The sequence below is a fragment of the Pseudomonas sp. GCEP-101 genome (assembly GCF_025133575.1).
GTDB classification, from domain to species: Bacteria; Pseudomonadota; Gammaproteobacteria; order Pseudomonadales; family Pseudomonadaceae; genus Pseudomonas; species Pseudomonas nitroreducens_B.
In genome coordinates this window covers 171,662-228,172 of record NZ_CP104011.1, presented here as the reverse complement: position 1 = coordinate 228,172, position 56,511 = coordinate 171,662, and the positions used below count along the sequence as shown (strand labels likewise).

Below are 56,511 nucleotides of genomic sequence, written 5' to 3'. Positions count from 1 at the left end.
CATCATCCTGCAGATGGAGTATCAGGGCCTGCTGGATGGGACCGACCACCTGCAGATCGAGGAAATGCGTGCCATCCTTAGCCGCTACCTCGACCTGGTGATGGGCCTGTAGCCCCAGCTGCTGCATTCCAACCCCGCCATCCGGCGGGGTTTTCGTGTCGGAACTCCGGAGGGCGTGGCGCATCGCATGCACAGGCATCCGGACCTAAGGAGGGCGTGATGAAAGTCTGGCGTGCACTGCTGCTGTTGAGCATCTGCCTGCTCAGTGGCTGCCTGGTGACGTTCAAGGACCCGATTCCGGCCAACGAGCCCGCGCCGGCTCACCTGCTGGGCCAGTGGTCGCGTGTGGACGAGTACGGCGAGGAGCAGTTCCTCGAGGTCACCCGCTCCGGCTCCAACCTCTACCGCGCCGTCAGCTACGTCGACAGCAAGGACAACACCGACAGCGTCGAGGACTTCGGCTTCACCGTCGCCCACCACGGCCAGCGCTGGTACCTGTCCGCCGGCCTGCCGAAAAGCATGGGCGGCAACTTCGCCCTGGCCGGCTTCGAGATCACCGACAAGGACGAACTGGTGATTTATAACCTGGATGTCGAGCACATCCTGCAGGACATGAAGGATGGCGCGCTCCAGGGCGAGAAAGTCGACACCGAGCAGGGCGCCGGCGCCCTGGTGAGCAGTCCGCTGCCGGAGGTGATCCGCTACCTCAACGATCCTGCCAACTCCGACGTGTTCGTCGAGGCGCTGCGCTTTTCGCGCGTGACCCCGGGAGAAAAGCCATGACCCCACGGCGCAAGAAGTCCACGCCCAACGAATACCAGCAGATCATCCGCGGCCTGTCCGACCGCATCGTCGAGGCGCAGACGCCGATCCGCGTGCTCGACGCCATCAAGTGGGACGACGGCATCCGCGACGACTTCCTCAAGGGCCGTGGCAAGCACGCGCCCAAGGTCGACCGTGCCTACTACGACGGCCGCCCGCTGTCCTTCGACAGCAGCGCGAAGAAGCAGGAATTCCAGAACATCGAGCGCGACATCACCCGCCACCTGGGGCAGTTCAACCCGGTCGGGCAGATCATGCGGCGCATGTGCAAGGAATATCGCATGGTCATCCGCATGCTCGAAGCACGCGGCACCCAGGACTTCGGCCTGATCTCCCAGGAGCTCTACGGTTCGGCCTCCGACGCCTTCCATGCCGGCGACCCGACCTTGGCCGACCTGGGCCTGATGCTCTCGGATTACCTGAACAACATCGCCGACCGCGGCGACCTCAAGGACGAACCCAAGACGCTCACCGCCAGCGATGCGGTGAAGATGCTGCAGGAGCGGCTGAACCAGGTGTTCGACGGCAAGGAAGACACCATCCGCGTCTTCGAGTCCGACGGCATCGTCGCTGACGCCGCCGCTGGCGCCGACTACATCAAGGTGCGCGCCGACGCCATGTTCAACGAGCGCGACGTGCGCGCGCTGGAGGTTCACGAGGGCCTGGTGCACGTCGGCACCACGCTCAACGGCCTCAACCAGCCGATCTGCACCTTCCTGGCCAAGGGCCCGCCGTCCTCCACCGTGACCCAGGAAGGCCTGGCGATCCTGATGGAAGTGATCGCCTTCGCCTCCTACCCCACGCGCCTGCGCAAACTGACCAACCGCACCCGCGCCATCCACATGGCCGAAGAGGGCGCGGATTTTCTCGAGGTGTTCCACTTCTACCGCGAGCAGGGCTACAGCGTGGAAAGCAGCTACCAGAACTCCAGCCGCGTGTTCCGTGGCTCGACGCCGGCCGGCCTGCCGTTCACCAAGGACCTGTCGTACCTGAAGGGCTTCATCCTGATCTACAACTACATCCAGCTCGCCGTGCGCAAGGGCAAGCTGGAGCAGATCCCGCTGCTGTTCTGCGGCAAGGCCACCCTGGAGGACATGCGTACCCTGCGCCAACTGGTGGACGAAGGCCTGGTGGTGCCGCCCAAGTACCTGCCGCCGCAGTTCCGCGACCTCAACGCGCTGTCGGCGTGGATGTGCTTCTCCAACTTCCTCAATCACTTGAGCCTCGACCGCATCGAGGCGGATTACGCCAATATCCTCTGATCATGCCCTGTCCGGCTCTTCGTAGGAGCGAGCTTGCTCGCGAACCCGCCCAACCCCGGCGCTGCCGGCACGTGGTTCGCGAGCAAGCTCGCTCCTACAAGGTGGTTACCTTCAAGGACGACCTCATGCTGAATCGTTGTTTCAAGGCCGCTGCCCTCACGCTGCTCTTCACGCTCGGCGGCTGCAGCTCCCTGCTGTTCTACCCCAGCGACGACGTCGCCATTACCCCGGCCCGGGCCAAGCTGGACTACCGCGACGTCACCCTGACCACCGCCGACGGTGTGAAGCTCGCCGGCTGGTGGCTGCCGGCCAAGGCGGGGGTGCCGGTCAAGGGCACCGTGCTGCACCTGCACGGCAACGGCGGCAACATGGCCTGGCACCTGGGCGGCGCCTACTGGCTGCCGGAGCAGGGCTACCAGGTGCTGATGCTGGATTACCGCGGCTACGGGCATTCCGCAGGCTCGCCGAGCCTGCCGGCGATCTACCAGGACATCGACGCCGCCTTCGCCTGGCTGGACAAGGCGCCCGAGGTGCAGGGCAAGCCGGTGATCCTGCTTGGCCAGAGCCTGGGCGGCGCCCTGGCCGTGCACTACCTGGGCGAGCACCCGCAGCGGCAGCAGCAACTGCACGCGGTGGTACTCGACGGCGTGCCGGCCAGCTACCGCGATGTCGGCCAGTACACCCTGTCCACCAGTTGGCTGACCTGGCCGCTACAGGTGCCGCTGTCCTGGCTGGTGCCCGATGGCGATAGCGCCATTCGCTCGATGCCGCGACTTTCTGGCGCACCCGTGCTGTTCTTCCACAGCATCGACGATACCATTGTGCCCCTGGACAACGGCCTCTCCCTCTACAAGGCCGCGCCGCCGCCCAAGGTTTTCCAGCTGACCCGTGGCAACCACGTGGAAACCTTCGGCGAAGCGGTGTGGCGCGAGGTGATGCTGCGCTTCCTCGACGACCCGCAGCACTTCACCGGCCTGCGCCGCTTGGCCGAAGTCCCGAACTCTGCTGCACCGGCGACCTCCCAGGAACAGCCGGCGGAATCCTCCAACCAAGGCAAGCCATGAACAACCCGATCTCCTACATCCTTACCGTCATCGCCACCATCTTCGTCTCGGTCGGCACGCTCTGGTACTACGGCTACCTGCACTTCGCCAAGCCCGAGGACGCGCTGGAGCTGAGCCAGTTCACCATGCTCAAGAGCATCCCCGGCCAGGACACCAAGCTCGCCCTGGACCCGGCCGACCAGCAGGCGCAGTGCATCGACGGCGTACTGGTGATGTTCGACATGACCCAGAAGGGCCTGACCGGCGTGCTGGTCGACAGCCGCAAGCGCGCCGTGCGCTGCCTGGGCGAGGAAACCCCGCAAGAGGTCAAGTGACGGCGAGCCCGCCGTCGCGGCCAAGGGAGCCAGCGTCATGAGCCACCCCGATATCCGCGTCTGGCAGGGCGACATCACCCGTCTCGACGTCGATGCCATCGTCAACGCCGCCAACAGCTCGCTGCTGGGCGGCGGTGGCGTCGACGGCGCCATCCACCGGGCCGCCGGCCCGGACCTGGTCTACGCCTGCCGTCCGCTGGGCGGCTGCAAGACCGGTGAGGCGAAGATCACTCCCGGCTTCCGCCTGCCGGCGCGCTTCGTCATCCACACCGTCGGGCCGGTCTGGCGTGGTGGTGAACACGGCGAGCCGCAGCTGCTCGCCCAGTGCTACCGCAGCAGCCTGCAGCTGGCCGAGGACCACCACCTCGCCAGCATCGCCTTTCCCGCCATCAGTACCGGCATCTACGGCTACCCCGCCGAACTGGCCGCGCAGGTCGCCGTGGACGCGCTGCGCCGTCCGCGCGGGGAGGGGAGTTCGTTGCGGGAAGTGGTGCTGGTGCCGTTCTCGGCGGAGATGGCGGCGCTCTATCGGCGCCTGCTGGGCTGACCCAGCCCCGACCTGTAGAAGCGAGCTTGCTCGCGAACGCGGCGTCGTGCAGAGACTTCACCCTGGCCTTCTCTCCAGAGGCGACGGGGGCGTTTCGGCGCATAAGGATGAGGCAACGTCAGGCGGGACGACTTGCCCACGCTCAGGGGAGAGGATCGAGGCGGCCCGCATAGGTTCGCGAGCAAGCTCGCTCCTACAAGGGGCGTGATGTCCCCCGATTCTCGATTGGCCGCACCGGGTGCGGGGATCGCGGGCATGGCCCGCTCCTACAGGAGGCGCCACCGTAGGAGCGGACTCCGTCCGCGATGGGCCCAGCCTCACGCCAGACGCATCGCGGATGAATCCGCTCCTACAGTGAGTCAGCCGTCCTGCCGGATCAGTAAGCGCTGCTCACCGATGAGCGCGGCTGTACCGGGTTGGCGTCGTTGGAGATGGTCACCTCGACGCGGCGGTTCATGGCGCGGCCGGCCGGCGTGGCGTTGCTCGATACCGGGTACTCCTTGCCGTAGCCGCGGGTGGTCACGCGGTCCGGGCTCACGCCCTGGCTGAGCAGGGCCATGCGCACGGCGTCGGCGCGGCGTTCGGACAGGCTCTGGTTGTACGACGCCGAGCCGCTGCTGTCGGTGTAACCCTCGACGATGACCTTGCGCTCCGGGTTCTGCTGCAGGAACCCGGCGAGGTTCTGCACATTGCCCATGGCGCCAGGCTTGAGTTCGGCGCGGTCCAGGTCGAACAGCACATCACCGAAGGACACCATGGTCCCGCGGGAGGTCTGCTTGGCGTTCAGCTCGCCCTTGAGCTTGTTCAGCTGCGCGGTACGGGCGTCGAGACGGGCCTGGGCGCGCTGGGCCGAGGTGTTCTTGAGCTGGTCCTCGGCGTCGCGCAGGGCCACGGTCTGGTTGGCCAGTTCGATGCGCTGCTGGGTCAGGTAGGCGAGCTGGTCCACATCCTTCTGGTCGGCGCCGTCGCGGTAGGCCTTGTCGGCCTTGGCCAGCCAGTCGCCGGCGTCCTTGGTTTCCAGCGCGGCCTGCTGGGTGGCCTGGGGCTGGGCCTGCAAGGCCTGGAAGTCGCTGCGGGCTTTTTCCAGGTTGGCATTGGGGGGCGTCGAGCAGGCGGCCAGGGCCAGGGCGAGGGTGGAAACAGCGGGCAGTACGATGAACTTTCTCATGTCGAAATTCCTTATTTGACCGGGCGTTGGGGCGGGATCACTGGGCCTGCTGCAGGCCTTCCTGACGCAACTCCATCACGCCCTGCTGGGCGTCCTTCACCGCGTTCTGGGCCTTCACGGCCTGGGATTTGCGTTCGGCCACACGGGCGTCCCACTCGGCCTGCTGGGCCAGCTTGCGGGCCTGGTCGTATTCCTTGTCGTTCAGGGCGATGCGCGCCTGGGCGAGCTTGTCCTGGGCGTTCTTGGTTTCCACCGGTGCGTATTCGGGGCCGCCATTGCTGACGGCGGCGTTCACCGCCGATTCGGTGACGGCCATCTGCTCGCTGGGTGGGTTACCGGCGCAGCCGGCCAGCAGCGCGGCGCTGCCCAGGGCCAGCAGCCCCAGTCGCCAGTGGCGCAGCGAGGCGCGGGTGGGATGAGCGGGGACGGTTCGAGCGCTCTGAGATTTCAGTTCCATTGGGTGAATCCTCTGACAATTGATTAGGGTTCCCTCGGCGTTTCGAGTGCCGGCGGATGCGGGCCGCTCTCCGGCGCGGTTCTGCGCCATCGATAGCGGGCATCTGTTTAGGGGACTAAGGGTTTTGCCAGGGGGTTCAAAAAAAATGCCCGCCGTGATGGCGGGCATTTTCAGGCAGCGGCGTCGATCATCCGCGATGGCGCAGCAATCGCAAGCCGTTGAACACCACCAGCAGGCTGGCGCCCATGTCGGCGAAAACCGCCATCCACAGGGTGCCTTCGCCGGCCAGGGTGAGGGCGAGGAACACGGCCTTGATGCCCAGCGCCAGGGTGATGTTCTGGATCAGTACGCGGTGGGTCTGGCGCGACAGGCGAATGAACGAGGGCAGCTTGCGCAGGTCGTCGTCCATCAACGCCACGCCGGCGGTTTCGATGGCCGTGTCGGTGCCCGCCGCGCCCATGGCGAAGCCGATGTCGGCGCGGGCCAGGGCAGGGGCGTCGTTGATCCCGTCACCGACCATGCCGACACGTTTGCCGCCGGCCTGGCGCTGCTTCACCTCGCGCAGCTTGTCCTCGGGGAGCAGATTGCCCAGGGCCACATCGATGCCGACCTCGGCGCCGATGGTCGTGGCGGTGTGCGGGTTGTCGCCGGTCAGCATCAGGGTCTTCACGCCCAGCGCGTGCAACTGCGAGACGGCTTCGCGGCTGGTCTGCTTGACCCCGTCGGCCACGGCGAACAGCGCCAGCGGACCGTCGTCATCGAGCAGCACGATGACCGTCCTGCCCTGCTGCTCGAGGGCGTCGAGGCGCGCCTCCAGCTCCTTTGAGCACAACCCCAGTTCCTCGACCAGGCGATGATTGCCCAGGTGGTAGGTGCGGCCGTCGATCTCGCCTTTCACGCCGCGGCCGGGCAGGGCGGTCAGCTCGCCGACGCGGTACAGCGCGATGTTGTCCGCCTCGGCGGCCACGGCCACGGCGTGGGAGACGGGGTGATCCGAGCGTGCGGCCAGGCTGGCGGCCAGGGCGCGCACGTCGCCGGCGGCGGTGTCCCGCAGGGGGGCGAAGTCGGTCTGGCGCGGGCGGCCTTCGGTGAGGGTGCCGGTCTTGTCCAGGGCGATCCATTGCAGGGAGCGGCCCATCTCCAGGAACACCCCGCCCTTGATCAGGATGCCCAGGCGCGCGGCGGCCGACAGGCCGCTGACGATGGTCACCGGCGTGGAGATCACCAGGGCGCAGGGGCAGGCGATCACCAGCAGCACCAGGGCGCGGTAGACCCAGTCCAGCCAGGCGCCGCCGAAGAACAGCGGCGGCAGCAGCGCGGTGGCGACGGCGATGAGGAACACCGCCGGGGTATAGATGCGCGAGAACTGGTCGACGAAGCGCTGGGTGGGCGCGCGCGACCCCTGGGCCTCTTCCACGGCGTGGATGATGCGCGCCAGGGTGCTGTCGTCGGCCACGCGGGTGACGCGGTATTCCAGCGCACTCTCGCCGTTGATGGTGCCGGCGAACAGGCTGTCGCCGACCTGCTTGTCCACCGGCAGGCTTTCGCCGGTGATGGGCGCCTGGTTGACGCTGGAGCGCCCGTCGAGCACCTCGCCATCCAGCGCGATGCGCTCGCCGGGGCGCACCCGCACCCGCGCGCCGAGAGCGACGGCCTTGGCGGAGACCTCCTGCCACTGCCCGTCCACCTGCACCGTGGCCTGTTCCGGCGCGAGTTGCAGCAGGCCGCGAATGGCGTTGCGCGCGCGGTCCAGTGACTTCGCCTCGATCAGCTCGGCGATGGCGAACAGCACCGCGACCATGGCGGCTTCCGGCCACTGGCCGATCAGCAGCGCGCCGGTCACGGCGATGCTCATCAGGGCGTTGATGTTGAGGTTGCGGTTCTTCAGGGCGATCCAGCCCTTGCGGTAGGTCGGCAGGCCGGCGCCGAGGATCGCGGCGATGGCCAGGGCCGCCACCAGCCAGTGCGGGCCGATGGCGAACCACTCGAAGGCTTCCGCAGCGGCTGCGGCGACGCCGGCCAGCGCCAGCGGCCACCAGGGCTTGTGCGGGGCCGGCTGGGCGGAAACGGGGGCGTTTTCGTCCACCGGCTCGGCCTGCATGCCCAGGGAGGCCACCAGCTTCTGCAGCGGCTCGACGCTGTCGAAACGGTGCTGCACGCGCAGCAGGCGCTGCATCAGGTTGAAGTCCAGGTCCTCCACGGCGGACACGCGGCCGAGCGCATCGCGCAGCAGGCGCTCCTCGGTGGGGCAATCCATGGCGTCGATGCGCAGGCTGGTCCAGCGCAGCTCGCCGCTGGCAGCACCGGCGGCGGCTGTCGCCGCCTCTTGCGCCCGAGCGCCATGATCCTCGTGATCGTGATCGTGATCGTGATCGTGATCGTGGCGGTGATCATGGGGATGCGCGGCAGGTTCGGCGCTGGGCGCGCGCAGCAGCGCGCCCTTGTCGCCGCCGCAGCAGCCGGTGGCGGCATCATGTTCACGGTCCTGTACAGGGCCGTGGATGGTCGGCCCCTGGCGGTTGGCAGTCATGTCGTCCGTTCCTGTTTGACGAGTTGCTGCCGATTGCACACCCTGTAGCAACTACAGAGTCAAGCGTCCATTGCGAGGAGTCGCACATGAAGATTGGTGAACTGGCAAAACAGACCGGCTGCCCGGTGGAAACCATCCGCTATTACGAGCGTGAAGGCCTGCTGCCGGCGCCGTCGCGCAGCGAGGGCAACTACCGGCAGTACGACGCCAGCCATGTCGAGCGACTGTCGTTCATCCGCCATTGCCGCTCGCTGGACATGACCCAGGAGGAAATCCGCATCCTCCTCGGCCTGCGCGACCGCCCCGAATCCGACTGCGGCACCGCCAACCGGCTGATCGACGAACACCTGCACCATGTCGAGGTGCGCATCGCCGAGTTGCAGTCCCTCAGCCAGCAACTGCGCGACCTGCGTGCGCGCTGCCAGGGGCAGGGCAGCAGCGAGGATTGCGGCATCCTGCGCGAGCTGGAACAGCCGGCGGAGCCATCGGTGATTCCGGAAGCCTGCGCGGGGGCGGGGCACCTGCACGTGCCGGGGGTGCATGGTCGGCATTGAGCGCGTTCGCGCGTTCAACCCTGCGCAGGGCGAAATCCATGGTGGCTCTTCGTAGGGGCGAGCTTGCTCGCGAACCCGCCCAGCGCCGGAGCTGCCGGCAAGCTGTTCGCGAGCAAGCTCGCTCCTACACTAAAACGAAGCGCCCCGGCATTTCGTTCAGGAATGCTCCGCCTCCGTCAGCTCCTGCAGGTACTTGCGCGACAGCGCCAGGAAGCGCGGCGTCGGGCCGGTGTCCTCGTAGATCGGGTCGCCCTGTTCGTCCTGCGCCACCACCTTGCTGCCCTGCACATATGGGAAGCTCGCCTCCAGCTCCTCCAGTGCCGCGCTGACCAGTTCGCCCAGCAGCTCCTCGACGCTGCGCTTGGGGTACAGGTCGTGCAGCGCGGCCAGGCGCGCGGCGGTCTCGACGTCCAGCGGAATGCTGTACTGATGGTGGGTCATGCGCCCCCTGGCGTTCTTTTCCCAATGGCGTACCAGCTCGCGGATTTTCATGTTCACCTCTAGGGTCGTTACGTGGCGGTCGGCCCTCGTGAGGCCGCCGCAGGTTTTCCCGTCGATGGGGATAACTTTCAGCCTAGACGTTGTCCGAGCAGGACTGCGGGCGTTCGTCGAGCGCTTGCCTGCCGGCGCGGTCGGCGGCACTGTGAAAGCAAGCGACGCCTTTTTCTCAGCCAAGGGCTCTCTCTCCAGGAGACTGCGATGCCGGATATCGATGCGCGCCTGCGCGAGGACGTTCACCTGCTCGGCGAACTGCTCGGGCAGACCATCCGCGCCCAGTACGGGCAAGGCTTCCTCGACAAGATCGAACTGATCCGCACCGGCGCCAAGGCGGCCCGGCGCGGCTCCGCCGAGGGCGCCAAACAGCTCACCGCGACGCTCGACGGCCTGGGCGAGGACGAACTGCTGCCGGTGGCCCGCGCCTTCAACCAGTTCCTCAACCTCGCCAACATCGCCGAGCAGTACCACCGCATCCGCCGGCGCACGCCCAAGGAGCCGGAACCCTTCGAAAACCGCGTGCTTGCCGAGTTGCTCGGCCGCCTGCGCAAATCCGGCCTCGGCGCCGAGGGCCTGGCGCGGCAAGTGGCGGAGCTGGAGATCGAGCTGGTGCTCACCGCGCACCCCACCGAGGTGGCGCGCCGCACGCTGATCCAGAAGTACGACGCCATCGCCGCGCAACTGGCCGCCGGCGACCATGCCGACCTGCTGCCCGAAGAGCGCCAGGCGGTGAAGGAGAAGCTCCAGCGTCTGATCGCCGAGGCCTGGCACACCGACGAGATCCGCCGCACCCGGCCCACCCCGGTGGACGAGGCGAAATGGGGCTTCGCGGTGATCGAGCACTCGCTCTGGCACGCACTGCCAGCCTTCCTTCGCCACGTCGACCGCACCCTGCAGGATACCCTCGGCGAACGCCTGCCGCTGACCGCCGCGCCGGTCCGCTTTGCGTCGTGGATGGGCGGCGACCGCGACGGCAACCCCAACGTCACCGCGGCCATCACCCGCGAGGTGCTGCTGCTGGCGCGCTGGATGGCGGCCGACCTGTACCTGCGCGACGTCGACAGCCTGGCCGCGGAACTCTCCATGCAGCAGGCCAGCGATGAGCTGCGCGCGGAAGTCGGCGACCTCGCCGAACCCTATCGCGCGCTGCTCAAGCAATTGCGCGAACGCCTGCGCGCCACCCGGGCCTGGGCCGAGCGCGCCATCCACAGCGGCGAGGAGCAGGGCGCCGAGGTGCTGCAGGACAACCGCGAGCTGCTGGAGCCGCTGCAGCTCTGCTATCGCTCGCTGCAGGCCTGCGGCATGGGCGTGATCGCCGACGGCGACCTGCTCGACACCCTGCGCCGAGCGGCCACGTTCGGCCTGTTCCTGGCGCGCCTGGATGTGCGCCAGGATTCCACCCGCCACGCCCGGGCGATGAGCGAAATCACCGAGTACCTGGGCCTGGGCAACTACGGGGAGTGGGACGAAAGCGTGCGCCAGGAATTCCTCCTGGAAGAGCTGGCCAGCCGCCGTCCGCTGCTGCCGGCCAACTATCAGGCTTCGCCAGAGACCGCCGAAGTCCTTGCCACCTGCCGCGTGGTGGCCCAGGCGCCGGCGGCCTCGCTGGGCTCCTACGTCATCTCCATGGCCGGGCAGCCGTCCGACGTGCTCGCCGTCCAGTTGCTGCTCAAGGAATGCGGGCTGCAGCGGCCGATGCGCGTGGTGCCGCTGTTCGAGACGCTGGATGATCTCGACAATGCCGGGCCCTGCATCGACCGCCTGCTCAGCCTGGACAGCTACCGCACGCGCCTGGCCGGGCCGCAGGAAGTGATGATCGGCTACTCCGACTCGGCCAAGGACGCCGGCACCCTGGCCGCCGCCTGGGCGCAGTACCGCGCCCAGGAGGCGCTGGTGGACATCTGCCGCCAGCACGGCGTCGAGCTGCTGCTGTTCCATGGCCGCGGCGGTACCGTCGGCCGTGGCGGCGGCCCGGCCCATGCGGCGATCCTCTCGCAGCCGCCGGGCTCGGTGGCTGGGCGCTTCCGCACCACCGAGCAGGGCGAGATGATCCGCTTCAAGTTCGGCCTGCCGGACATCGCCGAGCAGAACCTCAACCTCTACCTGGCCGCTGTGCTGGAGGCCACCCTGCAGCCGCCGCCGGTGCCCGAGCCCGCCTGGCGCGAGGAGATGGACCGCCTGGCCGCGGACGGGGTGCTGGCCTACCGCGCGGTAGTGCGCGACAACCCCCAGTTCGTCGACTACTTCCGCGAGGCCACGCCGGAACAGGAGCTCGGCCGCCTGCCGCTGGGCAGCCGCCCGGCCAAGCGCCGGGAGGGCGGGGTGGAAAGCCTGCGGGCGATCCCGTGGATCTTCGCCTGGACCCAGACCCGCCTGATGCTGCCGGCGTGGCTGGGCTGGGAAGACGCCCTGTTCAGGGCCATCGAGCGTGGCGAAGGGGCGCTGCTGTCGCGCATGCGCAAGGAGTGGCCGTTCTTCACCACGCGCATCGACATGCTGGAGATGGTGCTGGCCAAGGCCGACCGGGAAATCGCCCAACTCTACGACGAGCGTCTGGTGCAATCGGAACTGCGACCATTAGGTGCGCATTTACGCGACCTATTGTCGCAGTCGGTGCGCGTGGTGCTGGGGCTGACCGGGCAATCGCAGTTGCTCGCCCACGCCGCCGAGACGCGTGAATCCATTGGCGTGCGCAATACCTACCTGGACCCGCTGCACCTGCTCCAGGCCGAACTGCTGGCGCGCTCGCGGCGCTGCACGGGCGACGCCTGCGGCGGTCTGGAGCAGGCCATGCTGGTGACGGTGGCGGGCATCGCGGCGGGGCTGCGCAACACCGGCTGAGGTATCGGCACCCCCCACCAAAGGTGGATTGCCCAGCGGCCAGATGAGATTAATTTGAAGGCTGATCCCGGGTGCGGAAGTGGCCCGGGATCGGCGTGCGCAGTCCCCATGGCCGGCTTGTGTGGTGTGGGACCGCTGTGTATCGTGAGCAACCTTTCGGCGCGCATCTGCGCCATTCCAAGCATGATGAGATTGGCCCCACGAGGCGGATCCGTGATTTCGCTTAACAAGTATTAAGGAGCATATCGATGCGTGTGATTCTGCTCGGGGCGCCCGGTGCCGGCAAAGGTACCCAGGCTCGCTTCATCACTGAGAAGTTCGGCATTCCGCAGATTTCCACCGGCGACATGCTGCGTGCGGCGGTCAAGGCTGGCACCGAGCTCGGCCTGCAAGCCAAGAGCGTGATGGACGCCGGCGGCCTGGTATCCGATGACCTGATCATCAACCTGGTCAAGGAACGTATCGCCCAGCCCGACTGCGCCAAGGGCTTCCTGTTCGATGGCTTCCCGCGCACCATTCCCCAGGCCGAGGCCATGAAGGAAGCGGGCGTCGCCATCGACCACGTGGTCGAGATCGCCGTGGACGACGAGGAAATCGTCGGCCGCATCGCCGGTCGCCGCGTGCACCCGGCCTCGGGTCGCGTCTACCACGTCGAGCACAATCCGCCGAAGGTGGAAGGCAAGGACGACGAGACCGGCGAAGAGCTGATTCAGCGCGAAGACGACAAGGAAGCCACCGTGCGTCACCGCCTGTCGGTCTACCATTCGCAGACCAAGCCGCTGGTCGACTTCTACCAGAAGCTGGCCGCTGCCCAGGGCACGCCGAAGTACACCCGCGTCGAGGGTGTCGGTTCGGTCGAGCAGATCACCGCCAAGGTGCTCGGCGCGCTGAGCTGATCCATCGCCGTATCAGCCAAAGGCCCGCACACGCGGGCCTTTGGCGTTTATAATGCCCGCCCGTTTTTCTCGCCCTATGGAATACACCATGCCCACGCTGCTGGCCCTGGATACCTCGACCGAAGCCTGTTCCGTCGCCCTGCTGCATGACGGCCGCCGGTTCGTGCGCCACGAGGTGATCCCGCGCCTGCACGCCCAGCGCTTGCTGCCCATGGTGCAGGAGATCCTCGACGAGGCCGGCATCGCGCTGTCCGCCGTGGACTCCATCGCCTTCGGGCGCGGCCCCGGCGCCTTTACCGGCGTGCGCATCGCCATCGGCGTGGTGCAGGGCCTGGCGTTCGCCCTGCAGAAGCCGGTGCTGCCGATCTCCGACCTGGCCGTACTGGCCCAGCGCGCCTACCGCGAGCACGGCGCGAGCCAGGTAGCGGCGGCCATCGATGCGCGCATGGACGAGGTGTACTGGGGCTGCTACCGCCTGGAACAGGGCGAGATGCGCCTGGCCGGCGCCGAGGCGGTGCTGCCGCCCGAGCACGTCGAGCTGCCGCGCGATGCCCAGGGCGAATGGTTCGGTTCCGGCACCGGCTGGGGCTTCGAGGAGCGCCTGGCGGTGAAGGTCGCCGCCCGCGACGCCAGCCTGCTGCCGCACGCAGAGGACCTGCTGAGCCTGGCCGAGTTCGCCTGGGCGCGCGGCGAGGCGGTTGACGCAGAGCAGGCCCAGCCGGTGTACCTGCGCGACAACGTGGCGACCCCGAAGAAAGCCTGACCTGCGCCAATTGACCGCAGCGGACCCCGCTCGCTAGAGTGGCTGCATCCCCACTGAGTTTTCGCCATGCGTATCGACGGCTTCACCTCCACATCCCAAACACCGGAGCGCGCTTCCCGAACGGGCACCGCGGTGACTCCGTATCGGGACGTGCAGCGTGACCTCGAGACCCGCCGCGAGCAGCCCGCACCGAGTTCGGCCAGCCAGGGGTTCGACGCGCAGTCGCAGACCCGCCGCGTCGAATCCTCCAGCGCCAGCAGCTACAGCGTGCCGGCCACCCTGCGCGACAACCTCGACTACCAGCGCCCGCTGACCTCCCGCGCGGCCCAGGCCCTGGCCAGCTACACCAGCACCGCCAGCATGGTGGCCCAGTACGAGGGCCAGGAAGTCGTCGGTCTCGACCTCTACGCCTGATGCACCTGCCGTACTACCTCGGCTGCCCCTCCTGGAACGAGCCCGCCTGGCGCGGGACCTTCTATCCCGCTGATCTGCGTCCGGCCGACACCCTGGGGTTCTACTCCCAGGTGTTCAACGCCGTGGAAGGCAACACCACGTTCTACGCGCGCCCCAACGCCGACACCCTGGCGCGCTGGGCGCAGACCATGCCGGCCACCTTCCGCTTCTGCGCCAAGCTGCCGCGCGATATCAGCCACGAAGGCGACCTGCGTGGCCAACTGGAAACCACCCAGGACTTCCTCGACCTGCTGGCGCCGCTGGGCCCGCGCGTCGCGCCGCTGTGGTTGCAGGTGTCCGCCGGCTTCGGTCCGGACCGCCTCGGCGAACTGGCCGCCTGGCTGGACGCCTTCGCCGGGCGGCGCATCGCCGTGGAAGTGCGCCACCCGGCGTTCTTCGCCAAGGGCGACGAGGAGCGGGCGCTGAACCGCCTGCTGCTGGAGCGCGGCGTCGAGCGCATCTGCCTCGATTCGCGGGCGCTGTTCGCCGTGCAGTCCGACGATCCGGCGGTGCTCCATGCCCAGTCCAAGAAACCCAGGGTGCCGGTGCGCCCGGCGGCCTTCAGCGACAGTCCGCAGGTACGCTTCATCGGCGGGCCGGACCTGGACGCCAATGAGGTCCACCTCACCCCCTGGGTCGGCAAGGTGGCCGAGTGGATCGAGCAGGGCCTGACGCCCTACGTGTTCCTCCACACCCCGGACAACCATCGCGCCGCCGAACAGGCGCAACGCTTCCATGCGCTGCTGCGCGAGCGCCTGCCCGGGCTGCCGCCGCTGGTCGAACCCAAGCCGGAAGTGGAACAGCTCGGCCTGCTCTGACGCGCCAACTGTGCATGGCGCGCGGCAGGTGAGGGGGCTAACCTGCTCCTTCCCCCGTTCGGCAAGGAGACCGCCATGACTGCCCAACCCCAGCGTACCCAACAGGAGCGCGGCGAAGCCTTCCGTGCGCTGCACCAGCGCGACGGCCTGTTCGTCCTGCCCAACCCCTGGGACGCCGGCTCGGCGAAGATGCTCGCCCATCTGGGGTTCGAAGCCCTGGCCACCACCAGCGCCGGTCTGGCCTTCGCCCTGGGCCGGCGTGACGCGGAGGGCGCGGTGAGCCGCGATGAAGCCCTGGCCAACGCGCGGGAGATCGTCGAGGCAACGCCGCTGCCGGTGGCGGCCGATCTGGAAAACGGCTACGGCGATACGCCGGAAGACTGCGCCGAGACCATCGCCCTGGCCGCTGCCTGCGGGCTGGTGGGTGGCTCCATCGAGGACGCCAGTGGGCGCGCAGAGGCGCCGATCTACCCGCTGGAGCTGGCGGTGGAGCGCGTCACTGCCGCCGTACAGGCGGCCCGCGCGCTGCCGTTCCCCTTCACCCTGGCGGCGCGGGCGGAGAACTTCCTGCATGGCCGCGCCGACCTGGACGACACCATCCGCCGCCTGGTGGCCTTCGCCGACGCCGGCGCCGACGTGCTCTATGCGCCGGGCCTGAAGACCCGCGAGGAAATCGCGGCGGTGGTGCGCGCGGTCGCGCCGCGCCCGGTCAATGTCCTGGTCGGCTCGCCCGCCGTGCAATTGAGCCTCGATGAACTGGCCGAACTGGGCGTGAAGCGCGTCAGCGTCGGTTCGACCCTGGCGCGGGCGGCCTACGGTGCGTTCTTCAGCGCGTCCGAGGCCCTGGCCAAGGGCGACCTGACGCCCATGCACGGCGCCATGCCATTCGACCGCATCAACGGACTGTTCCGAGGCTGACGCTTGCGCCGGTGGTTGTTCGGTTTCTTTGTTGCCGGCGCAGGCCTCGCGCTGGCGCTGCAGCAGCACTGGGTGACGCTGCCGGATCGCTGGAACCCCTGGGCGCCGCTGGATGTGCGCGATGAGCCGAACCTGCTGACCCGCTACAAGCTCTGGCGCCTGCGCGATGACCCGGCGCTGTGCCGGCTGGCGCTGCAAAGCTCCGACCTCAAGGCCCAGCCCATGGCCGACAGCGAACCGATGGCCGGCTGCCCGCTGCAGAATGTCTGGCGGGTGCAGGCCGCAGACGTGCGGTTGAGCAGCAGTTTCCTCGCCAGTTGCCCGCTGGCGGTGAGCTTTGCGTTGTTCGAACGTCACGGCCTGCAACCGGTTGCGCGGGAAATCTACGGCCAACCGGTGGCGGCGGTGGAGCACCTGGGCAGCTTCGCCTGCCGCAACATCTATGGCCGCGCCGACGCCCGTCGTAGCCAGCATGCTACGGCCAATGCGCTGGATATCGCGGCCTTCCGCCTGGCCGATGGCCGGCGCATCGTGGTGGCCAGGGACTGGAGCGGAGACGGTGATGCCGCGCGCTTCCTGCATGCCGTGCGCAATCGCGCCTGCGGCCACTTCGATGGCGTGCTCGGCCCGGACTACAACCGCGCGCATCACGATCACTTCCACCTCGACCTGGGTGGATGGCAGATCTGCCGTTGAGTCCGCGAGCCCGGTGCTGCGGTAGAATCGCGGTTTTTGCCAGGATTGCCCCGCCATGACCGAAGTCCTCACCCCGCCGCGCATCGTCGTCCAGGCGCTTGCGCCTGCCTGGCAGGCCGCCGCCGAGCAGTGGGCGCAGCGGCTCGGGTTGCCGATGGGCGAGGGCGAGGCGGATTTCGCCCTGCAGCTCGGCAATGACGGCCTGCAACTGCTGCAACTGGGCCCGGATTCGCCCGGCCCGGTGCGGGTGGACTTCCTCGAGGGCGCTGCCGCGCATCGCCGGCAATTCGGCGGTGGTGCCGGGCAGATGATCGCCAAGGCCGTTGGCATCCAGCAGGGCGTGCGCCCCCGCGTGCTGGACGCCACCGCCGGGCTGGGCAAGGACGCCTTCGTGCTGGCGACTCTGGGTTGCGAAATGGACCTGACCGAGCGCCAGCCGATCATCGCCGCACTGCTGGAAGACGGCCTGGCCCGTGCGGCGGGGGATGTCGAGGTGGGCGCCATCGTTGCGCGCATGCGCCTGCTGCAGGGCAACGCCATCGAACGCATGGCCGCCTGGGACGGGGACGCGCCGCAGGTGATCTACCTCGACCCGATGTTCCCGCACCGCGACAAGAGCGCGCTGGTGAAGAAGGAAATGCGCCTGTTCCGCCCGCTGGTGGGCGACGACCTCGACGCCCCGGCGCTGCTGGCGGCGGCGCTGAAGCTGGCCAGCCACCGCGTGGTGGTCAAGCGCCCGCGCAAGGCGCCGATCATCGAGGGACAGAAGCCCAGCTACAGCCTGGAAGGCAAATCCAGCCGGTACGACATCTATCCGCTGAAAAGCCTGAAGGGCTGACGTTCATCTCCCGGGTCCGAAGCTCTGCGTAGGAGCGGACTCCGTCCGCGATAGCCACCGGCGCGAGGCGGATCTATCGCGGACAAAGTCCGCTCCTACAGAGAGAGTGCGATACCTGTAGGAGCGAGCTTGCTCGCGAACGAACTATCCAACGGCTCCCATGCTGAGCGGGTTCGCGAGCAAGCTCGCTCCTACAAAAAGCAGGGAATCAGGGCGCAAACGCCCTAAGGAACAAGGCCACCACTTCCTGCACATGCGCCTCGGCTTCCTCCGGCGTTGGCGGATTCTCGCAGCCGATCAGCAGGCGGAAGTGCACGCAGCCCTGCACCAGCATGAGGAAATGCTCGGCCGCCCGCCGCGGGCAGTCCATCTTCAGCTTGCCCTGCTGGCGGGCTTGCTCCAGCAGGCGCTCCATCTGGTCCAACACGCGCTGCGGGCCGGCCTCGAAGAACAGCTGCGACAGGTGCGGGTTGCCCGCGCCCTGGGCGACCATCAGCCGGCTCATGGCAATTGCCTCCGGGCTGTTGATCAACTGGTTGAAACCCCGCCCCAGGTTCAGCAGCAGGCTTTCCAGCGGCGCGTCGGCCGGCGGTTCGGCGAACAGCTCGGGCATGCGCTCGGCGCACTTGGACTGCACCGCTTCGACGAACAGCGTCTCCTTGTCCGTGAAGTGGCTGTACACGGTGAGCTTGGACACCCCGGCCTCGGCGGCGATGGCCTCCATGCTGCTGCCGTCGTAGCCGTGGCAGACGAACAGCTCCTTGGCAGCTTCGAGAATGGCCTTGCGCTTGGCGGGGTCCTTGGGGCGACCCGGTCCGTTCGATGAGTTCGTTGGTGACATGTCTTTACATTTCTAATACTGGACTGATGGGTTCTGTATTTTTACTATACCGGGGAGTATAAGAATTCCAACCGCGTTTTGCGAAAGGTCACACATCATGTTCCGCCATGCTCTGTCTGTCGCGCTGCCTGCTGCCCTCATCCTTTCCCTTTCCGCCTGCGGTAACGGCGAGCCCGCGAAGCCTGTGGTGCGCCCGGCCATCGTCATCCAGCCGTTGCCGGCGCGGGATATCACCGAGGCCTATCCCGGTGAGGTGCATGCGCGCCACGAGCCGGAACTGGCTTTCCGCATCGGTGGCAAGGTCAGCAAGCGCCTGGTGGAAACCGGCGAGCGGGTGAAGAAGGACCAGCCGCTGGCGGAACTCGATCCTGAAGACGTTCGCCTGCAGCTCGAGGCCACGCGCGCCCAGGTGGCCGCCGCCGAAGCCAACCTGCAGACCGTGCGCTCCGAGTACGCCCGCTACAAGACCCTGCTGGAACGCCAACTGGTCAGCCAGTCGCAATTCGACAACATCGAGAACACCTACCGCGCCGGCGAGGCGCGGGTGAAACAGATCCGCGCCGAATACGACGTTGCCCGCAACCAGGCCGACTACGCCGTGCTGCGCTCGCCCCAGGACGGCGTGATCGCCACCCGTCGGGTAGAAGTCGGGCAGGTGGTGGCCGCCGGACAGACGGTCTTCACACTGGCCGCCGACGGCGACCGCGAGGTGCTGATCAGCTTCCCGGAACACGCCTTCGAACGCTTCCGCGTCGGCGAGGCCGTGAGCGTCGAGCTCTGGTCGCAGCGCGACAAGCGTTTCAGCGGCAAGATTCGCGAGTTGTCCCCGGCGGCCGATCCCCAGTCGCGCACCTTCGCCGCGCGGGTGGCGTTCGACGACGCCAAGGTGCCGGCCGAGCTGGGCCAGAGCGCCCGCGTCTATGTCCATGCCGAAGGCGCCGTGCCGCTGGCCGTGCCGCTCGCCGCGCTGACCTCGGAGGCCGGCCAGCCGTTCGTCTGGGTGGTCGATCCGCAGACCTCTACCCTGCATCGCCGGCCGGTGCGCATCGGCCCCTACGCTGAGGACCGCGTGCCGGTGCTCGAAGGCCTGAAGGATGGCGACTGGGTGGTGGCAGCGGGTGTCCAGATGCTGCGCGAGGGGCAGGAGGTACGGCCTGTCGACCGGGAGAATCGGTCGATCAAGCTGGTGGCGAAGGAGTAACGCCCGATGCAATTCAACCTGTCCGCCTGGGCGCTGCAGAATCGCTCCATCGTCCTGTACCTGATGCTCCTGCTGGGCATCGTCGGTGCGCTGTCCTACACCAAGCTGGGGCAGAGCGAGGACCCGCCGTTCACCTTCAAGGCCATGGTGGTGAAGACCAACTGGCCGGGCGCGACGGCGGAGGAAGTCTCGCGCCAGGTGACCGAGCGCATCGAGAAGAAGCTGATGGAGACCGGTGATTTCGACCGCATCGTCTCCTTCTCCCGCCCCGGCGAATCCCAGGTGACCTTCGTCGCCCGTGAGGACTTCCATTCCCGCGACATTCCCGAGCTCTGGTACCAGATCCGCAAGAAGGTCAACGACATCCGCTACACCCTGCCACAGGGCATCCAGGGGCCGTTCTTCAACGACGAGTTCGGCACCACCTTCGGCAACATCTACGCGCTGTCGGGCAAGGGCTTCGACTACGCGGTGCTCAAGGACTACGCCGACCGCCTGCAACTGCAATTGCAGCGGATCAAGGACGTCGGCAAGGTCGAGCTGGTCGGCCTGCAGGATGAGAAGATCTGGATCGACCTGTCCAACACCAAGCTCGCCACCCTCGGCCTGCCGCTGGCGGCGGTGCAGAAGGCGCTGGAGGAGCAGAACGCGGTGACCGCCACCGGCTTCTTCGAGACGGCGACCGACCGCGTGCAACTGCGCGTCTCCGGTCGTTTCGATTCGGTGGACGACATCCGCGCCTTCCCGATCCGGGTCGGCGACCGCACCTTCCGCATCGGCGACGTGGCCGACGTGCACCGCGGCTTCAACGACCCGCCCGCGCCGCGCATGCGCTTCATGGGCGAGGACGCCATCGGCATCGCCGTGGCCATGAAGGACGGCGGCGACATCCTGGTGCTGGGCCAGAAGCTCGACGCCGAGTTCGAACGCCTGCAGCAGACGCTGCCGGCGGGCATGGAGCTGCGCAAGGTGTCCGACCAGCCGGCGGCCGTGCGCGAGGGCGTGGGCGAGTTCGTCCGCGTGCTGGCCGAGGCGCTGATCATCGTGCTGCTGGTGAGCTTCTTCTCCCTCGGCCTGCGCACCGGCCTGGTGGTGGCACTGTCGATTCCGCTGGTGCTGGCGATGACCTTCGCCTGCATGTACTACTTCGGCATCGGCCTGCACAAGATTTCCCTCGGCGCACTGGTGCTGGCGCTGGGGCTGCTGGTGGACGACGCGATCATCGCCGTGGAAATGATGGCGGTGAAGATGGAGCAGGGCTACGACCGGCTCAAGGCGGCGAGCTACGCCTGGACCAGCACGGCGTTCCCGATGCTGACCGGCACGCTGGTCACCGCTGCCGGCTTCCTGCCGATCGCCACTGCGCAATCGGGCACCGGCGAATACACCCGCTCGCTGTTCCAGGTGGTGACCATCGCGCTGCTGGTGTCGTGGATCGCCGCCGTGGTCTTCGTGCCGTACCTGGGCGAAAAACTGTTGCCCGACCTGGCCAAGCGTCACGCGGAGAAACACGGCGGCAGCGACAAGGGCCATGATCCGTACTCGACGCCGTTCTACCAGCGTTTCCGCCGCGTGGTGGAGTGGTGCGTGCGCTACCGCAAGACGGTGATCCTGCTCACCGTGGCGGCGTTCATCGGCTCGATCATGCTGTTCCGCCTGGTGCCGCAGCAGTTCTTCCCGCCGTCGGCGCGCCTGGAACTGCTGGTGGACCTGAAGCTCGCCGAAGGCGATTCGCTGACCGCCACCGCCGAGCAGGTCAATCGCCTGGAGAAGATGCTCGCCGAGCATCCGGGGATTGATAACTACGTGGCCTACGTGGGCACCGGTTCGCCGCGCTTCTACCTGCCGCTGGACCAGCAACTGCCCGCGGCGAGCTTCGCGCAGTTCGTGGTGCTGGCGAAGAACCTGGAGGCCCGCGAGGAAGTCCGCCAGTGGCTGATCAAGCACATGAACGAAGACTTCCCCACCCTGCGCACGCGTATCAGCCGCCTGGAGAACGGGCCGCCGGTGGGGTACCCGGTGCAGTTCCGCGTCTCCGGCGAACACATTCCCGAAGTCCGCGAACTGGCGCGCAAGGTCGCCGACAAGATGCGCGAAAACCCCCACGTGGTGAACGTGCACCTGGACTGGGAAGAGCCGAGCAAGGCGATCTTCCTCGATATCGACCAGGAGCGCGCCCGCGCCCTGGGCGTGAGCACCTCGGACATCTCGCAGTTCCTGCAGAGCTCGCTGACCGGCTCCACCGTCAGCTTCTACCGCGAGGACAACGAGCTGATCGAAATCCTCCTGCGTGGCGACGAGCGCGGCCGGCATGACCTGTCGCAGCTGCCCAGCCTGTCGATGCAGACCAGCAGCGGTCGCAGCGTAGCGCTGTCGCAGGTGGCGACGCTGGAGTACGGCTTCGAGGAAGGCATCATCTGGCGGCGCAACCGCCTGCCCACCGTGACCGTGCGCGCCGACATCTACGACGACTCGCTGCCGGCCACCCTGGTGAAGCAGATCTCGCCGACGCTGGACCCGATCCGCGCGCAACTGCCCGACGGCTACCTGCTGGAGGTCGGCGGCACCGTGGAGGACTCGGCCAAGGGGCAGAACTCGGTGAACGCCGGCGTGCCGCTGTTCATCGTGGTGGTGCTGAGCCTGCTGATGATCCAGCTGCGCAGCTTCTCGCGGATGATCATGGTGTTCCTCACCGCACCCCTGGGCCTGATCGGGGTGACCCTGTTCCTGCTGGCGTTCCAGAAGCCCTTCGGCTTCGTCGCCATGCTCGGCACCATCGCCCTGGCGGGTATGATCATGCGCAACTCGGTGATCCTCGTGGACCAGATCGAACAGGACCGCGCCCACGGCCTGGACACCTGGCACGCCATCATCGAGGCCACGGTGCGACGCTTCCGCCCCATCGTGCTGACCGCGTTGGCGGCCGTGCTGGCGATGATCCCGCTGTCGCGCAGCGTGTTCTTCGGCCCGATGGCGGTGGCGATCATGGGCGGTCTGATCGTCGCCACGGCGCTGACCCTGCTGTTCCTGCCGGCGCTGTACGCGGCGTGGTTCAGGGTGAAGAAAGAGGCCTAGCTCGGTATTCCCTGTAGGAGCGCGCCCTGCCCGCGATCGCGCGCAGGGCGCGCTCCTACAGATTGAAGCGATTTCCAGCTCTGGCGTGGGGCGAGGTGTTTTCGCAGGATGGCATAAAGCGAAGCGATACCCGTTGCCTGCGTTCTCTGGCGTGCTGTCGCGGGCATGGCCCGCTCCTACAGGCGATAACTGAACAGGCATGAAAAAGCCCGGCAATTGCCGGGCTTTTTCTGTCTACAGGCGGAATTCAGAGCACCCCGAAGACCTTCTTCGCCAGGCCGGTGGCCGCGGCGGTCGGGTTCTGGCGGATGGTCTTTTCCTGCTCGGCAATGAGCTTGAACAGGCCGTCCAGCGCCTCCTCGGTCACGTAGTTCTCGATGTTCGCATTCTTGGCATCGACCACGCCGAAGGCGGCGGCCTGGCTGGCGAACGCGTTGTACTGCTTGGCCACGCCGACCTGGTCGGTGGCCTGCTTGATGATCGGCAGGAACTTGGCGCGCAGCTGATCGCGGCTGCTGCGGTTCAGGTAATCGGTGGCGGAGTGGTCGCCGCCCTGCAGGATGCCCTTGGCGTCGGTCACGGTCATCTTCTTCACCGCGTCCACCAGCAGCGCCTGGGCCTGCGGCATGGCGGCCTCGGCCGCCTTGTTCATGCTCGCTTCGAGCTGGTCGACCTGGGCGCCCATGCCGAACTGTTTCATGGTCTTGGCGGCCTTGCCCAGCTTGCCGGGCAGTTCGATGCGCACGGCCGGGTCATTGCTGAAGCCGCCCGGCTGGCTGAGCTGCTTCACGGCCACCTGGGCGCCCTGGGTCAGCGCGTCCTTCAGGCCGCCGGTGGCGTCGCTCTGGCTGAGATCGGAAAGGGACAGGGCGAAGGCATTGACGGACAGCAGGGCGCCGGCCAGCAGAACGGGGAATCGCAGCATCGGTACTTCCTTGGTGAAACCCGACGGCTGGAGTAGCCGCCGGGGTGAAAATGAAGGAGCGAGATTAACGGAGGATGGCCACTGGGGAAAACCCGCCGGCGCGGTGAATCAGCGCACAGGATCGACACGCACACGCAGCGGTTGCGGGTCGCTGCCGTCGAGGCGGACGCTGTGGCGCTCGGTGGTGATGAACAGCACCCGGCCATGGTCTTCGATGCGGGCGCTGACCGCGTAGCTATGACCCGGCTTGACCTCGCTGCGGTCGTACTCGAGGTGGAAGGCCTGCGGGACCTGACGGCCTGGCGCCAACTGCTGCTGAGCGAGGTCAATCGCCGGCGCGTCCGCCAGCGACACGTCCTGCAGGCGCACGGTCACCTGCGCCGTCGGCGGCAGGGCGATGCGTTGCAGGTAGAAGACTTCACCGTCGAGTGACGCCTTGTCGGCGGATGGCGTGGAACTGCACGCGGCGAGCACGCCGGTCATCAGCAGCAGGGGAAGGGTTTTCATGGCGGAGCTCTCCTTGGTTCCAGGGCGCGTCAGACCATTGTGGCGGACATTGGTTTCGGCGCCATTTGACGGGCGAGCGTCGAGTTATTTCACGATGCGTCCGAACAGGTTCTGGAACATCACCTGATCACGACCATCGGTGAGGTCATACAGCGAGTAGTAATGGTTGAGCATCGCGCCGCCGTCGCGGGTCAGCGGGTTCCAGGAGAGGTTGGCGCGGCGCATGGTGGAGCTGCTCATCAGCTCGTCGAAGGGGATCGACACATAGATGCCCTTGTCGAAGCTGCCTTCGCCGAACTCTTCCTTGCTGGCGGTGGTGAGGGTGACCCAGGTGCCGAAGCGCACGCCGTTCCTGAACTGGCGGGACAGGTCGAAGGTGCTACCCCAGTCGCGCGCCAGGTAGCGGCCGGCGCTGACGGTGGCGAGGATGTCCTGGAAGCCGGTCTGCCAGTAGAGGGTGACGAAGCCGGTGGCCGTCTGGTAATCGCGCAGGCCGAAGTGCTGGTCGAAATCGCGCTGGCGAACCAGGTCGAGGTTGGCGCCCAGGGCCCAGTCCGAGCCCATGGGGCGGTACAGCAGCTCGCCGCCGACGCCGGCGTACATACTTTCCAGGTAGCCGCCGTACACCATGCCGTAGAGGTCCTGGTCCAGGCGCGCGGTCTTGTTCAGCTGGAAGGTGGGCAGGGTGAGGTCGGACGTGGTCATGTATTTCCGGACGTCCGTGCGCACGCGCGGCAAGCCGCTGGGGGCGTCGTACTTGAAGTTGTCGTAGTTGTTGATCAGGTTGGCGCTGAGCAGACCGTTCCACCACAGGCTGGGGGTGAAGCGGTATTCGCTGTCGAGGTCGGCGGTGAATTGGTAGAGCAGGAAGTTGTCCGGCCCGCCGATGCTCTGGTTGTAGCCCAGGCCGAGGTTATAGCTGAAGGGATCGGGCCGCTGGGCGTAGAGCAGTTCTTCCTCCTGCGGCAGCGGCACGTTCTGTTCGGTGGTGCGGCGCAGGTCGGCCAGCGGGCGTTCCTGGTTCGCCACGTCACGGAATACGTTGCGCGGTACGCTGGTTTCCACCACGGGTTGCCCGTAACGGCTATCGACGACAGTGAACCACTGGACGTCGTCATCGGTGCTGTTATCGAGAATGCGCGCGGCGCGGCCGACGGCTTCGGCCGGATAGAGGTAGCGGGACTGCTCACCGTAGACGACGACTTCGCTGTCCTTGCGGGTGATGCGATCGACCTTGTAGCCGGCGTTGTCCGCGAGGCGGCGTGACACGTCGGCCCAATCTGTCGGGGTTTGCTGATGGCCTTGGGCGTTATCCGCCAGTGGCTCCGGCGCCGGGTCGGCTACCTTGGCGGGCGCCTGGCGGGTGGCGAAGTTGGTATGCAGGGTGATACCGAACATGGCTGTATTGCCGCGCTCGAAGGCGGCGTGCAGGTCCACCGAGTCGGCGGTCTTGAACACCATGCCGATGTTGAACGGCGATTTCTGCTTCTGGTTGTTGTTCAGGGGTTCGCGCTGGTAGTCGTTGCCGTCGTATTCGAGCTTGACCGAGAGGCGATCCCAGGGCGTTTGCCAGTTGATGCCGCCGAAGGGGGAGGGGCGGCCGCGGAAGTAGGCACTCGCATCGAGCGAGCCAGCATTATTCACATCACTGGTGGGCATCGGGCGACTGTTGAATCGGTCATCGACCCAGCCAAGGGGATTACCCAGCTCGCCTCGGTTGCCAATATAACCCCAGGCGAGCCCTAGGCTGAAATCAAGGTCGCCGACACGCTTGTTGCCGACAAAGTATTCGCTGGAGAAAAGACCGGTACCACCGATGTCGCGCCCACCCAAGGCTATTTCAGGTGCCCAGCGACTCTCCTGCAGCAGACGGAGTTTGACGTCGAAGGCCTTGTCTTTGTAGCTCTGGTCGCCGCTGAAGTCCTCCGCACCGTATCTACGGTTACTGATAGAGGTGTAGCGGAAGGTCCCCTCCATCCAGTCGAACGGCTGCAGCGAGAAGCTATAGCGCGAGTAGGGATCGGTGCGGTTGGCGTTGATGCTGATCTCCCCCGCCGGCGCCATGCGCGCAGTAGGGGTTTGCAGCAGGCCGACGCCGCCAAAATCGTTCTGGGTAAAGCGAGGTTCGGCGCTCACCAGCGTGGTGGTCGCCAGCAGGGCGTAAAGGCCATGGTGACGTTTCATGGAGCCTCCGCCGGTAGAGATTGAGTGGCAAGGAACTCGGCCAGCTCCTGATTCAACTCAGGGGCAATGGTTTTGATTTCATTGGCGTCCAGCGGCACCAATAGCACCGCGCCGGGCGCCGGGGGGGCGCCTTCTTCGCGGTTCCACAGGGCGATGCCGAGGCGCGTCACCTGACCATCTGGCTGAATCACGTAGAGGTAATCCGGGTCCGCGTCGGCCAGCGCAGGGCACTGCTGCGCATAGCGATCAGCTTGCTGCAGGGGGACGAAGGGTAGAGTGCAGTCGCTCGCTACCGCGCCGGTGACCCGCACGCTGGCGGGGCGCTGCGGGAATATCAGCCGGTCGCCTTCCTGCAGCGTTGGTGAACGCGCCGCGTTGAGTTCCACGGCGAGCGGGTCGAGGTGATAGACCTGCCGGCCGGTTACTGGCAGCGCGCTCACCTGCTCCTTCAACTGATGCGCGGCGTTGGCGAGGCTGGGCTTGTCCTGCAATTGCGCCAGGCGCTCCAGTTGGATCAGATCGAACAGGATGCCGGCCTTCAGCCGTGTTTGTTCGGCTCTCAGACCCTGGCGTTGCCAGGATGCACCGAGCCAGTAGCCGAGCGGGTCCACCCGCAGTTGCCCGAGAAACTGGCCCAGGCGCAAGTCTTCGGGGACTTCCATCTTTCCTGGGGCAGGTAGGGCGCCCAGTACTTCGATTCGCGTACTGGCGAGCAGAGTGGTGCTGACCGCGAGGCACGCCAGCAGGCAACAAAGCCGGGAGAGCTTCATGGTTTCTCCCGGAGCGGGCGCAGTTGGGTGATGGTGATATTCAAGCCAGGCGCGACTTGCTGGCGGCTTTGCATCACAAAGCCGTCGCTCGGGTCGACCCAATAATGATTGGTGGAGGACAGGCCACTAACGGGGGCGCGCAGCGTCTCGTCTACGCGAAGCAAGGTCAGATCCTGGTCGAGAATCCGGACCCTTTCGGTCCCCTTGCGTTGGAAGCTGCCGCTGAGTGGAACATCCAACTGATAGCCAGCCCCGAGGTCGATCCAGCGTTGGCTTGGCTGGCCGTCCGCGACCTGGTGTAACCCATGCTGGAACGGCGCCTCAGCACTCAGGCGCGTTCCCAGCAGGTCGTTCGGGAAGCCCAAGGTGCGCACCACGAGCCCTTTCTCAAGCAGCAAAAACTGCCCCGAGGACGCACGCCAGAACTGCCGATCGCCCTGGGTGCGTACCAGGGCCATCACCGCCGAGCCGTACTCGGAGCTGACTTGCATCTGGTAGTAGGGCAGCGCCTCGACCTGGGCGCGGGTCAGCTCCAGCGACGCCGGGCGGCTGAGGCTCGCGCCGAGCGTATCCAAGGAGCCTCGCATCAGTGGGTTGCAGGCACTTAGCGAGGCGGTAAGCGCAGCCAGCGCCAGCAAGCGAAGGGCTTTCATGGCGAGAAATCAGTTGTTGGTGAGGTTGTGCTGGACGGTCGAACCGGTACCGATGATGCCGGCCGACGGTACCAATTGGCTGATCAGGCGGTTCCAGCGCGTCACGCCGGCCGGGCCGACATACACCACGTCCTGCGGTTGCAGCTGGAACTGCTGGGCCAGGATGAACGCGGTGGGCGAGTTGGCGTCGAGCTGGAAGACCTTGGCGCGCTCGGTCTCCAGGTTCTCCACGCCACGAATGACGTAGACCGCCTTGCCGTTGGCCGTGGTCTGGTTCAGGCCGCCCACGCTCCCCAGCGCATCGGCCAGGTTCATGTCGCGGGTCTTGAAGGTCAGCGCGCGCGGTGTATTTACCTCGCCCATCAGGTAGACCTTCTTGCGGTCGTTGTAGGGCAGGTAGATGCGGTCGCCATCTTTCAGATAGAGGCTGTAGAGGTCAGAACCCTGGGCCGTATTGAGGGCATCCAGGTTCAGGTGAAACAGCTGCTTGTCGCGCTGCAGCGTCAAGCCGGAGAGATCCGCGTTGGTGGAGTCCAATTCGGCCGCGCCAATGGCTTCCATCAGCGTCAGCGGCGTGGCAGTGATTGCTTGCTGCCCGGCCTTCAGGAAGGCGCCATTGAGCACCACGCGCTGGCTGGCGTAGCGCATCACCGCGATGTCCACCTGCGGTTGCTCGACATAATTGGACAGCGCGCGGGTGATGGTGCCGCGAACGTCCTCGATGGTTCGGCCACTGACCTTGATCTGGCCGATATACGGATAGAACAACGTGCCGTCAGGGCGTACCAGGCGACCGTTCGCATCGATCTGCTGTTGCTGCCCGGCTGGCGAAGTCAGCTCCGGATGGTCCCACACGGTGATGTAGAGCAGGTCGCCCGCACCGATGCGATAGCTTTCGGGGCGATAGTCGATCAGCTCCTGTGGGATGGCTTCCTGCTGTTGCGTTGCCGCCTGCACCGTGAGCAATTTGGGCGTGATCTGCACTAACTGGACGCGGCTCGACTCGGCAGAGTCCTCCTGCATCAGTCGCCCTGTATCGAGATTTTGGCCAGGGGAAAACATGCATCCCTGGAGTGCAAGAGCGGACAGGACGGCGAGCGACAACGGACGGATCATGGGGCGGCTACATAAGAGGAATTGGCGGAAGGCGCGTCGCGCCGGTTTCGATGGCACAGGTGCTGGCCAGGAGGCTGCGCAAGGTAGCAACTGGACCTTGGAGCGGATGTAGGAAAAGGCGAATAGGTAAAGGCAGGAAATTCGTTAACGACGGCGGATTTGGCTAGTACGCGTTCTTATGCACGAAGCCCTTAAACAGGGTGAGGAAGACGATCTTCAGGTCCCACCACAAGGACCAGTTGTTGATGTAAGCGAGGTCAAATTCGACGCGCTTCTGCATCTTCTCAAGGGTGTCGGTCTCGCCGCGCCAGCCATTTACCTGTGCCCATCCCGTGATGCCCGGCTTCACCTTGTGGCGCAGCATGTAGCTGCTGATCTGCCCGCGGTATTGCTCGTTGTGGGCAATGGCATGTGGGCGCGGGCCGACTATGGACATATCGCCCATTAGCACGTTGATGAACTGCGGTAATTCATCCAAGGACGTACGCCGCAGGAACGCGCCAACCGGGGTAATGCGTGAGTCGTTGCGCGTTGCCTGGGTAACCGTCGCACCATTTTCCATCACTCTCATACTGCGGAACTTCCAGACCTCGATGGAGCGGCCATCGATGCCATAGCGCTTTTGCCGGAAGAACACCGGGCCGGGGGAGGTGAACTTCACCGCAGCGGAAATCAGCAGCATGGGGATGGCGATTAGGCAGAGGATCAGTGTGGACAGCACGACATCTTCCAAGCGCTTGACCACTGCACTGGCTCCCACCATGGGGCTATCGAAGATGCTGATAGTGGGGATTCCGTCGATGTTCTGGGTGCGCGCATGGAGTAGATCGAACACGAAGACGTCGGGCACGATATAGACCGAGGTGGTGGTATCGCTCAGTTGCTCCACCAGCCATTTGATGCGGGCTTCGCTGCGCATGGGCAGGGCAATATAGACGCGGTCTAGCTTGCCCATGCGGGCCTGTTCAACCAAATCTTCCAGCTTACCAGAAATAGGCAGATTTACTTTGCCGTAGCCCAAGCTAATCGAGTCGTGAAGCTTGTCGTCAAAAAAGCCGGTTAGCTCTAACCCCATCCACGGTGCACTGGCCATGTTGGTCGCCAACCGCTGCCCAAGCGCGCCTGCTCCAGCAATGGCCACGGAGCGGGCATTAAAGCCGCGACGCCGTAGAGCATGCAGGGCAGAGCGCAATAACACACGGTAGCCACACAGGCTAACTAGTACCAAAGAGAACCACTGGATTTGCCCGGTACTATTAAGCACGGTGATTTCCGGGCTGAGGTAGTCCATGACAGCAACTCCCGCAAAACTGACTGCCTATATACCACAAACTTTGCGCAACTCGTCGCGAACTCTTTCTCCACGCCATGATACGTAAAGTTGCGCAAAATCACTGAGCAGATAAAAGATAACCAAAGCAAACAGCATTGCAATGACTGTTGAATAGTCCCATGCAGCTTTATCGGCAATGATTGCCATGCCCATGCCGGCGCAAATTACGCAGAGGTCGAGCAATTTTTGCAGGACGGACATGGAGGCTTGGTGGGGGCGGAGGATTCCGCGGTCAATACGATTCATTTGCTATGTCTCAAAGCAAGTGTATTTGAGAGACTTGATGAATTAGGGATGGACCTAAAAGTAGATCATGTGAGTTGCGAGAGGGATGGCACTAGTGAAAATAGGGGGTGACAGAGTTGCCCAAGGGGCCGCCCAAAAGTATTTGGTTCGTACAAAACAGTCGCAAGAACGGTTCTATATTAAGTGACGTATAAAATATAATGCGCCGATAGGGTAATCAAATGCATATCGGTGCCACAGCCGTTTTGGCTCTTTAAAAATTCTGTAGGCCCATCTTAAGTGAAGGCGATCAATAAAATTTGGATAATAGGATTTTCCTGATGAGTTTGTTATCTGGTCGAAAAAACCGCCGCAAGTGAACCCGGTCCCATGCCAACCCATTTCTCGTAAATCCAAGAGGGAAAGTTCTTGCTTGGGAGTTCCCATTGAGCTAATCACGATATCACAATCGAGAAAGGTTCTTAATATAAGCTCTCTTTCACTGTCGGGGAAATAACCTGAATTTATTGTAATGTCTTGGATCTCGTATCTTTCTTGAATTATATCCTTGGCTTTCGCGATTACAGTTGGAGATGATCCTATCATGCCTAGCTTTAATCGGTTAACGGCGGCGTAGTTGAAAACGATAGGCGCTATTGATGTGTCATCAAAGCTTACCCGATCAATTTTTCTTCCGAAAATCTTAAGTAGTACGCAGAGCGAAATACCATCCGGATGGAAAAGGAAATTTGATAGAATTCTGTCCTTTTCAGAGGAGGTCATTATTTTTTTAAAAGAATACGGGTTGATAAAAGTGTAAAGTTTCCCAAGAGTATAATTGAAGTTACTCTGTATATTGGATTTCATAAGATTTCTGGCTTTAGAGTGTCATGTGAGATTTTTGCCTTTCTGCAGAGAGGGCAATAGTAAGTCCAAGTGCAACGTAAGCATTGTTTAATGAGGATACTGATAGAGAAGTAATAAGAACTATGCCGAGAATGCATGCAATTTGGGTTTTGGAGTATTTTGATTTGGATAGCAGCAGTGCTACCGCTGTTATTAAGGCTATCAGTATTAATATTCCGTGATCAAATATCGCTCTCAATATATAGGAATGCAGGGCTACTGAGTAACAAGTCCCATTTCCTCGGTAACTCATCAGCGAGCTGTAGTATGATAATGCCCCACATGTATATGAGCTTAAAGGGGTAAGACGTTCTGAACCAACAAGATATTTTAGTAAGCCCCAGTCCCTAACTTCGTATAAAAATAAATTAAAGAATCGTATCCTATCGATAGAATCAATACTGTTTTCAGCTAAACGATCATAAAAAACATAATATGCGCCTATTGCGCTTGCTAGGAGTAGAACCGCCCCCAGTAGTGTCTTTCTATCGATTCCTCGTATGGTCATAAAGAAAATTGTAAATGCTAAAGCAAAAATAGAAGATCTGGATCCAGAGATAAAGAATATATATATTATTAATCCTATCCATAATGGTTGCAGAGTGTTTGACCTGGTGTAGTACGCGTAATAAGCTATTAGGAGGAATATTAACTCGTAGTTATTTTCCGTGAAAAGAATTGGGCGTGAAATCCCCAAGGCAATGCGGGATATAGAGTATTTAATGGCAAGTATAATTATTAGCGACTTTAAAAATAATTCAAGTTTGGCTAATGGAATTTTTGCTCCTCTTGAACAGAATGACAGTAGTATTAGGTAGTAAAAAGCTTTAAATGCAAGTGCAAAATCTAAAACGTCAACTCTATTTAGGGCTACAGAGTATATTAATGAAGAAAAAATATATATAGTAGCTAATATTGTTATTGCTAGTTGCGGTTGAGCAATCCTAATAGGAGGCGCAAGGCAGAACAATAAAGTAACTAATTCAAATATTATAGTTGCTGGAGATGATTCTGCGGAAAAATTTAGAACAGTGCTGACTATTGCCAGTGCGAGAATTGGAGTTATTACTATGCTATGACGCGAAACTATTATTCCTCTTGTTAGCTTCATTTTGTGCATAGCGCTGCACTCTCAATAATGAAGTCCCATAGGTAAAGGCTAAATCGTTTTGCGCTATGCGATTTTGTAGCAAAGCTATTCAATAAAGTGTACGTCGACCGATTGAAGGTGTAATGCTCCAATGCATATAAGATAGTTTCACCTAAATCTTTTGCATTGCTAGAAGTTCGAAATCCTACAGCGCTAGGAACGATTTTATAAGTTTCACCAACATCAGTAGCTATTATGTAAGCGCCTGAAGATAAAGCTTCCAGTATTGCCTGAGAAGGGTAGTTCTCATCAGCTTGTAGTGACAATAAAAATTTTGTTTTTGAGAAAACTCCAAAAGGATCTTTAGTTTTTTTAAGGGAAATATTGAAGTCTTTAAACGCCTCAACTTCAGATCGAATCTGGTTTTCAAGTGGTCCACTACCAAATATTCCTATGGATTTAATATCTCCAGATCTCCCTAAAGTTTTTATATATTGAAGAGCAGAAAAGAGAAGATCGTGCCCCTTTTTGGAGTGTAAACGGCACATCATTACCAAGTCGTACTCTTTTTCCTCTGAATAATGTGCCTTTGTATAATCAGTGAACGAACAAGGAGATACTTGTATATTTGAGCAAAAGGCCACTTCTTTAGAAAATAACGTGCTTATGTTTTTTTTAATTCCATCCGATAGAAAATCTATTCCTCGAGCACGCTTTATACTGTGCCTCCATATAGTCCTTCGGATATAACTAAAATCTCTCATGGTGTTTCGGCTTGAGTCTACAATAGACAAAGAATAAGTAATTCCAAGCGGGCGAAGCACTAAGCTATGAATAAATGAATAGATAGATGGATCAACAGGGTAGTGAATATGACGTATTCTATTTTTTAAAGAGTAAAAAATTAGAAGAATTGCGTTTACAATATGATATATAGCATAAGTCTTTCCCGGCTTTGCAACTCCTCCGGGCATACAGATAATGCCTTTTTTAGATTTTAATATTCCGGCTGCATTGAGTGATTTTATGGAGGATTTATTTGCTATTAGCAAGATATTTCCGAAATCAATCAAATAATCAGCGAATGCTCTGGCAAATCTGCGTTCCGCGCCGCCGAAATTGTCATGACAGTTTAAAAATATAGCATTACTACGTGGGGATTTTCCCGTGTTGAATTGAAACATTATTTTTTCAGACCAGTTAAAAGTTTTTTTATTTCTTTAGCCGGACAGCCTCCGATTACGATATTGCCTTCCTTAAAGCTCTTAGTAACAACGGATCCTGCGGCGACTATCGTGGCATCTCCAAGCTCCACGCCAGGAAGGATTACGGAGTTCATACCTATCCAACACTTTCTTCCAATTACCACGTCCTCGCTTATGGAGTGTTTATCTAGGTCCATTAGGTCGTGGTTCGAAGTGATTATTCCAACATTTGGGGCGATGTAACTTCCTTTGCCTATATGAATATGGCCTTTGAAATTTTGAAAATAAGTTCCGGGGGATTGGAAGTTATTCAAATCGTCTCTGTCGAAAGTTATATTGTTATAGTTAGAAACTCGGCATGTTAAATTAATTGGCCAAGGTGCTGGTGACTCAATTCGAAGTATATTTCTTTGCCAGACAGTCTTTACTGCCCAAAGATATCCGGATGAGTATTCTTCGAACCATCGTCCACTTAGATATTTTGAACGGAAAAACAAATTTAGAATAGTGTATAAGGTTTTTTTAATTAATGAGTTCAATCTCATATTAAGATATCCATTTTAATATATAGATCCCGAAGCACGCAGATAGTATCCAGAACCCAATGTAGTACGCTGATTCAGTCAATGCGCTAAAAATCTTTATAATCGGTATACCGGCGCATCTGGTGAAAACCAATGTACAGGTGAGATAAAATATAAACCCAGAAACTGCGTAGTATTCCGAAGCAAGGCTCGATTTAAGCCCATAGCTAAAATAAAACACGCCTCCTGCACGTATTGAAAAGCCGAATATCGTGAGCAAAAGCATAAGTTTTTGGCGATTGAGTACATGTCCAATCATTGATATGGGAGAGGATATAAATTGGAGAGCTACCCAAGGTGTAATCCAAGCAGCAAGTACTCCGGCTCTAGACCAGTCCTTTCCGAAGATATATGGAAAAAGAAAAGGAGAAAGAGTACCAGCAAATATAATCGGACCTATACCTACTTTCATTAGGTTAACAAGGGTTTTATAGGTTAGTGATGATAGATTTCCCTCGCGATGTGCTTGGGGTGCATGGGTTAAATACACTTGAGAAATCGCACTACCCAGTAGTGAAAGTGGTGATTGCAGAATACGAGAAGCGAGCATTAAGTAGCCTGCTTCTGGACCTGCAAGTGCTGTGGATATTAGGATAAACGGTAGTTGTATTCCAGCTGTATTCGCTAGGGATTCAATTGTTGAATATTTTGGAAAGTTTTTATACTTTCGTAGTGTGATAAAAAGGCTACGCGGACTAATATATGCTAGATGCTTTATGTCCAACTGAGTGAAAGCTTTCGCTAGCCGGAATATACCAGTACTGCTGTGTAATATTTGGCCTAGAATAAGGATTATAGGTGTTTGTATAAAGTAGCCTGCTCCAATTTGGGTTGACACAGCAGCAAGCGATTGTTCGAATTTTGTTCTTGCGATAACAGAAAAGAGCTTTTTTCGGGTAGCCCAATATTGGAGAGCATTGTACGTGCTTGAGAGAAATACACCCAGCGGCAAAATCCATGCATAGTTATAGATAACAGAAGGAAGCACTCGTGATAATAGATGCTCTGGAATAATTAATATTATAAAAAGTATCAGCGACGATGTAGCTATCGAGAAAATTATGGAGAGAAAAAGTAGATGAATTGATTCAGAGTCGCGCTTTGGTAGTGGTATAGCTAAATCTAGTCGTAAACAGGCTGCGGTTGAAAATATTCCAGATATTGCTATAAAGGCTGATAGATCACTAAACTGTTCTGGGCTGTATAGCCTAGTTACAACTGGGAGGGCCAAAACTAAAATTAACTGAGCGCCTGCGGTGCCACCTGCTAATAGAATAACAGCGCGAAAGAATTTGTTTTCTCGTGCCATTAAGCGTAGATTCTTTAACATCTCATTTTAACTTTAAAGTTGGACAAATAAGTCGGGGCTTATATTTGAGATTTCGCCTATTAGCGAGTTTATAGAGAGATGTAGGGCATGGAATATAAGAAGAGAAAATGGCGCCGTCGACCTAATCGACGGCGCTATGTCTTTTGTATGATCCGTTGTTATTAGAGATGCTAAATAGAATTAAGGAATGCATCCGCTATTCTATGCATTTGCGCATCTGTCAAATAGGGGTGCATTGGGAGACTAAGAACTTCTGTAGCAAGCTTGTCTCCCACAGGCAATTTTGCAGTAGAGTCAAATACTGCAGGCTGTTTATTTAATGGGGTCGGATAGTGAATTGCTGTTGGAATTCCAAATCCACTCAGTTTCTTCTGTACTATCTCGCGATTTTCTAAACGGACTGTATATTGAGCATAGACGCTTTTGTTGTGAGGCTCTATATAAGGCGTGGTGGAAATAGGTAAAAGTTCTTCATATTTTTGCGCTATCTCATTTCGTTGCGCAATTTCCTTCTCAATGAGTTCAAGCTTTACAAGCAAAATAGCAGCTTGTATTGTATCGAGGCGACTATTGACTCCGACCCTTATATGATTGTAGCGACGATCTTGCCCATGACGAGAAATCTGCCGAAGAACTAATGCGAGTTCATCATTATTCGTAAAGATTGCGCCACCATCTCCATAGCATCCCAGGGGTTTGCTAGGGAAAAAGCTGGTGCATGCTATATCTGTCAGGTTGCACGATCTTTTCCCCTTGTAGGTTGCACCAAAGCTTTGTGCTGCATCCTCTATTACAGGGATTTTATACTTTCTTGCAATTTCATTGATAGTATCAAAGTCTGCGCACTGGCCATATAGTGATACTGGAATTATTGCTTTTGTACGAGAGGTAATTGCTGCTTCTAGAAGACGATGGTCGAGATTATAGGTATTTGGATCGACATCTACGTAAACAGGCTTGGCGCCCAACAGAGCGACGGTTTCGGCTGTGGCAATGTAGGTGAAACCTGGTGTAATGACTTCGTCTCCAGGCTTAATCCCTAGTGCCATCAGGGCAATTTGTAAGGCGTCGGTCCCATTAGCGCAAGTTATACAATGTTTTGCACCAGTGAATTGTGTGAGCTTTTCTTCTAGTTCATCCACTTCCGGGCCAAGAATATATTGACCATGAGCTAGAACACGCTGTATTACTATGTTGATTTTGTCTTTAATTTTTGTTTGTTGAGAGTGGAGATCAATGAGTTCGATCATTTCATAGTGCCAATATTAGTTAGAGTCCCATCGGATAGTTCATATCGCGAACCGGTATGAGGGCATGTTGCTGAGCCTATTCCCACCAGAGGCAGAGGTAGCCTCTCACCATACTCACTCATCCACCCGATATGCTGCGCGGGGACTCCAACCATTAAGGCATAATCGGGTACATCTTTGTTTACTACCGCTCCTGCGCCGACAAAAGCATATTTTCCAATTGTGATGCCACATACAATCGTGCAGTTGGCGCCCAAAGTAGCTCCTGTCTTCACCAATGTATCGCGGTATTGGTCCTTTCGATTGATTAGCGAACGAGGATTGTAAACGTTGGTAAAAACCATGCTGGGACCACAGAATACCCCTTCCTCAAGGATTATATTGTCGTATATCGATACATTATTTTGTATTTTGCAGTTATCACCGATAATTACTTTGTTTCCAATAAATACATTTTGACCGAGAGATACAGATTTTCCAATATTTGCGCCTGAGCATATATGGGTGAAGTGCCAGACTCTGGAGTCATTTCCGATTTTCGCACCTTCATCAACAATTGCGCTTTCGTGGCAATAATATTCCATACTGTATCTCTCGGGTTAGCTTCTTTGCAGATTTGGAAGGAAAGGGTGACCCTCCCCATTTTTAGGAGAAACCGCCGAAGCTGAGCGTATAGTTTCAACCGTTTCGATACAATGCCGAGCTGCTTCGAGGCCGTAACCTCTGCCAGCAAGAATTTCTTGATAGCTTACGGTATGTAAATCGGTAAAGCCTTCTGAGAACTCTAGCTCTTTACCATTCACGGTGATAGAGCGGAATGTGGGCTTTATGCCGCGGACATCGAGTGGAAGATCATTTTCATCAATAGAAAGGAACCAACGAACACGCGCTCGTTCATATTCCAAGTATCCAGCTGCTTTCTTCTCACTGGAATAATGGAGTAAATTGTGCTGAAGCTTCCCAAATATAAAGTGGAGCATGTCGTAAAAATGAACTCCTATATTGGTTGCCACTCCATAGGATTTCCGAGGGTCACCCTTCCAACTTTCCATATACCATTTGCCACGAGAGGTAATATAGGTGAGATCTACATCATATTTATTTTGTGATGTATCGCGGGCAATCATTTCTCTTAATTTTAAAATTTCGCTGTGATGCCGAAGTTGCAAAATATTATAAACGTGCTTCCCTGTTTCCCGCTCCACGAGTTCTAATTCATCTAGATCCCATGGAGTGGGTACTAGCGGCTTCTCACATATGGCATCACATCCTAAGCGTAAGGTGGATGTAATATGTGGCAGGTGAAGGTAGTTTGGTGAGCATATGGAGATATAATCTAGCTCCGCCGATGGGCAACGCTTCAATCTATGTGCATGATCTAAAAAACGTTCGAATTCCGTAAAAAATTCACTATGAGGAGAGATGCTATCGATTATTCCAACTGAATCATTTATGTCGTAAGCAGAAATTAATTTGTTATTTGTTTCTTTGATGGCACGCATATGCCGGGGGGCGATGTATCCAGCCGCGCCTATTAGAGAGAAGTTTGTCATTAAGATTTCCTTAACTAGGCTTTGATTACGTTGCTGGATGCGAGACGATATTTTCCACGGCTATCGATGATAAGATTGGAATTATTTTTAATCAGCTCATAATCAAATTTGTCATGATCAGTGGCTAGCACAACAGCATCAAAGCAACGCAGAGTTTCGATGTTTACGTCTTCGCTGATCAGGTCGAAATGGTGCTCGCGCATTTTCGGGAAAACAGGTACATGAGGGTCACTATATGAAATAACACCACCCTTTTGCTCTATAAGCTCCATGATTTCGACGGAGGGTGATTCACGCATATCGTCGACATTCTTTTTATATGCAATTCCAAGTACGAGAATTTTTGCGCCTTTTAACGGTTTTCCGATGCTGTTCAGCCCGTCTATAAGTTTTGCGACGACGTATTCTGGCATGGCACGATTAACTTCACCAGAAAGTTCGATAAAGCGTGTATGTAGGCCGAACTCCCGAGCCTTCCATGTTAAGTAGAATGGGTCAATTGGAATGCAATGTCCACCCAGCCCAGGGCCAGGGTAATAGGGAGTAAATCCAAAGGGTTTAGTTGAGGCGGCGTCAACTACTTCGAATATGTCTATCCCCATCCTATCTGCAACAATTTTCATTTCATTGACTAGGCCGATATTGACAGCTCGGTGAATGTTTTCCAAAAGTTTAGTCATTTCTGCTGCTTTGGTAGAGCTTACCGGTACAATCTTGTCAATGGCGCTGCTATATAATTTAATCCCGATTGATAGGCAGTTTTCGGTGTGGCCGCCAATTACCTTGGGTATCGTACGAGTTTCAAAGTTTGCATTGCCAGGGTCTTCGCGTTCTGGAGAGTAAACTAGGAATATGTCCTCTCCAACGGTGAGCCCGCTTTCCTGTAAACGAGGAAGAAGTTCTTCCTCGGTTGTACCAGGATAGGTCGTACTTTCGAGGGAAACTACATGACCTCGACGGATGTGATGCTTAAGAGAGTCGGTTGTGCCGACTACAAAGCTCATATCTGGTTCACGATATTTGTTCAGCGGGGTGGGAACGCAAAGAATAAGTGCGTCGCAATCTTTTGCTTTACTGAAATCAGTTGTTGCATTGAAGCCAGAGGCTCTGGCGTTTTGGATGCTTTCGCTAGAGATATGCTCTATATAGCTTCGTCCAGCGTTCAGCTCGGATACTTTGTTGTCGTCAATATCGATGCCGATAACCTTAAAGCCGATAGCGTTATAGCGAAGCATCAATGGAAGCCCGACGTAACCCAATCCGACAATTCCAATTATTGCTTCTTTTTGCTCTAGCTTTTGTGAGAGATTAATTAAAATTTTATTCATTAGTATGTTCCGAAGATGTGATTTGAGGCGGCAGAACAGCCACGCTTACGAAGCAATCTTCACTACAATGGACAGGAATGGATTGTTGCGAAGAGTGCGGTTTCAAAATTTAAAGGATAATTTACATGCGCCGCTTATAAGGGGTTCCGGCTCCACCTATATGCTGAATAAGGAGATTCTTTGCAGGTATAGATTTTTTGTCGCTGGCTGCGTTATATGGTTTGTGTTTTTGCACGCTACCGCCCTAGGATTTATCGTTTAATTCCCAAGACGTAATGAGTTAATTTTTAAATACTTTATTACCTACTTACCCAGCTTTTATCAGCCCTTGAACGGGGATGCTGATCTGTAACTCTCGATGGAGAATGTTCAATAAGATCAGTATTCGTTCTGCGCCATCCTTAGCTAGAAATACAGCTTCAATACCGTGAGTCCCAGCCCAGCTAATTTGAATTTTATCCCCGGCACACAAATTGGGTTTGTACGTTTTTCCCGACTGGCGGAAGCGTTCGACGATGTTCTTTGGAACCGCTAAGGGAGCTGCGCCAAAGCGCACGATCTGGCTGACACCGCGCGTGGAGCGAATTGGCATCCAGTTATCTAGGCAACTGTCTAGTTCAATGAATAAGTAGCCGGGAAACAATGGTTCATCTTGGTGAAGTCGCTGACCATGTTTAAGTTTTTCCACCTTATGCATTGGCAATAGACATTCGTAACCTTGCCGTTGCAGATGCTCAAGGGCGCGCAAATCTTGCTTGGGCCTGCACTGCACCAAGTACCAACGTTTTTCCGTTGTCGCCAGCATTAAATTCTCCTTTCAAAAGGACTGCTTTCACTAATCCTGAATTCCGGAGCGCTCGAAAGTCAGCTCTTGAAAAGTTGCAAGAGTGGCAAAGGGCCGCTTTACAAAGTTGTGGTTTTTTCAATTACCTTAGGATTTATCCGAGAGATATACGTATTGATAATTGCTATACGCACCGTTGCCGTAGTAATCCGAGGTGCGGCGTTCGACGCCATTGAAAATGGCGCCTTTGAGTTCGATGCCGTTCTGTTCAAAGCGTCGAATAGTCAGTTCAATTTCGCGTGGAGCGTTCTTGCCGAAGCGGGTGACGATTAGACTGGTGCCGGCCTGCCGGCCGACGATGGCTGCGTCGGTGACCGCGAGTAGGGGAGGAGTGTCCAGGATCACCAGATCGAATTCGGAGCTGGCCCGTTCGAGCAAGTCGGTAAAGTTGGGGTGCATCAGCAGTTCGGATGGGTTCGGCGGGATCTGGCCGCGAGAGATGAAGCTGAGGTTCCCCACTTTTGTAGGCTTCAGTGCCTGGTCGAAGGAACAACGTTGGATGAGCAGGTCGGATAGACCGTTCTTGTCATCGGTGCCGAAGACCTTGTGTAGATAACCCTTACGCATGTCGACGTCGATCAGCAGTACGCGTTGGCCGGCCTGAGCAATCACGGCGGCCAGGTTGGCGCTGACGAAGGATTTTCCGACGGCGGGGCTTGGGCCGGAGATCATCAAGCGATTGTCGCCCGACTCCAGCATGGCAAAGTGCAAGCTAGTGCGCAGGCTGCGCAGAGACTCGACGGCAAGGTCGGTTGGGTGGCTGGTTGCCAGCAAAGGGGCCGGATTGATAGCGACCTTACCCTTGCGGCTGTTCTTATTGCGCTGATCTTCTTCCGATTTTTGCAGTTCGCTGTGCGGAATGGATGCATAGACCGGCAGCCCGAGCTGTTCTATCGCTGCGGGGTTCTCTATGCCGCGATTGAGTGCCTTGCGCAACAGCACCAATGCGATGGCAAAGAACAGGCCGATCAGGGTGGCAATGGCAACGATCAGCGGCTTTTTCGGTTTTACCGGCTTGGTGATGTCGACATCGGCCGGGTCGATGACACGTACGTTACCTACGGCGCCAGCACGCATGACGTCCAGTTCCTGGGCCTTGTTCAGCATCTGGGTATAGATGGCGGTGCTGACCTGCACGTCGCGGGTCAGGCGCAGCAGGTCCTGTTGGGTTTCCGGCAGCGCCTCTACACGCTTGGAGAGTCCAGCCTGCTTGCTGCTCAGCTCGCCGATCTGCCGCATCAGGGCTTGATAGGCGGGGTGCTGGTGGGTGAACTTCTGATCCATCTCCGCTTGTTGCAGCTTCAGTTGGGAAATGTTGGTGTCCAGCGCGACGATCTGGTCCAACAGTGCCTTGGTTTCCAGGCTGATGTCTGCCGACTTGGCACGGGACTGATAACTGCTCAGGGCGTTTTCGGATTGCTCCAGGTCTTTGCGTACTGATGGCAGTTGGCCGCGCAGGAATTCCAGGCTGGAAGCAGCTTCGGCCGAGGCGCGCTCGACGTTCTGCAGCACATACTGCTGGCTGATGGCGTTCAGGGTTGCGAGCGCTTGGTCGGGCTGTGCGTCATCCAGAGACAGGGTGATGATGCCGGATTCCTTGCCGGTTTCGCTGACATTGAGCTTGTCTTGATAGTCGAGGATGGCGCTCAGCCGCCGTTCGCGGATCACGGTGAAGCGCGTGCCGGGGTTGGCGGCGAGGGCTTCAACCTGCACCTTTACGCCGTTGTGATCTGCGGGCTGGCCGGCACTGCCTTCGACCAGCAGATTGTCGTCATCGTCGAATAGCGTGAAGCGGCCATGCTCACCGGCGATCAGGGTCAGTTTCTTTTCCAACAGTGCATTGGGCACGTCGAGCTGGAAGATTTTCAGCGTCTCGCCGCCCCAGGCGAAGCGGCTCATGCCCAGCGCCGGCGGCGCGATGTCGCCAGGCTGGTCTGGGCTGTAGTGGCGACTGAGGAAATTGCCGACCACCGGGAAGCGAGACGGCTGGATATCGATATCCAGCTTGAGCGCATCCACGGCCTTGCCGATAACGCTGCGCGAGGTCAGCAACTGAATTTCGGTGACAGCCTGGGATTGCGCGCCCAGCAGATCGCTCATGTCCGACAAGCCCGGAATGCCCGGCTTCTTCTGCTCCACCTGAATGGTGGCGGTAGCGCGGTAGACCGGTGCGGCGAGGATGGCGTAGGCGGCGCCTGCGACCATGAAGCCTGCGGTGATCCCGGCGATCAGCCATTTGTGATCGAGCAGGGTGCCGAACAGGGCAAGGAGGTCGATTTCGTCGTCGTCGGTGACGGCCGGCGTCATGGCGGGCGCTTGAGCGTATTGCATAAGGGGCTTCTTGAAGAGTTCAGCGTTGAGGTTGAAGGCGTCGGGACCAGGCGTCTGCGCCTTCCTCGATCAGGGCATAGGCATGCTCGAAGGCGGCCTGCCCTTGGCGATACGGGTCGGGGATTTCGCGGTCGTGCTGCCATTTGCCGAGCAGGAAGCTCTTGCCGCGCGATTCGGGGAACTGGCGGAAGAGGTCCTGCAGGTGGCGCTGTTCCATGGTCAGAACGAGATCCGCGGCCTGCAGCAGTTCCGCCGTCAGTTGGCGAGCCTGATGCTCGTGCGGCTGCTGGCCATGACGCTGCAGGGTGGCGAAGGCGTGGGGTTCGATGGGGTGGCCGACCACGGCGGTGAGGCCGGCGGAGCTGACACGGATGTCTGCGCCAGCCAGGTGGCGCCGGAGCAGATGCTCTGCTGTCGGGCTGCGGCAGATGTTGCCTGCGCAGATAACCAGGACGTTTTTGAACACGCTGACCACCGCTGCTTCGATTGATCGCTACCTATGGGCCGCGAAAATTAAGCTGCGTGTGCAGGTGATTCAATGCGCTTTCCGGCCCTTTTCCGGGTTTAAGAATTTTCCCAGGCGGGATAAAGGGAATACCTCCGGCAGGCTGGTATGAGTGGACAATTCTGGTGGCGCAACGCCGCCCTGATCGCCCTTCCTATAGGGTGGGTGCGGTGATCAGGGATCTGCTGTTGAGTAGGACTTGAGCAAGCGAAAAGCCTGCTTGATCAAGAGGCTGGCTTCTCATCGGAGGCGGGGAGACGTGAGGAGCTCAGACCTGTCCTGAAAGACAGGCCTGGGCATCAACCTGCTGCGAGCTGGCGGGCGGAGTGGGGCGGGTTGAAGCGGGCGTAGAGGCTTTCCAGCGATGACTGCAGGTGTTCGCCGCTATGAAGGGCCTGGATGCTGCGGCTGTTGCGAGACAGATCGGCCCGCACGTTCGGATCGCCGCTGGCGAAGGCGAGGACTTGTCGTTTGGCCTCGGCTAGATCCTGCACCGTGGACAAGCCTTCGGCGACGAAAGGCCCGATGCGTCGAAGTGCGATGGGTAGGTCGAGTTTTGCCGCTTCCAGCACCGAGATCGGGAAGCCGTCCCAGGCGGCGGTGTGGAAGTACAGGTCCAGCCCTTTCATATGCGCGATGACTTCACCGCGCGGGCGCCAGCCGGTGACCTCGATGCCGGCGTCGACCATGTCCGCCATGGCCTGAGCATCGCCGCCTCCGATCCACTTGAAGTGCGCAACGTCTGCACAGCTCTGCGCCAGCGCGCGGAAGTAATCATGACCTTTCTGCCGGCTGATGCGCCCGACCATGCCCACCACCGGCTTGTGAGTAAGGCTGCGCACTGGAGGAACTTCCGGCAGTTCATCACAGACGTTGACCAACCCCAGCGTATGCCCGGGTTCGATCAGTTCGCCGGCAATGAGTTGTTCGTCCAGGCCGCAACCGGCGATGACCGCGGTGCGTTTTGCCAGCAGCGATTCGATGGCGCGGTAGGCCTTGAGCATCAGCGGATGGTCGCCACGCAGGAAAGCGAAGCCGTGAGGGGTATAGACGATCTTCTGCGTGGGGATGAAGGGTAGGGCCCGGATCAGCGCGCCGGCGTAGGTGCTGTGCAGGTGGATGACGTCCGGTTGCACGCGGTCAATGTACGGCTTCACTCGCGCCAGGCTGGAGAGCCGACGGGGCACCAGCTCGATGTCCTTGAACAGGCCCTGGGTTTCCTCGCCGGTGGTGTCGCCCTTGCGCACCGAGGCTAGCAGGTAGTGCTCATGCTGCTGCGAGTTGAGGATGTAGGAGTTGATGGCCGAGGTGACGCCGCCGCCGAAGGACTCGGTGATGTGCAGGATCTTCATAAAGCGATGTAGGCCCCTGGAAAATTACGTGTCGTAACTGGGAGACCAAACAGCCAAATATGGTCGTGCTGGGCTAAAGCGTAGCCTTTTTCACCATCGCTTTGTAAGGATTTCTGACGCTTTTTTCTGAGGGAAAGCTTTTCGTCAAATTATCGGCGAATTCGCAGGCGTTCGCCCCACGGCGCGACCGCGGACTCGATGAGTGCGTAGGCGCGCTCGAAGGCTTGCGGCCCTTTGCGATAGGGGTCGGGAATCTCCTGATCGCTCTGCCATTTGCCCAGCAGGAAGGTTTTGCCGCGTGCTTCGGGGGCAAGGCGGATGACGCTCTGGATCTGCGAGTGCTCCATGACCAGGATGAGGTTGGCTTCGTGCACCAGTTCGGCGGTGACCTGCCGGGCGCGATGCGGGTGGGGCTGCTGGCCGTGCTGGCGGAGGATGGCGAGGGCGGTGCTGTCGATGGGGTGGCCGACCAGTGCGCTGAGCCCGGCGGAGCCGACCGCGATATCAGTGCCTTGCAGGGATTCGCGCAGCAGGTGTTCGGCGGTGGGGCTGCGGCAGATGTTGCCGACACAGACGATCAGAATCCTGTTGAACACGGGAAGCGTCCCTGACCGCGACCGAGGTAGATCGTCAGAAATCTATCGGTCGCGGTGCGCAGGCGTCAAGCTGCTGGCAGGGCGGCGAAGTTTAGCCCGGGTTGGCGGGCGGCTGTTCGGCCGGGGCGCTGTCTTCCTGGGCTGGACGCTCCAGCGCGACCTGGCGGATGGACAGGCGAATCTCCGCCGGCAGCACGCGCTTGGCGGCGCCTTCGGCGAGTTCCCCGAGCAGCTCGTGGTAGCTCAGCTTCCCGTGCTCGTCCTTGCGCAGCACGCCTTCGTCCAGCAGGGTCTGGATGAAGTGGCGGAACAGGCTCTTGTCGAAGAACTCGGGGGCGTTCAGGCCGTGCAGGACGGACACGCGCTGGGCCATGACGGTGCAGAGGTTTTCCAGCTCTTCGGCGGTGAGTTGCTTCTGTCCGGCGTTGAGCACCAGCGCGATGGACATGTAGAAGCGCTGCAGCGTCTGGGCGATGGCGCGGGCCAGCAGGGTCAGCAGCACGTACTGGCGCGAGCTGGGCGGCGGGCGGATGAAGGTGTCGTTCTCCTGCTTGAGCAATTCGCTCGCGACCATCGCCTGCAGCCACTGGTCGACCACGGCGTCCAGCTCGTCCAGGCTCCAGCGGATGAACAGCTCCGCCTGCAGGTACGGGTACAGAGCGCGGGTGTAGCGCAGCAGTTGCTCGCGGCTGATCCGCCCGCTGTTCTGGAAGAAGCTGGCGATCAGCGCCGGCAGCGCGAAGATATGCAGCACGTTGTTGCGGTAGTAGGTCATCAGCACCGCGTTCTGCTCGTCGAGGTAGCAGATGCGGCCGAGGGCGTCCTTCTGCTCGCTGAGCAGGTTCATGCTCTTGACGTACTCGATCAGTTGCTGGCCGTCCCCCTCGGGCAACGTGGCGCTCGGCGAGTACGGGACCTTGCGCAGCAGGTCGAGGTAGAGGTCGATCACCCGCGCCAGGGCGGTTTCGTCCAGGGCCAGGCGGGTGGTGGACAGCAGCGCCAGGGCCACCAGGTTCACCGGGTTGATCGCCGCGGCGTCGTTGAGGTGACGGGCGACGTCGCGGGCCAGGTGGTGGGTGGTGTCGGACAGCCAGGCCGGGCGGTATTCCGGGCCCAGTTCCTGCTCGCGCCAGTCGGGTTGCTGCTGGTCGAGGAACTGCTCGAGGTGGATCGGCTCGCCGAAGTTCACCCATACCTGGCCGAAGCGTTGCCTCAGCGCGCCGATGACCTTGAAGATGTCGAAGATCGACTCTTTCTTCTTCGCCGCGCCGCGCAGCTCACCCAGGTAGGTGCGGCCTTCGAGCACGCGCTCGTAGCCGATGTACACGGGAACGAAGACGATGGGCCGGCGCGAGTCGCGCAGGAAGCTGCGCAGGGTGATCGCCAGCATGCCGGTACGCGGGTGCAGCATGCGCCCGGTGCGGGAACGGCCGCCTTCCACGAAGTACTCGGTGGAGAAGCCGCGGCTGAACAAGGTGTGCAGGTATTCGTTGAACACCGCGGTGTACAGCTGGTTGCCCTTGAAGCTGCGGCGCATGAAGAACGCACCGCCACGGCGCAGGATCGACCCCACCACCGGCATGTTGAGGTTGATGCCGGCAGCGATGTGCGGCGGGGTCAGGCCGTTGCGGAACAGCAGGTAGGACAGCAGCAGGTAGTCGATGTGGCTGCGGTGGCAAGGCACGTAGACGATCTCGTGGCCCTGGGCGACGTCCTGCACGCGTTCGATGTGGTTGACCTTCACGCCCTCGTAGAGCTTGTTCCAGAACCAGGTCAGCGTCACCTCGAGGAAGCGGATCACCGGATAGGAGACGTCGGCGGCGATCTCATTGGCATAGCGCAGGGCGAGCGCCTCGGCTTTTTCCTGGGAGATCTTCTGGGTGTCGCACTCTTCCTGGATCGCCTGGCGCACCAGCGGCGCGCGTAGCAGGCCCTTCACCAGCGTGCGGCGGTGGGAAAGGTCCGGGCCGATCACCGCGGTCTTCTGGTTGCGGAAGTGCACCCGCAGGATGCGCTGGACCATGCGCAGGGTGCGCTCGTGGCCCTTGCCCTGTTCCACCAGCTCGCGCAGGTGGATCGGCGCGGAGAACTGCACGCGCGTCTTGCGGCCGAGAATGAGGATGCGCGCCAGTTTGCGCAGGCGCCCGGTCACCGCCCAGTTATCCGCGAACAGCAGCTTCCAGGCGCTCTTCTCGCTGTCCGGGGATTGGCCCCAGAACACGCTCACGGGGACGATCTGCGCATCATCGATGCCGTTCTGGCCGATGGCGCCGAGCATGCGCACCAGCGCCGGCGGCGCGCCGCGTTTGTCCTGGCGGCCGAGCCAGTCGGGCTCCGGCGTCAGGTAGAAGAAGGCGGCAGGCTCGATGGATTCCCCCACAGCCACCGGCATCACCGGGCGCGGCAGGCCGGCCTTGCGGCATTCGGTGTCGACCACGGCGAGGTCGCTCACCGAGGGCTGCTGCAGAACGTAGAGGACCGGTTTGCTGCGGTCGATCTTCAGGCTGAAGGCCGACTGGTTGATGGTTTCCGAGCGCACCCAGAGGTACAGCAGGCGGCGCAGGGCACCAAAACCGAAGCGGCGGAACGGGTAACGAGGCATACAGGCCCTATGGCTGGCAGGTGTAAAACGAGCGATTGCTCAGGCCGGCTAGTTTGCCGGATTAGGCCCTCGCCAGCAAAGCGACGCGCGCTTGGTCGGCAAGGGCGGACGCCCCGTGGGCAGCGGCTATCCTGCCATTTAGGGGATGACATTCAGTGGAGGTTCCGCGATGCGTACATTCACCTGGGGATGTCTGCTCGCCGTGGCGGTTGTGCTGCCGGTCGCTGCGCAGACCGTTACCCCGCTCAAAGGACAGAGCAGCCAGCAGATGCAGCAGGACATGGCCGAGTGCAACAGCGTTGCCGCCAATGCCGCGAGCAGCGCCACCAGCAGTTCCGACCCGCATGTCGGTGGGCGCGTTCGTGGCGCCGCGCGGGGCGCGGCGGCCGGAGCCGTGGCCGCCGAGGTGCGTGGCCAGCGCCATGACGAGGTGTACGACCGCGCCAGCGACGATGCCAAGCAGGCGTACCGGCAGAATCGCGCCGGTGACGTGGCGGCGGCCGGGGCTGTGGTCGGTGCTTCGCGTCAGCGCCAGGATCGTCGGGAAGATCGCCGCACGCAGAATGAAGCGCAGAGTTCCGCCAGTGCCAGCGCCTACAGCGGTTGTCTGCAGGGACGCGGTTATCAGGTCAGCCCCTGAGCGGCGACGTTCGTTGCTGGTGCAACCGCTCCACGCCGATTCGCGGATCTCAGCCCGGCTGCGGCGATTATCCAGCGATGCGAGGGAATATGCTGACGTGCAGATTCAGCAGATAAATGATCGTGCCTATTGTCGCCGCATGAAGCGCAAGGCGCATTCTCACTGCGTCTGAAAGACATTTCCGCAGAATTGCCGAAAACACCCGGGCGGGGACGAAACTACCCGCCATAAATGTCTGAAAGTGGGAAGAAGTCCACGTTCGAAACACTTTCGTTACGCAGGGTAACGAGCACCAAAATGGCTCTGCAGGCCCCGAAAAATGGCACTTTGGCCGGATTGGTCATAGGGGCGCGGAGTGGATGAAAAAGTGCTTTTCAGCTGTAACTTTTGATTTATATACTCGGGAGCGCTGTCGCCCTTGGGCGTTATTCGAATTACCTTCCTACGTGCCATTCGGTCCGGGTTGGATGATAAGGAAAGCGTTCAGCCGGCGACTGCCGAAGTCCTCATTCCCGGGGGCCATCCAAAAATAATAGGCAAGTTGGAGAGTGTGGTAATGGCTGATCGTGAGGTCGGAACCGTCAAGTGGTTCAATGACGCCAAAGGTTATGGATTCATTCAACGCGATAGCGGTCCGGACGTTTTCGTTCACTACCGTGCCATTCGTGGCGATGGTCACCGCTCCCTGGTCGAAGGCCAGAAAGTGGAGTTCTCGGTGATCCAGGGTCAGAAAGGCCTCCAGGCGGAAGACGTCGCCAAGGTCTGAGCCCCCGAAAGCACAAAGGCCCGTCCAATGGACGGGCCTTTGTTTTTGCGGCCTGCGCAGGTGACGGCTTCAGCCCGTGCGCCAGGTGATTTCCTCGACGCCCGCGGCGGTCACCTTCAGCCAGCGGTCCGCGTCCTCTTCGCCCTGATCCTCGCTCCAGCTGCCCGGCGCGCAGCGCACTTCCACGTCCAGCGCGGCGCAGGCGTCACGGGCGCAGGCGACGTCGTCGTCCCATGGGGTCTGGTCGCTGTCCAGGAAGAGGCTGTGCCACTTGCCCACGGCCTTGGGCAGCCAGGTGGCGGGAACGCTGCCGGCGGTGCATTTGAAGGTCTCGCCCTGGGCGCGCCATTCGGAGCAGGGGCCAAGGGCCTTTTCCAGCCAGGCGCCGACGGCGGCCTGGTCGGCATCCTTGATGTAGATCTCGATATCCGGTTGGCGCATGGCGTCCTCGTCAGGGTTCTTGGCGTTCCAGCCAATCGTAGCGTACCGCGACCGTCACCTCGAAGGGCTCGGCGAGGATGCGCTCGCGCCGCTCGGGGTTGACCCGCCAGCCGTGGGGCGTCATCGCCAGCAGGTGCTCGCGCGCTTCGCGGGTGTGCAGCGGGAGCGTGAAGCTCAGTTGTTCGGTATGCGCCAGCTTGAGCTCTTCGGGCAGGTCGGCGAGGTGCTTGTCCTCGACGTACTCGCGAACTTCGTCGTACAGACGCTGGCGCAGCTCCAGCAGGTGATCGCGCGCCGGGCCCAGGCGCAGCACGCCGCCGCCAGGCGTTAGCAGGCGCGCGGCTTCCTTCCAGTCGATCGGGCTGAACACGCTGGCGAGCAATTGGCAGGAGGCGTCGGCCAGCGGCACGCGGGCCATGCTGGCGACCATCCAGGTCAGTTGCGGGGCGCGTTTGCAGGCGCGTTTGACGGCCTCGCGGGAGATATCCAGCGCATAGCCGTCGGCCTGTGGCAGGGCTTCACCCAGCTGCGCGGTGTAGTAGCCCTCGCCGCACCCGATATCCAGCCAGCGGCTGGGAGCGCGCTCGGCGGCGAGTTCGGCCAGGCGCCTGGCCAGCGGCGCATAGTGCCCGGCGCCGAGGAAGTGCCGGCGCGCCTCGACCATGGCGGCGTTGTCGCCCGGGTCGAGACTCTTCTTGTGCTGCACCGGCAGCAGGTTCAGGTAGCCCTGGCGGGCGCGGTCGAAGCGGTGGCCGGCGGGGCAGGCGACGCCATTGTCGACTGCGGTCAGTGCCTCTCGGCACAGCGGGCAGATCAGCATCCCTTCTTCCCTTGCGGCGGCACCAGCGGCTGCGGCAGGTCGTTGCGCAGCACGGTGGGCAACGAGCGGCGGCGCTGGGCGATCTGGTACACGCGCAGCGAATAGCGACGCTCGGCGGCAGGCGCGGGCGGCGGGGTGTCGGGCTGTACGGCGCCCAGGCAGAAGCCTTTGTTCGGTCCAGTCATGCCAGCAGTCGCACCAGGGTCTGGTAGTAGATTTCGGTCAGCACATCGAGGTCGCTGGCCAGCACGCGCTCGTCCACCTGGTGAATGGTGGCGTTCACCGGGCCGAGCTCGACCACCTGGGTGCCCATGGTGGCGATGAAGCGGCCGTCGGACGTACCGCCGGAGGTCGACGGCGTGGTCTCGCGGCCAGTGACGGCGCGGATCGCTGCGGCCACGCCATCGAGCAGCTCGCCCGGCTGGGTGAGGAAGGGCAGGCCGGACAGCGCCCAGACGATGTGCCAATCCAGGCCGTGCTTGTCGAGGATGGCCGCGACGCGCTGCTGCAGACCTTCCACGGTGGATTCGGTGGAGAAGCGGAAGTTGAAGACGACTTTCAGCTCGCCGGGGATGACGTTGGTCGCGCCGGTGCCGCCGTTGATGTTGGAGATCTGGAAACTGGTCGGCGGGAAGTAGTCGTTGCCGTTGTCCCAGTGCTCGGCGGCGAGCTCCGCCAGGGCCGGGGCGGCCAGGTGGATCGGGTTCTTCGCCAGGTGCGGGTAGGCCACATGACCCTGCTTGCCGCGGACGGTGAGGGTGGCGCCGAGGGAGCCACGGCGACCGTTCTTGACGATGTCACCCACCAGGGTGGTGCTCGACGGCTCGCCGACGATGCACCAGTCCAGGCGCTCGTTGCGCGCCTTCAGGCGCTCGACCACGGCCTTGGTGCCGTGATGGGCCGGGCCTTCCTCGTCGCTGGTGATCAGGTAGGCGATGCTGCCGCGGTGGTCCGGGTGGTCGGCGACGAAGCGCTCGGTGGCGATGATCATCGACGCCAGGCTGCCTTTCATGTCCGCCGCGCCGCGCCCGCAGAGCATGCCGTCGGCATCGATCAGGGCGTCGAACGGCTGGTGCTGCCAGGCCTGCTCGGGGCCGGTCGGCACCACGTCGGTGTGGCCGGCGAAGCACAGCACCGGGCCGTTGGCGCCGTCGCGGCCCTGGCGCAGGGCCCAGAAATTATCTACGTCCTCGATGCGCATGGGCTCCAGGGCGAAGCCGCAGGCGCCCAGGCGCTGCATCATCAGCTGTTGGCAGTCGGCATCGACCGGTGTGACGGAGGGACGGCGAATCAGCTCGCAGGCGAGGGACAGTGTCGGCGAGAGGGACATGAGGGGCATCCTGGGGGCGGAACGGAAAAAGGCGCCCATCTTAAAGCAAAAACGCCGGCGAATGGCCGGCGTTCTTGGGAGGGGACAGGCGGAGTGGGTTCACTGGTCGGGATAGTGCCTTCTGCAAGCCTGTGCCAGTGACGCCCTCTCCCTGAAGGGAGAGGGAGCTGACCGTGCCGACTGACGCAGTGGTGTCATCCTGCTCTGAACGGTCCCCTCTCCCTTCGGAGCGGGGCGCGTAGCCAGGGTTAGGGAGAGGGCGCGCCGCTCCGAACTGGTAAGGAACGGCCCACCCTCAGCTGGCCGCTGCGGCGTCTGTTGCCGGCGCTTCCTGCGCCTTGGGCGCGGCGGACAGCATGGCCATCACCAGGGCGGCGAGGTAGGGCAGCGACTGCACCAGCAGCATGGCGACCCAGAACATCATGTCGCGGCTCGGCACGCCCTGCACCAGGACGATGCCCAGCGCCGCACCCCACAGCAGGAGCATGATGAACACCTCTTCGCGCGCTTCCGCCAGTGCCACCAGCAGGCCGTGGTTGGAGGCCATCTTCGGCGTGCGGAAGAACGGGATGGTCTTGGTGAACGCCCCGTACAGCACCGCCTTGGCGATGGTGTGCGACAGCGCAAGGCCCGCCACCGCCGCCTGGAAGGAGCGCACCAGGTTCACGCCCACCGCACGGCGGTAGAGGAACAGGATCTTGCCGAACTTGAAGAAGAACAGCGCCAGCGGCGGGATGGCGAAGATCAGCAGCGGCGGGTCGACCCGCTTGGGCACGATGATCATCGCCGAGGACCACAGCAGCGCGCCGAGGGTGAAGAAGATGTTCATGCCATCGGCGATCCACGGCAGCCACCCGGCGATGAAGTGGTAGCGCTGGCCGAGGGTGAGCTTGCTGTCCTTGCCCTGGAACAGCGCGCGAGCGTGGCCCTTCATGATCTGGATGGCGCCATAGGCCCAGCGGAAGCGCTGCTTCTTGTAGTCGATGAAGGTGTCGGGCATCACGCCCTTGCCGAAGCTCTGGTGCGAATAGGCCGCCGAATAGCCTTTCTCGAACACCCGCAGGCCCAGCTCGGCGTCCTCGCAGATGGTCCAGTCGGCCCACTTGAGCTCGTCCATCACGGTACGGCGGATCATGGTCATGGTGCCGTGCTGGATGATCGCGTCGCGGTCGTTGCGGGTGACCATGCCGATGTGGAAGAAGCCCTTGTACTCGGCGTAGCAGAGCTTCTTGAAGACGTTTTCCTCGCCGTCGTGGTAGTCCTGCGGGGACTGCACCACCGCGATCTTCGGGTCGCTGAAGTGCGGCACCATCTGCTTGAGCCAGTTCGGTTCGACGCAGTAGTCGGCGTCGATCACCGCGACGACTTCGACGTCCGGCGCGGTGTGCGGCAGGATGTAGTTCAGCGCGCCGCCCTTGAAGCCGGCCAGCGGCGCGACGTGGAAGAAGCGGAAGCGCGGGCCGAGCACTTCGCAGTAGTCGCGCACCGGCTCCCACACCGCCGGGTCCTTGGTGTTGTTGTCGATGATCAGCACTTCGAAGTCCGGATAGTCGAGCCGGGACAGGGCGTCCAGGGTCTTCTTCATCATCTCCGGCGGTTCGTTGTAGCAGGGCACGTGCACCGAGACCTTGGGCCGGTAGTCGGTATCGCTGAGCACGGGGTCGAACGGTCGGCGACGCTTGCGCACCCAGACGGTTTCGGCCAGCTCGTGGGCCTCGGTCAGGAGCACGATGAACACGCCCAGCGCGCCGATGCCCAGCAGGCCGCCGACGGTCAGGCTGAACCAGGTGCTGTACTGCTGGCTGTAGTCGTAGGCGATCCACACCAGCACCGAGCCGCCGGCGAAGGCAACCACGGTGAGGAAGGTCCGCCCGCGCTGACGCAGGGCGCTGCCGTCGATCATCAGCAGGGTCAGCGCGAGCAGCGCCATCACCACCGAGGCCACTGCCAGGGCGCGCCACTGCGGGATGTTCACCACCGGCCCGGTGAAGTTGAACTTGGGCTGGCGCTGCGCGTTGTAGACGCCCCAGTAGGCGCCTACGGAGCCTTCGTCACCGACTTTCCACGGCTGATCGAAGGCCTCGACGACGAAGTAGTTGTAGCCCTTCTTGTTCAGCGCATTGGTCAGGGTACGCAGGTAGATGGCCTGGTCCGCCTGGGTGGCGTCTGCGCCGCCGCGCATGCGGCCGTTGCTCGGCCAGCCGACTTCGGCCAGCAGCAGCGGCTTGCGCGGGAACTTGGCGCGCAGCTCCTTGGCGCGCTCGAGGACGAACGGCACGGCGTCGTTCATCGCCGTGTATTCCCAGTAGGGCAGCACGTGGGCGGCGATCAGGTCGACGTGCTTGGCCATCTCCGGGTACTTCTCGTAGATGTGCCACTGCTCGGCGGTGGTCACCGGCACCTTCACCGCCTTGCGCACGCGGTCCAGGTAGGCGGTCAGTTGCTCGACCGTGACTTCGCGGCGGAACAGCGCCTCGTTGCCGACGATCACCCGCACCACGCTGCGCGAGTTGTTTGCGATTTCGATGCCGCGCTCGATCTCCGCCTCGTTCTCGGCTTCGTCCGGGCCGATCCAGATGCCCAGGCTGACGCGCATGCCCAACTCTTCGGCCAGGCGGGGGATGTCCGCCAGCGAACCCTTCACCGAGTAGGTGCGGATGTTGTCGGTATTCCGGGAGACCAGTTCCAGGTCCGAGCGGATTTCGTCGTCGCTGGGGAACTGGTCCCGCTGCGGATTCTGGTTCAGGCGGAAGGGCGAGAACGAGAATCCGGAAATGCTTTCCGGCCAGTCGGGAACACTGACGGGGCGGTTATACAGGGCCCAGAAGCCGGTGAAGAGCGCCGCGAGGGCGACGAACACCACCAGGTTGAGGCCAAACTTGCGTGCAGGCATGGTGCGATCGGGTTCCAAAGGGTGGAACGGGGAGGGGCCGGGACAATCGCTGTACGGGACTGCCCGGTCGGGGCGCATCCTACCCCGCACTCCGGGGGCTGTACAGGTTACCGGCACCGTCCGCCGCGCAGGCGTCCGTGGGTATTTTCCGACAGTTTAGAATGGGTTGTAGGCGCGTGACTGAGACTGCGGCAAACCGGCTTTGTTGCAGGCGTGCCAAGGCGCGTCGATACAGGCGCCGGGTCGTTATAGAATGCCGGCCGTTTCGACAAGAGGTGTGGGCGATGCAACGGGATGAACAGCGTTTCGGCGGAATCGCGCGGCTTTACGGTCGCGAAGGCCTGGAGCGGCTGGCGGCCAGCCATGTGGCGGTGGTCGGGATCGGCGGCGTGGGGTCCTGGGCGGCCGAGGCCCTAGCGCGCAGCGGTGTGGGCGAGATTTCGCTGTTCGACCTCGACGACGTCTGCGTCACCAACACCAACCGTCAGGTCCATGCCATCCAGGGCGCCGTGGGCAAACCCAAGGTCGAGGTCATGGCCGAGCGCCTGAGGGCGATCAACCCGGCTGTCGTCGTCCACGCCGTGGCCGATTTCGTCACCCGCGACACCATGGCGGACTACATCACGCCCGAGCTGGACTGTGTGATCGACTGCATCGACAGCGTTGCCGCCAAGGCCGCGCTGATCGCCTGGTGCAAGCGCCGCAAGCTGCAGATCATCACCACCGGTGGCGCAGGCGGGCAGGTGGACCCGACGCAGATCCAGGTCGCCGACCTGAACAAGACCTTCAACGACCCGCTGGCCGCCAAGGTCCGCTCGACGCTGCGTCGCGACTACAACTTCTCCCGCACGCCGGGCCGGCACTACAGCGTGCCGTGCGTGTTTTCCACCGAGCAGCTGCGCTACCCCAAGCCGGACGGCACCGTGTGCCAGTCCAAGAGCTTCGTCGGCGAGGGGGTGAAACTGGACTGCGCCGGGGGCTTTGGCGCGGTGATGATGGTCACCGCGACCTTCGGCATGGTGGCGGCGGCGCGGGCGGTGGACAAGATCGTTGACGGCGCGCGGCGGCCTTCGGAGCGCTCCATCGGCTGACCGATTTTGTAGGAGCGGATTTATCCGCGATGGCCTCCGGCGCGATGCGGACCTATCGCGGACGGAGTCCGCTCCTACGTACAGACATTCGTATCAGCCGCCGATCAGTTTCTGCATCTGTTTCAGCACAGCGTTCAGGCCATTGCTGCGCGACGGCGATAGCTGCCTGCCCAGGCCCAACTGCTCGAACCAGCCCGGCAGGTCGATGGCGGACAGCTCGTCCGCCGGCAGGCCGTCCACCCGCACCAGCAGCAGGGCCAGCAAACCGCGCAGCAAGCGCGCATCGCTATAGGCGCGGAAGTGCCAGCGTCCATCCCGCCGATCCGCCACCAGCCAGACATTGCTCTCGCAGCCCTGCACGCGCTGGTCGTCGCCGCGTTCGGCTTCGCTCAGTGGTTCCAGGCGTTCGCCCCATTGCATCAGCAGGCGGGCGCGTTGCTCCCAGCCTTGCAAGGCGGTGAACGCCTGCAAGGCTTCCCTGGCAGCGGCGGGCAGGCTCACCGCAGCAGCTCCAGGGCGTTGTCCAGCGCGGCGAAGAAGCGCTCCAGGTCGGCACTGTCGTTGTACAGGCCGAGGGAGACGCGCAGGGCGCCGGCGACGTCCAGGGTCTTCATCAGCGGCATGGCGCAGTGGTGCCCGGCGCGCACGGCGATGCCCTGCTCGGTGAGCAGATGGCCCAGGTCGGCAACGTGCACACCCTCGACCACGAAGCTGGCCAGCGCGACGTCCGGCTCGCCCAGCACGCGCACGCCATCACGGGCGCGCAGGCCGGCCAGCAGGCGGGCATG

Annotated in this window: 53 protein-coding genes and 1 pseudogene (2 of these 54 only partly in view); 20 read left to right on the top strand and 34 right to left on the bottom strand. The window is 61.3% G+C overall.

Translation table 11 applies throughout. The features are described from left to right. From N0B71_RS01045 to N0B71_RS01020, 6 genes are all read left to right on the top strand, one after another. Positions 1–112: the 3' portion of a TetR/AcrR family transcriptional regulator gene (locus N0B71_RS01045; protein WP_259756671.1), read on the top strand. Its footprint begins 605 nt before the window's first position; only the last 112 of its 717 coding nucleotides appear in the window; the start codon falls outside the window, past its left edge; the stop codon is at positions 110–112. 107 nt (positions 113–219) lie between these two features. Next, positions 220–783: a hypothetical protein gene (locus N0B71_RS01040; RefSeq protein ID WP_259756670.1), complete on the top strand. Its 564-nt coding sequence runs from the start codon at positions 220–222 to the stop codon at positions 781–783. Beyond that, a complete protein-coding gene (locus tag N0B71_RS01035) occupies positions 780–2,084 on the top strand; it encodes a flavohemoglobin expression-modulating QEGLA motif protein (RefSeq protein WP_259756668.1) in 1,305 nt (434 codons plus the stop codon). Before N0B71_RS01040 ends, N0B71_RS01035 begins: the two co-directional genes overlap by 4 nt. Positions 2,085–2,209: 125 nt before the next feature. Beyond that, a complete protein-coding gene (locus tag N0B71_RS01030) occupies positions 2,210–3,148 on the top strand; it encodes an alpha/beta hydrolase (RefSeq protein ID WP_259756667.1) in 939 nt (312 codons plus the stop codon). After that, complete coding sequence (locus N0B71_RS01025) at positions 3,145–3,462, top strand: hypothetical protein (RefSeq protein WP_259756666.1); 318 nt, start codon at positions 3,145–3,147, stop codon at positions 3,460–3,462. The genes N0B71_RS01030 and N0B71_RS01025 overlap by 4 nt, the downstream gene beginning before the upstream one ends. A 37-nt stretch (positions 3,463–3,499) precedes the next feature. Next, positions 3,500–4,009 (top strand): O-acetyl-ADP-ribose deacetylase, encoded by a 510-nt coding sequence (locus N0B71_RS01020; RefSeq protein WP_259756665.1) that lies wholly within the window; start codon positions 3,500–3,502, stop codon positions 4,007–4,009. Positions 4,010–4,385: 376 nt separating this feature from the next. Here N0B71_RS01020 and N0B71_RS01015 read toward each other — a convergent pair whose 3' ends face one another. The 3 genes from N0B71_RS01015 to N0B71_RS01005 all read right to left on the bottom strand — a co-directional run bounded on the left by N0B71_RS01015 (position 4,386) and on the right by N0B71_RS01005 (position 8,164). After that, positions 4,386–5,177, bottom strand: a complete 792-nt coding sequence (locus tag N0B71_RS01015; RefSeq protein ID WP_259756663.1) for an OmpA family protein — start codon at positions 5,175–5,177, stop codon at positions 4,386–4,388. Positions 5,178–5,214: 37 nt separating this feature from the next. Next, positions 5,215–5,634 (bottom strand): DUF4398 domain-containing protein, encoded by a 420-nt coding sequence (locus N0B71_RS01010; RefSeq protein ID WP_259756662.1) that lies wholly within the window; start codon positions 5,632–5,634, stop codon positions 5,215–5,217. A gap of 187 nt (positions 5,635–5,821) precedes the next feature. Beyond that, a complete protein-coding gene (locus N0B71_RS01005) occupies positions 5,822–8,164 on the bottom strand; it encodes a heavy metal translocating P-type ATPase (protein ID WP_259756661.1) in 2,343 nt (780 codons plus the stop codon). A gap of 86 nt (positions 8,165–8,250) precedes the next feature. Between N0B71_RS01005 and cadR the strand changes: the two genes are divergently transcribed. Continuing rightward, positions 8,251–8,718 carry a Cd(II)/Pb(II)-responsive transcriptional regulator gene (cadR, locus tag N0B71_RS01000; protein WP_259756660.1) on the top strand — a complete coding sequence of 156 codons (468 nt, stop codon included), beginning with the start codon at positions 8,251–8,253 and terminating at the stop codon, positions 8,716–8,718. Between the two features lie 156 nt (positions 8,719–8,874). Here cadR and N0B71_RS00995 read toward each other — a convergent pair whose 3' ends face one another. Next, positions 8,875–9,210, bottom strand: a complete 336-nt coding sequence (locus N0B71_RS00995; RefSeq protein WP_259756658.1) for a pilin assembly protein — start codon at positions 9,208–9,210, stop codon at positions 8,875–8,877. Between the two features lie 207 nt (positions 9,211–9,417). Between N0B71_RS00995 and ppc the strand changes: the two genes are divergently transcribed. The 8 genes from ppc to N0B71_RS00955 all read left to right on the top strand — a co-directional run bounded on the left by ppc (position 9,418) and on the right by N0B71_RS00955 (position 17,436). Then, positions 9,418–12,054, top strand: coding sequence for a phosphoenolpyruvate carboxylase (gene ppc / locus N0B71_RS00990; RefSeq protein WP_259756657.1), 2,637 nt, complete (start codon positions 9,418–9,420; stop codon positions 12,052–12,054). A gap of 248 nt (positions 12,055–12,302) precedes the next feature. Next, the gene (gene adk, locus N0B71_RS00985) at positions 12,303–12,950 is read left to right on the top strand and encodes an adenylate kinase (RefSeq protein WP_259756656.1); all 648 of its coding nucleotides are present in this window, start codon (positions 12,303–12,305) and stop codon (positions 12,948–12,950) included. A gap of 88 nt (positions 12,951–13,038) precedes the next feature. Next, on the top strand, positions 13,039–13,713 hold the full coding sequence (gene tsaB / locus N0B71_RS00980; protein ID WP_259756655.1) for a tRNA (adenosine(37)-N6)-threonylcarbamoyltransferase complex dimerization subunit type 1 TsaB: 675 nt from the start codon (positions 13,039–13,041) through the stop codon (positions 13,711–13,713). Positions 13,714–13,779: 66 nt separating this feature from the next. Beyond that, complete coding sequence (locus N0B71_RS00975; RefSeq protein WP_259756654.1) at positions 13,780–14,127, top strand: hypothetical protein; 348 nt, start codon at positions 13,780–13,782, stop codon at positions 14,125–14,127. Next, entirely contained in the window at positions 14,124–14,984 is an 861-nt protein-coding gene (locus tag N0B71_RS00970) for a DUF72 domain-containing protein (RefSeq protein WP_259759709.1), read from the top strand. The genes N0B71_RS00975 and N0B71_RS00970 overlap by 4 nt, the downstream gene beginning before the upstream one ends. A gap of 75 nt (positions 14,985–15,059) precedes the next feature. Then, positions 15,060–15,902, top strand: coding sequence for an isocitrate lyase/PEP mutase family protein (locus N0B71_RS00965; protein WP_259756653.1), 843 nt, complete (start codon positions 15,060–15,062; stop codon positions 15,900–15,902). 3 nt (positions 15,903–15,905) lie between these two features. Next, positions 15,906–16,598 (top strand): extensin-like domain-containing protein, encoded by a 693-nt coding sequence (locus N0B71_RS00960; RefSeq protein ID WP_442964642.1) that lies wholly within the window; start codon positions 15,906–15,908, stop codon positions 16,596–16,598. A 55-nt stretch (positions 16,599–16,653) separates the two neighbouring features. Beyond that, positions 16,654–17,436 (top strand): class I SAM-dependent methyltransferase, encoded by a 783-nt coding sequence (locus tag N0B71_RS00955; RefSeq protein ID WP_259756652.1) that lies wholly within the window; start codon positions 16,654–16,656, stop codon positions 17,434–17,436. A 208-nt stretch (positions 17,437–17,644) separates the two neighbouring features. On the opposite strand, the gene N0B71_RS00950 is transcribed toward N0B71_RS00955, so the two are convergent. Continuing rightward, on the bottom strand, positions 17,645–18,277 hold the full coding sequence (locus N0B71_RS00950) for a TetR/AcrR family transcriptional regulator (protein WP_259756651.1): 633 nt from the start codon (positions 18,275–18,277) through the stop codon (positions 17,645–17,647). 97 nt (positions 18,278–18,374) lie between these two features. Between N0B71_RS00950 and N0B71_RS00945 the strand changes: the two genes are divergently transcribed. Next, on the top strand, positions 18,375–19,478 hold the full coding sequence (locus tag N0B71_RS00945; RefSeq protein WP_259756650.1) for an efflux RND transporter periplasmic adaptor subunit: 1,104 nt from the start codon (positions 18,375–18,377) through the stop codon (positions 19,476–19,478). Between the two features lie 6 nt (positions 19,479–19,484). Beyond that, positions 19,485–22,553, top strand: coding sequence for an efflux RND transporter permease subunit (locus N0B71_RS00940; protein ID WP_259756649.1), 3,069 nt, complete (start codon positions 19,485–19,487; stop codon positions 22,551–22,553). A gap of 247 nt (positions 22,554–22,800) precedes the next feature. Here N0B71_RS00940 and N0B71_RS00935 read toward each other — a convergent pair whose 3' ends face one another. From N0B71_RS00935 to plsB, 22 genes and pseudogenes are all read right to left on the bottom strand, one after another. Further along, positions 22,801–23,478 (bottom strand): DUF4197 domain-containing protein, encoded by a 678-nt coding sequence (locus tag N0B71_RS00935; RefSeq protein ID WP_259756648.1) that lies wholly within the window; start codon positions 23,476–23,478, stop codon positions 22,801–22,803. Positions 23,479–23,586: 108 nt separating this feature from the next. After that, positions 23,587–23,985 (bottom strand): YbaY family lipoprotein, encoded by a 399-nt coding sequence (locus tag N0B71_RS00930; protein WP_259756647.1) that lies wholly within the window; start codon positions 23,983–23,985, stop codon positions 23,587–23,589. Positions 23,986–24,069: 84 nt separating this feature from the next. Further along, on the bottom strand, positions 24,070–26,169 hold the full coding sequence (locus tag N0B71_RS00925) for a YjbH domain-containing protein (protein WP_259756646.1): 2,100 nt from the start codon (positions 26,167–26,169) through the stop codon (positions 24,070–24,072). Continuing rightward, positions 26,166–26,939: a capsule biosynthesis GfcC family protein gene (locus tag N0B71_RS00920; RefSeq protein WP_259756645.1), complete on the bottom strand. Its 774-nt coding sequence runs from the start codon at positions 26,937–26,939 to the stop codon at positions 26,166–26,168. The genes N0B71_RS00925 and N0B71_RS00920 overlap by 4 nt, the downstream gene beginning before the upstream one ends. After that, positions 26,936–27,592 (bottom strand): YjbF family lipoprotein, encoded by a 657-nt coding sequence (locus N0B71_RS00915; RefSeq protein ID WP_259756644.1) that lies wholly within the window; start codon positions 27,590–27,592, stop codon positions 26,936–26,938. The genes N0B71_RS00920 and N0B71_RS00915 overlap by 4 nt, the downstream gene beginning before the upstream one ends. 9 nt (positions 27,593–27,601) lie before the next feature. Further along, positions 27,602–28,708 carry a polysaccharide biosynthesis/export family protein gene (locus N0B71_RS00910; RefSeq protein ID WP_259756643.1) on the bottom strand — a complete coding sequence of 369 codons (1,107 nt, stop codon included), beginning with the start codon at positions 28,706–28,708 and terminating at the stop codon, positions 27,602–27,604. Positions 28,709–28,871: 163 nt separating this feature from the next. Then, positions 28,872–30,287, bottom strand: a pseudogene (locus N0B71_RS00905) (undecaprenyl-phosphate glucose phosphotransferase). A gap of 174 nt (positions 30,288–30,461) precedes the next feature. Then, positions 30,462–31,133 carry a WecB/TagA/CpsF family glycosyltransferase gene (locus N0B71_RS00895; protein WP_259756639.1) on the bottom strand — a complete coding sequence of 224 codons (672 nt, stop codon included), beginning with the start codon at positions 31,131–31,133 and terminating at the stop codon, positions 30,462–30,464. A 13-nt stretch (positions 31,134–31,146) separates the two neighbouring features. Continuing rightward, complete coding sequence (locus N0B71_RS00890) at positions 31,147–32,292, bottom strand: hypothetical protein (protein WP_259756637.1); 1,146 nt, start codon at positions 32,290–32,292, stop codon at positions 31,147–31,149. Beyond that, positions 32,280–33,446: a glycosyltransferase gene (locus N0B71_RS00885; protein WP_259756636.1), complete on the bottom strand. Its 1,167-nt coding sequence runs from the start codon at positions 33,444–33,446 to the stop codon at positions 32,280–32,282. The genes N0B71_RS00890 and N0B71_RS00885 overlap by 13 nt, the downstream gene beginning before the upstream one ends. Next, complete coding sequence (locus N0B71_RS00880; protein ID WP_259756635.1) at positions 33,446–33,781, bottom strand: acyltransferase; 336 nt, start codon at positions 33,779–33,781, stop codon at positions 33,446–33,448. Before N0B71_RS00880 ends, N0B71_RS00885 begins: the two co-directional genes overlap by 1 nt. Before the next feature lie 232 nt (positions 33,782–34,013). Continuing rightward, a complete protein-coding gene (locus N0B71_RS00875; RefSeq protein ID WP_259756633.1) occupies positions 34,014–35,360 on the bottom strand; it encodes a lipopolysaccharide biosynthesis protein in 1,347 nt (448 codons plus the stop codon). Positions 35,361–35,551: 191 nt separating this feature from the next. Next, positions 35,552–36,631: a DegT/DnrJ/EryC1/StrS family aminotransferase gene (locus N0B71_RS00870; protein ID WP_259756632.1), complete on the bottom strand. Its 1,080-nt coding sequence runs from the start codon at positions 36,629–36,631 to the stop codon at positions 35,552–35,554. Then, a complete protein-coding gene (locus N0B71_RS00865) occupies positions 36,628–37,215 on the bottom strand; it encodes an acyltransferase (protein ID WP_259756631.1) in 588 nt (195 codons plus the stop codon). The genes N0B71_RS00870 and N0B71_RS00865 overlap by 4 nt, the downstream gene beginning before the upstream one ends. A gap of 15 nt (positions 37,216–37,230) precedes the next feature. After that, on the bottom strand, positions 37,231–38,184 hold the full coding sequence (locus N0B71_RS00860) for a Gfo/Idh/MocA family oxidoreductase (RefSeq protein ID WP_259756630.1): 954 nt from the start codon (positions 38,182–38,184) through the stop codon (positions 37,231–37,233). A gap of 14 nt (positions 38,185–38,198) precedes the next feature. Beyond that, positions 38,199–39,512 carry a nucleotide sugar dehydrogenase gene (locus N0B71_RS00855; RefSeq protein ID WP_259756628.1) on the bottom strand — a complete coding sequence of 438 codons (1,314 nt, stop codon included), beginning with the start codon at positions 39,510–39,512 and terminating at the stop codon, positions 38,199–38,201. 307 nt (positions 39,513–39,819) lie between these two features. Further along, positions 39,820–40,317 carry a transcription/translation regulatory transformer protein RfaH gene (gene rfaH, locus N0B71_RS00850; RefSeq protein WP_259756627.1) on the bottom strand — a complete coding sequence of 166 codons (498 nt, stop codon included), beginning with the start codon at positions 40,315–40,317 and terminating at the stop codon, positions 39,820–39,822. 126 nt (positions 40,318–40,443) lie between these two features. Next, complete coding sequence (locus N0B71_RS00845) at positions 40,444–42,687, bottom strand: polysaccharide biosynthesis tyrosine autokinase (RefSeq protein ID WP_259756626.1); 2,244 nt, start codon at positions 42,685–42,687, stop codon at positions 40,444–40,446. A 19-nt stretch (positions 42,688–42,706) separates the two neighbouring features. Further along, the gene (locus N0B71_RS00840) at positions 42,707–43,153 is read right to left on the bottom strand and encodes a low molecular weight protein-tyrosine-phosphatase (protein ID WP_259756625.1); all 447 of its coding nucleotides are present in this window, start codon (positions 43,151–43,153) and stop codon (positions 42,707–42,709) included. A 338-nt stretch (positions 43,154–43,491) separates the two neighbouring features. Then, entirely contained in the window at positions 43,492–44,544 is a 1,053-nt protein-coding gene (locus tag N0B71_RS00835) for a glycosyltransferase family 4 protein (RefSeq protein ID WP_259756624.1), read from the bottom strand. Between the two features lie 149 nt (positions 44,545–44,693). After that, entirely contained in the window at positions 44,694–45,140 is a 447-nt protein-coding gene (locus N0B71_RS00830) for a low molecular weight protein-tyrosine-phosphatase (protein ID WP_259756622.1), read from the bottom strand. Positions 45,141–45,231: 91 nt separating this feature from the next. After that, entirely contained in the window at positions 45,232–47,742 is a 2,511-nt protein-coding gene (gene plsB, locus N0B71_RS00825) for a glycerol-3-phosphate 1-O-acyltransferase PlsB (protein WP_259756620.1), read from the bottom strand. 169 nt (positions 47,743–47,911) lie between these two features. Between plsB and N0B71_RS00820 the strand changes: the two genes are divergently transcribed. Then, positions 47,912–48,382, top strand: a complete 471-nt coding sequence (locus N0B71_RS00820) for a YMGG-like glycine zipper-containing protein (RefSeq protein ID WP_259756619.1) — start codon at positions 47,912–47,914, stop codon at positions 48,380–48,382. 556 nt (positions 48,383–48,938) lie between these two features. Then, on the top strand, positions 48,939–49,148 hold the full coding sequence (locus tag N0B71_RS00815) for a cold-shock protein (RefSeq protein WP_015476243.1): 210 nt from the start codon (positions 48,939–48,941) through the stop codon (positions 49,146–49,148). 69 nt (positions 49,149–49,217) lie between these two features. Here N0B71_RS00815 and N0B71_RS00810 read toward each other — a convergent pair whose 3' ends face one another. The 5 genes from N0B71_RS00810 to N0B71_RS00790 form a co-directional block, all read right to left on the bottom strand. Further along, positions 49,218–49,589, bottom strand: coding sequence for a hypothetical protein (locus N0B71_RS00810; protein WP_259756616.1), 372 nt, complete (start codon positions 49,587–49,589; stop codon positions 49,218–49,220). 10 nt (positions 49,590–49,599) lie between these two features. Then, complete coding sequence (locus N0B71_RS00805) at positions 49,600–50,409, bottom strand: putative RNA methyltransferase (protein WP_259756615.1); 810 nt, start codon at positions 50,407–50,409, stop codon at positions 49,600–49,602. Further along, the gene (locus N0B71_RS00800) at positions 50,403–50,594 is read right to left on the bottom strand and encodes a hypothetical protein (RefSeq protein WP_259756614.1); all 192 of its coding nucleotides are present in this window, start codon (positions 50,592–50,594) and stop codon (positions 50,403–50,405) included. The genes N0B71_RS00805 and N0B71_RS00800 overlap by 7 nt, the downstream gene beginning before the upstream one ends. Then, the gene (dapE, locus tag N0B71_RS00795) at positions 50,591–51,748 is read right to left on the bottom strand and encodes a succinyl-diaminopimelate desuccinylase (protein ID WP_259756612.1); all 1,158 of its coding nucleotides are present in this window, start codon (positions 51,746–51,748) and stop codon (positions 50,591–50,593) included. Before dapE ends, N0B71_RS00800 begins: the two co-directional genes overlap by 4 nt. A gap of 286 nt (positions 51,749–52,034) precedes the next feature. Continuing rightward, positions 52,035–54,632, bottom strand: coding sequence for a glycosyltransferase (locus tag N0B71_RS00790; protein WP_259756610.1), 2,598 nt, complete (start codon positions 54,630–54,632; stop codon positions 52,035–52,037). A gap of 284 nt (positions 54,633–54,916) precedes the next feature. Between N0B71_RS00790 and tcdA the strand changes: the two genes are divergently transcribed. Continuing rightward, entirely contained in the window at positions 54,917–55,723 is an 807-nt protein-coding gene (gene tcdA, locus N0B71_RS00785) for a tRNA cyclic N6-threonylcarbamoyladenosine(37) synthase TcdA (RefSeq protein ID WP_259756609.1), read from the top strand. 93 nt (positions 55,724–55,816) lie between these two features. Here tcdA and N0B71_RS00780 read toward each other — a convergent pair whose 3' ends face one another. Both N0B71_RS00780 and N0B71_RS00775 read right to left on the bottom strand, forming a co-directional pair. After that, positions 55,817–56,224 (bottom strand): SufE family protein, encoded by a 408-nt coding sequence (locus N0B71_RS00780; protein WP_259756608.1) that lies wholly within the window; start codon positions 56,222–56,224, stop codon positions 55,817–55,819. Beyond that, positions 56,221–56,511 carry the final stretch of an aminotransferase class V-fold PLP-dependent enzyme gene (locus N0B71_RS00775; RefSeq protein ID WP_259756607.1) on the bottom strand. It continues 915 nt past the right edge of the window, so the window shows 291 of its 1,206 coding nt (coding positions 916–1,206); its start codon lies beyond the right edge, outside the window — the gene reads right to left on this strand; its stop codon occupies positions 56,221–56,223. The genes N0B71_RS00780 and N0B71_RS00775 overlap by 4 nt, the downstream gene beginning before the upstream one ends.

Bases quoted from the DNA above. Each gene is read 5' to 3' on its own strand.
- N0B71_RS00920 (WP_259756645.1), bottom strand. From the start codon at position 26,939: ATGAAGCTCTCCCGGCTTTGTTGCCTGCTGGCGTGCCTCGCGGTCAGC.
- N0B71_RS00855 (WP_259756628.1), bottom strand. From the start codon at position 39,512: ATGAATAAAATTTTAATTAATCTCTCACAAAAGCTAGAGCAAAAAGAA.
- adk (WP_259756656.1), top strand. From the start codon at position 12,303: ATGCGTGTGATTCTGCTCGGGGCGCCCGGTGCCGGCAAAGGTACCCAG.
- N0B71_RS00925 (WP_259756646.1), bottom strand. From the start codon at position 26,169: ATGAAACGTCACCATGGCCTTTACGCCCTGCTGGCGACCACCACGCTG.
- tsaB (WP_259756655.1), top strand. From the start codon at position 13,039: ATGCCCACGCTGCTGGCCCTGGATACCTCGACCGAAGCCTGTTCCGTC.
- N0B71_RS00910 (WP_259756643.1), bottom strand. From the start codon at position 28,708: ATGATCCGTCCGTTGTCGCTCGCCGTCCTGTCCGCTCTTGCACTCCAG.
- tcdA (WP_259756609.1), top strand. From the start codon at position 54,917: ATGCAACGGGATGAACAGCGTTTCGGCGGAATCGCGCGGCTTTACGGT.
- N0B71_RS00935 (WP_259756648.1), bottom strand. From the start codon at position 23,478: ATGCTGCGATTCCCCGTTCTGCTGGCCGGCGCCCTGCTGTCCGTCAAT.
- N0B71_RS00860 (WP_259756630.1), bottom strand. From the start codon at position 38,184: ATGACAAACTTCTCTCTAATAGGCGCGGCTGGATACATCGCCCCCCGG.
- N0B71_RS00805 (WP_259756615.1), bottom strand. From the start codon at position 50,409: ATGCTGATCTGCCCGCTGTGCCGAGAGGCACTGACCGCAGTCGACAAT.
- N0B71_RS01025 (WP_259756666.1), top strand. From the start codon at position 3,145: ATGAACAACCCGATCTCCTACATCCTTACCGTCATCGCCACCATCTTC.
- N0B71_RS01040 (WP_259756670.1), top strand. From the start codon at position 220: ATGAAAGTCTGGCGTGCACTGCTGCTGTTGAGCATCTGCCTGCTCAGT.
- N0B71_RS01030 (WP_259756667.1), top strand. From the start codon at position 2,210: ATGCTGAATCGTTGTTTCAAGGCCGCTGCCCTCACGCTGCTCTTCACG.
- N0B71_RS00950 (WP_259756651.1), bottom strand. From the start codon at position 18,277: ATGTCACCAACGAACTCATCGAACGGACCGGGTCGCCCCAAGGACCCC.
- N0B71_RS00930 (WP_259756647.1), bottom strand. From the start codon at position 23,985: ATGAAAACCCTTCCCCTGCTGCTGATGACCGGCGTGCTCGCCGCGTGC.
- N0B71_RS00845 (WP_259756626.1), bottom strand. From the start codon at position 42,687: ATGCAATACGCTCAAGCGCCCGCCATGACGCCGGCCGTCACCGACGAC.
- N0B71_RS00870 (WP_259756632.1), bottom strand. From the start codon at position 36,631: ATGATCGAACTCATTGATCTCCACTCTCAACAAACAAAAATTAAAGAC.
- N0B71_RS00915 (WP_259756644.1), bottom strand. From the start codon at position 27,592: ATGAAAGCCCTTCGCTTGCTGGCGCTGGCTGCGCTTACCGCCTCGCTA.
- N0B71_RS00865 (WP_259756631.1), bottom strand. From the start codon at position 37,215: ATGGAATATTATTGCCACGAAAGCGCAATTGTTGATGAAGGTGCGAAA.
- N0B71_RS01035 (WP_259756668.1), top strand. From the start codon at position 780: ATGACCCCACGGCGCAAGAAGTCCACGCCCAACGAATACCAGCAGATC.
- N0B71_RS00975 (WP_259756654.1), top strand. From the start codon at position 13,780: ATGCGTATCGACGGCTTCACCTCCACATCCCAAACACCGGAGCGCGCT.
- N0B71_RS00940 (WP_259756649.1), top strand. From the start codon at position 19,485: ATGCAATTCAACCTGTCCGCCTGGGCGCTGCAGAATCGCTCCATCGTC.
- N0B71_RS00835 (WP_259756624.1), bottom strand. From the start codon at position 44,544: ATGAAGATCCTGCACATCACCGAGTCCTTCGGCGGCGGCGTCACCTCG.
- N0B71_RS00790 (WP_259756610.1), bottom strand. From the start codon at position 54,632: ATGCCTGCACGCAAGTTTGGCCTCAACCTGGTGGTGTTCGTCGCCCTC.
- plsB (WP_259756620.1), bottom strand. From the start codon at position 47,742: ATGCCTCGTTACCCGTTCCGCCGCTTCGGTTTTGGTGCCCTGCGCCGC.
- N0B71_RS00820 (WP_259756619.1), top strand. From the start codon at position 47,912: ATGCGTACATTCACCTGGGGATGTCTGCTCGCCGTGGCGGTTGTGCTG.
- N0B71_RS00810 (WP_259756616.1), bottom strand. From the start codon at position 49,589: ATGCGCCAACCGGATATCGAGATCTACATCAAGGATGCCGACCAGGCC.
- dapE (WP_259756612.1), bottom strand. From the start codon at position 51,748: ATGCCCCTCATGTCCCTCTCGCCGACACTGTCCCTCGCCTGCGAGCTG.
- cadR (WP_259756660.1), top strand. From the start codon at position 8,251: ATGAAGATTGGTGAACTGGCAAAACAGACCGGCTGCCCGGTGGAAACC.
- rfaH (WP_259756627.1), bottom strand. From the start codon at position 40,317: ATGCTGGCGACAACGGAAAAACGTTGGTACTTGGTGCAGTGCAGGCCC.
- N0B71_RS01020 (WP_259756665.1), top strand. From the start codon at position 3,500: ATGAGCCACCCCGATATCCGCGTCTGGCAGGGCGACATCACCCGTCTC.
- N0B71_RS01010 (WP_259756662.1), bottom strand. From the start codon at position 5,634: ATGGAACTGAAATCTCAGAGCGCTCGAACCGTCCCCGCTCATCCCACC.
- N0B71_RS00890 (WP_259756637.1), bottom strand. From the start codon at position 32,292: ATGCACAAAATGAAGCTAACAAGAGGAATAATAGTTTCGCGTCATAGC.
- N0B71_RS01015 (WP_259756663.1), bottom strand. From the start codon at position 5,177: ATGAGAAAGTTCATCGTACTGCCCGCTGTTTCCACCCTCGCCCTGGCC.
- N0B71_RS00945 (WP_259756650.1), top strand. From the start codon at position 18,375: ATGTTCCGCCATGCTCTGTCTGTCGCGCTGCCTGCTGCCCTCATCCTT.
- N0B71_RS00995 (WP_259756658.1), bottom strand. From the start codon at position 9,210: ATGAAAATCCGCGAGCTGGTACGCCATTGGGAAAAGAACGCCAGGGGG.
- N0B71_RS00895 (WP_259756639.1), bottom strand. From the start codon at position 31,133: ATGAAATCCAATATACAGAGTAACTTCAATTATACTCTTGGGAAACTT.
- N0B71_RS00885 (WP_259756636.1), bottom strand. From the start codon at position 33,446: ATGTTTCAATTCAACACGGGAAAATCCCCACGTAGTAATGCTATATTT.
- N0B71_RS01005 (WP_259756661.1), bottom strand. From the start codon at position 8,164: ATGACTGCCAACCGCCAGGGGCCGACCATCCACGGCCCTGTACAGGAC.
- N0B71_RS00955 (WP_259756652.1), top strand. From the start codon at position 16,654: ATGACCGAAGTCCTCACCCCGCCGCGCATCGTCGTCCAGGCGCTTGCG.
- N0B71_RS00875 (WP_259756633.1), bottom strand. From the start codon at position 35,360: ATGGCACGAGAAAACAAATTCTTTCGCGCTGTTATTCTATTAGCAGGT.
- N0B71_RS00965 (WP_259756653.1), top strand. From the start codon at position 15,060: ATGACTGCCCAACCCCAGCGTACCCAACAGGAGCGCGGCGAAGCCTTC.
- ppc (WP_259756657.1), top strand. From the start codon at position 9,418: ATGCCGGATATCGATGCGCGCCTGCGCGAGGACGTTCACCTGCTCGGC.
- N0B71_RS00815 (WP_015476243.1), top strand. From the start codon at position 48,939: ATGGCTGATCGTGAGGTCGGAACCGTCAAGTGGTTCAATGACGCCAAA.
- N0B71_RS00800 (WP_259756614.1), bottom strand. From the start codon at position 50,594: ATGACTGGACCGAACAAAGGCTTCTGCCTGGGCGCCGTACAGCCCGAC.